This window comes from Saccharothrix lopnurensis (assembly GCF_042658445.1).
GTDB classification, from domain to species: Bacteria; Actinomycetota; Actinomycetes; order Mycobacteriales; family Pseudonocardiaceae; genus Actinosynnema; species Actinosynnema lopnurensis.
Genome location: NZ_JBHSQO010000044.1, coordinates 1 through 55,351 on the forward strand (window position 1 = coordinate 1; position 55,351 = coordinate 55,351).

Consider the following 55,351-nt stretch of genomic DNA (forward strand, 5'->3'; position numbering starts at 1 on the left):
GGCGGCGGCCCGCAGCGCCGCGCCCCGCCGGGCGCCGGGCGTGGCGGCCCAGCCGGGCAGCGCCTCGCGCGCGATCCGCACGGCCCCGGCCACGTCGTCGTCGGTGGCGTGCGGCAGCAGGTCGATCGCGCTGCCGTCGAACGCGGGCTGGACGTCGAGGGGGGCGCGCATGTCCGTCATGGACTTCGGGTACCCGAGCAGTGCAGGTGAAACCGCGTGCGAGGAGGAGCCGTGCCCAAGAGCCAGGACAAGCCCGCGAGCCGGGACATGCCCAGCACCATCGCCCGCTCGTCGAAGAAGGCCCAGCGGACCTGGGTCGAGACCCACGACTCGGCGGTGGAGAGCTACGGCGAGGGCGAGCGCGCCCACCGCACGGCGTTCTCGGCGCTGAAGCACTCCTTCGAAAAAGTCGGCGACCACTGGGAGGCCAAGGCCGAGAAGGGCCCCTCGGACGCGCAGGCCGCGCGCAGCACCGCCAAGCGCGGCAAGACCGCGGGCGGGGTGGACGCCAACGCGAGCAAGCGGCACCTGTACGACGTGGCGAAGCGGCTGGACATCGCGGGCCGGTCCACGATGACCAAGGACGAGCTGGTGAAGGCGATCCAGAAGGCGAACGACCGCGCGACCGCCAAGGCCCGCGCCTAGGACTCCCGGCCGGGTGGTGCCGCGCGGCGGGCGGCACCACCCCCCGGGCTCCACCCCCGGGCTACACCTCCAGCCAGCTCCGGTCGGGCAGCAGTGGGCTGGCCTGCGGTCCCATCAGCGTCATGCCGCCGTCCACCACGAACGACGCGCCGGTCACGTACCCGGCCGCCGGGGTGGCCAGGAACGCCACCACCGCGGCGACCTCCTCCGCGTGCCCGGGGCGGCCGAGCGGGACGCCCGGCCGGGGCCGGGTCCGCGGGTCGACGTCCTCCTGGCCGGTCATCGGCGTGGAGATCTCGCCCGGCGCCACCGAGTTCACCGTGATGGCGTGCTCGGCCAGCTCCAGCGCCAACACCTTCGTCAACGCGCCCAGACCGGCCTTGGCCGCGCAGTAGGGCGCCGCGCCCACGCGCGGCTGGTGCTCGTGGACCGAGGTGATGTTGATGATCCGCCCGCCCCGGCCCCAGGCGATCATGTGCCGGGCGGCCCGCTGGGCGCACAGGAACGCGCCGTCCAGGTCGACCGACAGCACCGAGCGCCAGGTCGCGAAGTCCATGTCCAGGGCCTTCTGCGAGCTGCCGGTGCCCGCGCAGTTCACCAGGACGTCCAGGCCGCCCAGCTCCTCGGCCAGCTCGTCCACGACGGCCGCGGCGTCGGGCAGGTCGGTGAGGTCGAGGGGCCGCACGGCGGCGCGGGCGCCGAGGGCGCGGACCTGCGCGGCGGTGTCCCGCGCGCCGTCGGCGTCGGCGTGGGAGGTGATGCCGACGTCCACGCCGCCGCCCGCCAGGGCCACCGCGATCGCCTTGCCGATACCGGAGTCGGAGCCGGTCACCACCGCGCGCAGCGGGGCGCCGGCGCGGTCCTCGGGGAGTGGGGCGCTCATGGCCCGCGAGTACCCCGGTCCGGGTTCGCCACACCGCCGGGGTTGCCGCACGCAGCCCGGTTCGCCACCCCGCCCGTTCGCCACCCCGCCCGGGTTTGCCGGACCCCGCCCGGGGAACGCCACGACCAGCCGAGAGGAGGACCACGATGAAGGCCGTCACCTGGCACGGCAAGCGGGACGTGCGCGTGGACAGCGTGCCCGACCCGGTGGTCGAGGACCCGACGGACGTGGTCGTGCGCATCACGTCCACCGGTCTCTGCGGGTCCGACCTGCACCTGTACGAGGTGCTGGGCCCGTTCATCGACGTGGGGGACGTCCTCGGGCACGAGCCCATGGGCGTCGTCGAGGAGGTCGGCCCCGAGGTCACCGCGGTCAAGCCCGGCGACCGGGTGGTGATCCCGTTCAACGTCTCCTGCGGCACGTGCTTCATGTGCGAGCGGGGGCTGCACTCGCAGTGCGAGACCAGCCAGGTGCGCGAGCAGGGCACCGGTGGGGCGCTGTTCGGCTACACCAAGCTCTACGGGCAGGTGCCCGGCGGGCAGGCGGAGTACCTGCGGGTGCCGTTCGGCAACACGCTGCCGATCAAGGTGCCCGACGGCCCGCCGGACGACCGGTTCGTGTTCCTGTCCGACGTGCTGCCCACGGCGTGGCAGGCGGTCGAGTACGCGGACCCGGGCGACAGCCTGGTGGTGCTGGGCCTGGGCCCGATCGGCGACATGGCCACCCGCGTCGCGCGCCACCGCGGGGTCGGCACGGTGATCGGCGTGGACCTGGTGCCCGAGCGCCTGGCCCGCGCCGCGGCCCACGGCGTGACCGTGCTCGACGCGCGGGACAAGGACCTGGTCGGCCACGTCCGCGAGCTGACCGGTGGGCGCGGCCCGGAGGCGGTGGTCGACGCGGTCGGCATGGAGGCGCACGGCGCGCCGGTGGCCAAGCTGGCGCACCAGGCCGTGGGGCTGCTGCCGGATGCCATCGCCGCGCCGTTCATGCGGACCGCGGGCGTGGACCGGCTGCACGCGCTGCGGCTGGCGATCGACCTCGTGCGGCGCGGCGGCACCATCTCGCTGTCCGGCGTGTACGGCGGCATGGCCGACCCGCTGCCCATGCTGACCCTGTTCGACAAGCAGGTGCAGCTGCGCATGGGGCAGGCCAACGTGTGGCGGTGGGTGCCGGAGATCCTGCCGCTGCTGACCGACGAGGACCCGCTGGGCGTGGACTCGTTCGCGACGCACCACCTGCCGCTGGACGAGGCGCCCCACGCGTACGAGATCTTCCAGCAGAAGCGCGACGGGGCGGTCAAGGTGCTGCTGCGCCCCTGAGGCGCCACCGCCCGGGAGTCCGGGAGGACCGGGCGGCGGGCGGGCCTCAGCCCTGCCGGTCCGCCGTCTCGTCCTCGTCCTCCTCGTCGTCGTCCTCCTCGTCGAAGCTGTTCCGGCCGCGTTCGCGCAGGGGCAGGGCGAACCAGAGGGTGCCGAACAGCAGGGTGGCGAAGACGCCGAGCGCCACGGCCAGCCACCCGCCGAGGATGACCTCGCCCAGCAGCAGCACGGTGCCGATCATGGCCAGCGCCAGGAACACCAGGCCGGCGATCGCGAAGCGGTTCGCGACCTCGATCAGGTCCTCCCGCCTGCCCCGCCGGAACAGCAGCCGGTGCCAGGCGGCCGGCGCGGTCATCAGCGCGACCGAGCACGCCGCGAACAGGATCGTGACCAGGTGGGTGATGCGGACGAAGTTGTCCACGTCCTGGTAGTGCTCGGTGAAGGCGATGGTGAGCAGGAAGCCGAACAGGATCTGCACCCCCGCCTGCGCGACCCTGAGCTCCTGGAGCAGCTCGTTGAGGTTGCGGGTCAGTCTGCGGTGGTGGGATTCCTCGCCCTGGCTCACGGGCACCACGTACCCCTCCGACACCTCGCTCAACCATCCTTTTTCGTGCGATTTTCCAGGTCGGGGGGACTTGGGCCGCGTGGCCGACCGACCGGTGGGCCACGCGGCCGAGCCGGGTGCCGGCGACGGACGGCGAACGACAGGCCGAAGTGGTCGAGCGTCGCGGGCGGCGGGGCCCGCAGCACCGGCACCTCCAGCACGGTGCTGCCCGCCACCAGCACGAGGTCGCGCCCCGGGCAGGCGCCCGGACCGCCGCTGAACGGCAGGATGCCGGGGTCGGCGGGCAGCGGCCGGATGCCGGGCGCGTACTCGTCGGCGTGGGCCGGCCGGTCGGGGTCGCGGTGGGGGCGTGCGCGCGACGCGCTCCGCTCCCGTGGAGACGAGCACGCCGTGCGGCTGGAAGTGCTCCAGCGCCGCCCGCACCCTCCCCACCAGCGCGCCGACCGGCGGGCGGCGCACGACCACGCCCTTGGCCGGCGTCGGAGCAGCACGTGGGGGAACGCCCGACCGGTGTCCGGCCCGGGGGCTACGGCCAGGACCCCTCCTCGCGGTGGGCCACGACCAGCTCGCGGATCTCGCAGCCCTCGGGCTGGCGCAGGGCGAACACGATCGCGTCGGCCACCCGCTCCGGCGGGTTGAGCTTGCTGTCGTCCGGCGGCCGGTACCGCTCCTCGCGGTCGTCGAAGAAGCGGGTGCGCATCCCGCCGGGGATCACCAGCGTCACGCCGACCCGCCCGGCGGTCTCGGCCGCGAGCGCCCGGGTGAAGCCGACCACGCCGAACTTCGAGGCGCAGTAGGCCGTCGCGTCGCCGACCGCCTTGATGCCCAGCGTGGAGGCGATGGTCACCACGCGACCGCCCTCCAGCATCGGCAGCGCCGCCCGCACCACCGCGGCGGTGCCCAGCAGGTTGACCAGGACCACGCGCTCCCAGTCGGCGGCGGGCACCTGGTCCAGCCGCCCGCACGCGTCGGTGCCGGCGGCGGTCACCACGGCCCGCAGGCCGCCGTTGCGCTCCGCGATCGCCCGGACCGCCCGCTCCGCCGCCCTGGTGTCGGACAGGTCGACCGACTCGAAGTCGGCCACCCCCGGCGCCGACGGCGCGGCCTTGTCCAGCACGAGCGCCTTGCCGCCCAACCCGTGCACGGCCTGCACCACGGCGGCGCCCAGACCCGACGCGCCGCCGGTGACGAGCACGGTGCCGATTTCCCCTGTAGCAGCCATCAACCCCTCCTGGAGAGCATTTCGGTGGTGGAGCGGCCGCGGTGGTAGGGCACGACGACGGTGCGCCCGCCCCACCCCCGCACCAGCTCCGCTTCGGGCAGCGAGTCCGCGGAGTAGTCGCCGCCCTTGACCCAGACGTCCGGCCGCAGCACGGCCAGCACCCGCTCCGGGGTGTCCTCGTCGAACACGACCACGTCGTCGACGCAGTCCAGCGCGCGCAGCACCTCGGCCCGGTCGTGCTCGCGGTTGACCGGCCGCCCGGGGCCCTTGAGCCGGCGCACCGAGGCGTCGGAGTTCAGGCACACCACCAGGCAGTCGCCCAGCGAGCGGGCCGCGCGCAGGGTCCGGACGTGGCCCGCGTGCAGCAGGTCGAAGCACCCGCCGGCGGCGACGACCACGCCGCCGCGCGCCAGCACCCGGTCGACCGGGGACACCGGCTCCGCCCTGGGCCGGGGCACCCGCCCGGCGGGCCGGAACCCGGACGCGCCGCCCCGCAGCAGGAAGTCCGCGGCCGAGGTGACCGCGTCGGCGACCGCGTCGTCCGTCGCCGCGCCGGCCATCAGGCGGGCGGCGGCGGTGACGGCGAACCGGTCGCCCGCGCCGCACGGGTCGGGCACCGGGACCTCCGGCGCGGGCACGGCCACCGGGGTGCCGCCGGCGTCCAGCAGCGCGCCCCCCGCGCCGAGCGTCACCACCACCGCGCGGGCGTCCCACTTCGCGCGCAGCGCGCGGGCGGCGTCCGCCGGGTCCGGGTGGCCGCTGAACCGCGCGGCCTCGGCCGCGTTCGGGGTGACCAGCCGGGCGTTCGGCACCGGGGCCGGACCGCGCGGGTGGGGGTCCCACACCACGGGCACGCGGGTGAGCACGGCGCGCAGCCGCTCGTCGCGCACCAGGCCGCGCCCGTAGTCGGAGACCAGCACGAAGTCGGCGTCCAGCACCGCGTCCAGCATCTCGTCGGTGACCTCCGGGGCGCCGGGGCCACCGCCCCGGTCCACCCGGGCCAGCGAGTGGCCGCCGCAGCGCAGGCGCGTCTTGACCGGGGTGGGCGCGGACGAGCGGCCCAGCACGGTCGACAGCCCGGACAGCTCCTCGCGCAGCCGGCGCCCGTCTGCGTCGTCGGCGATCGCGCCGACCAGCGTGACGTCGACCCCGTCGGCGGCGGCCAGCGCGGCGGCCAGGCCCGCGCCGCCGGGCCGGGCGCGCTCCTCGGCCACGTCCAGCACGGGCGCGGGCGCGTCGGGGCACACCCGCTCGACGGCGCCGTGCAGGTCGACGTCGAGCAGGCAGTCCCCGACCACCGCGAGCTTCACGACACCCCCCGCACCCGGTTGCCGGCCACCACCGCCGCGGGCCGCTGCCCCGCGCGCACCCGGCGGCCGGCCAGTCCCCGCCACGGCGTGGCGAACGCCGCGGCGCGGGTCCCCGGCACCACCGCGCCGCCCTCGCCCGCCACCGCGACCCCAAGAACCTCGCGCGCCACGCCGCCCTCACGCACCTCGTCCACCCGTGCCACGACAACCTCCCCTCCGGGCGCGCCCGCGCCCGCTCCACCACCCGGTCTCACGACACCCTCAGCCGCTCGGCGGGCAGCGCCGCCTCGAACGCCGCGCACAGCGCGTGCACCGCCACCAGCTGCGCCTCCTGCACGTTGGCCGGGATGCCGGGCAGGCACAGCGCCTCGTCCACGGCCTCGGCCAGCGGGTTCGGCCCCGGCCCGGTCATCGCCCACACGTGGGCGCCCGCCTGCCGCCCGGCCTTCGCCGCCTCCAGCAGGTTCGGGCTCTTCCCGCTGGTGGACAGCAGCAGCACCACGTCGTTGTGCCGGGCGTGCGCGGTGACCTGCCGGGCGAACACCTGGTCGTAGCCGTAGTCGTTGCCGATCGCGGTGACGCTGGAGGACTCCGCGCACAGCGCGATCGCCGAGAACGGCCGCCGGTCGTCGCGGAAGCGGCCCACCAGCTCCGCCGTCAGGTGCTGCGCCTCGGCGGCCGAGCCGCCGTTGCCCGCCGCGAGCAGCCGGCCCCCGTCACCGAGCCGACGGGCCAGCACGGCGCCCCACCTGGTCAGGCGCGGCGCCTGGGCGCGCAGCCCGGCCAGGGACTGGGCCAGTCCGTTCAGGTGCGAGTCGACGCTCATCGGGTGCCTCCCACGGCCACGGCACTGCCTGCCGCGACCCGCTCGTAGACGCGTTCGGTGTTCTCGGCGATCCGTTCCCACGTGTAACGAGCGGCGACCCGGTCCAGCCCGGCGAGGCCGTACGCCTCCCGGCGCGCCCGGTCGAACAGCAGCGGCCCCAGCGCGCGGGCCAGCGCCAGCGGGTCGCGCGGCGGCACCAGCACCCCGGTGACGTTGTGCACCACCGTGTCCATCAGCCCGCCCACCGCGGTGGCGACCACCGGCTTGCCGCACGCCATGGCCTCCAGCGGCACGATGCCGAACGGCTCGTACCAGGGCACGCAGGCCACCACGTCGGCGGAGCGCAGCAACGCCGGCACGGCCGCGCGCGACACCTGGCCGGCCAGCCGCACCCGGCCCCGCACGCCGCACCGCTCGGCGTGGGCCAGCAGGCGGCGCGCCTCCGGGTCGGCGCCCACGTCCGGCGGGCCGCCCGCGATGACCAGCTCCGTGCCGGGCAGCGACCGCAGCGCGCCGATCAGGTCCTCGAAACCCTTGCGGGGCACCAGCCGGCCCACCGACACGACCCGCTGGAACCGCCCGCGCGCCTCCACCGGGCCCTCGGGCTGGAACCGGGTGAGGTCCACCCCGCACGGCACCACCGAGATCTTCGCCCGGGGCAGGCCCATGCGCATCAGCTCGGCGACCTCGTCGTCGCAGGTGGCGGCGATGGCGGCGACCTCGCGGCCGATCATGCGCTCGATGCCGGTGCGCTGCGCCGGGCTGGTGTCGCCGGCGCCCTGGTGGCGGCGCTTGACCGTGCCCAGGGCGTGGTAGGTCTGCACGACCGGCACGCCCGCCCCGCGGCCCGCGAGCACCGCGGCCAGGCCGGACATCCAGAAGTGCCCGTGCGCCACGTCCGGCCGCCGCGCGCCCCACCGCCGCTCCAGGTAGCGGGCGAAGTCGCCCATGTGCGGCAGCAGCTCGTCCTTCGGCACCGGGACCGCGGGCCCGGCGGGCACGTGCACCACCTCGTAGCCCTGGTCGGCGCGCACCCGCTCGGGCAGGTCGGGGTCGTCGCGGCGGGTGTAGACCTCCACCTCGTGGCCGAGGGCGGCCAGGGCGGCCGAGAGCGCGGCCACGTGCACGTTCTGCCCACCCGCGTCCACACCGCCCAGCGCCGCCAACGGGCTGGCGTGCTCGGACACCATCGCGATCCTCATCCGCACACTCCTGTCAGCAATCGGTCCCAGGCCCGCAGGAAGGCGTCGAGGCCGTAGTGGGCCAGGGCGAACTCCCTGGCCTGCTTGCCCTTCTCGCGGGCCAGCGCCGGGTCGGCCACGAGGTCGGCCAGCCCGCGCACCAGCTCGTCCACGTCCGTGGACACGACACCCGCCTCCGGCGGCACGGCGCGCACCACCTCGGTGCAGGCCAGCGCGACCACCGGCATGCCCAGGTGCATCGCCTCGACGAGCGAGAGGCCCAGGGACGTCCACCGCACCGGGTGGAGGTACGCGCGGCGCCGGGCCAGCTCGGGGTGCAGCACGTCGAGGGGGTGGTCACCGCGACCCATCTCCCCCAGCTGCTCGGTCTTCATGCCGAACACGTCCAGCGGCACGACCTCGGCGAAGCGGGGCAGCAGGTCCGTGCCCACCACCCGGCCGCGCCGCACCGGCTCGTTCACCACGACGCCCGCGCGCGCCAGGTCGCCGGTGTAGAGCGGGCCGGGGTCGACCACGCCGTGCTCGACGACGACCGTGCGCGTGGTGCCGCAGTCCCACATCAGGTCGTTGAAGTGGGTGACGTGGACGATGGTGCCCGGCCAGTCCTTGAGCGGGTGCGGCTGGTTGGGGTGGTGGGGCGTGTTGTGCTCCAGGTAGACCACCGGGATGCCGCCGGGGACCCAGCCGACCTCCTCGGGCCGTTGCAGCACGGCCACGTCGGCGTCCGAGCCGGGCGAGCCGGCTCCCGACAGGTCCACCTCGCGGGCGGCGGGCCAGTCCCGACCGAGCAGGCCGTTGCCCCTGGGCGGTCCCGGGATCAGGTACTCGTGCCCGCCCCGGACGAAGGCGTTCGTCCACGAACCGTGCACGTGCCACAGGAGGATCTTCACGTCCGCACTCCCACCAACTCGGCGACGGCGGCGACGACCCGGTCGGGCGTCACCTGGTCCAGGCACGGGTGGCCGGGGACCGGGCAGTTCCGCGCCCGGGAGCCCTTGCACGGGGCGTCCTGGTCGCCCAGCAGCACGTGGGGTCCGTGGGGCGCCCACCGCGCGGCCGGCACGACCGGGGCGAACAGGGACACGACCGGCGTGCCCACGGCCGCGGCGAGGTGGGCCGGGCCGGTGTTGCCGACGACCGCGGCGTCCGCGCGGGCCAGCAGCCCGGCCAGCTCGGCGAACGTGGTGCGGCCGCCGAGGTCGACGCCGTGCGCGCCGGCCACGTGCGCGGTCAGCGCGGTCTCGCCGGGTCCGCCGGTGACCAGCACCCGGTGCCCGGCCCCCGCAAGCGCGGTCACGGCCTGCGCGCACCGGTCGGGCGACCAGGCGCGGGCGGGCACCGAGGCGCCGGGGTGCACCACCACGTAGGGCCCGACCTCGGCCGGTTCGGGCGGCGGCTCGACCGCCAGGCGCCCGTCGTCGCCCGGCGGCAGCTCGAACCCGGCGGCGCGGGCGACCTCCAGCGCGCGTTCGGACTCCGGGACGTCGGGGTCCTCGCGCAGCCGGACGTCCAGCAGCGAACCGGGGTAGTCCGTGGAGCGGGCCACGATCCTCGGCACGCCGGCCAGCCGCAGCACGAGGGCGAGCGGGAGCGGGCTCTGGTGGAACGACGTCAGGATCAGGGCCACGTCGGCGCGGACACCCTCGATCAGGGCCACCAGGGCCTCGACGTCGGTGGCGCGGACCTCCGGCGCGGGGCTGGTGATCCACGGGCAGTCCCAGCGCACCACCCGGCTCACCCCGGGCAGCAGCCCGGCCGCCTGCGCGCCGGCGTGGCCGCACAGCAGCACCACCTCGCCCGCGTGCGCGGCGGCGCGGACCGCGGGCCCGGCGAGGAGCACGTCGCCGTCGCTGTCGAGCCTGGCCACCAGTGTCCTCACAGGACCATCGCCAGGGCGGCCCGGAGGTCCGGCGCGGTGTGCGGCGCGCGGTCGACCTCGTCCGGCAGGGTGACCGGGGTGGGGACCAGGATCGGCGTGACGCCCGCGGCCAGGCCCGCCGCCACGTCGGCCTCGATGTCGCCGATGAGGTAGGTGCGCCCGGGGCGGGCGCCCAGCCGCGCGCAGGCGTCGAGGACCATGCCGGGCGCGGGTTTGCGGCAGCCGCAGCCGTCGTCGGGGTGGTGCGGGCAGATCCGCCAGGTGCCGAACGGGCCGAGCAGCTCCTCGACGCGGGTGTTGACCGCCTCGACCTGGGCCGGGGTGAGCAGCCCGCGCCCGATGCCGGACTGGTTGGTCACCACGCCCGTCCGCACGCCGCGTGCCCGCAACGCGCGCAGGACCCCGCGCGCACCGGGCATCGGCTCGACCTTGTCGGGATCGCCGTTGTAGGGCACGTCCCGGATGAGGGTGCCGTCCCGGTCGAACAACACCGCGTCGGGGTACTGGTCCACAGAGGAGACTTAGCCTGGCGAACCCGAAGCAAACACGAAACGGAGAAGCGCTACTCACCGTCACCCGGGAGTGGGTCAGGTGTGGGAGCGGGGCAGACGGGTACTCCGGAGGGGAGTTCGATTTCCGATGGAGAGGTTGCGAGCAGTGACGACGATCGAGAAGTCGGTGGACGTCGCGGTCCCGGTCACGACCGCGTACAACCAGTGGACCCAGTTCGAATCGTTCCCGCGGTTCATGGAGGGCGTCGAGCGCATCACGCAGGTCACGCCCACCAGGACGCACTGGGTGACCAAGGTTGGCGGCGTGACCAGGGAGTTCGACGCCGAGATCACCGAGCAGCACCCGGACGAGCGCGTGGCGTGGCACACCGTGGACGGTCCGCCGCAGGGCGGTGTGGTGACCTTCCACCGCATCGACGACAGCACGACGCGCGTCCACGTGCAGATGCAGTACGACCCGCAGACTCTGGTCGAGAAGGCGGGCTCCGCGCTGGGCGTGGTCGAGCACCGCGTGAACGGCGACCTGAAGCGGTTCAAGGAGTTCATCGAGGAGCGCGGTGTCGAGGAGGGCGGCTGGCGCGGCGACGTGCAGCGCCCCCCGCAGGCCGGCGAGACGCGCCACGACCTGCCCGACGGTGGCCGGCCGGGTGACCCGCTGCGATGAGCGCGCGAGCGGTGCCGGGGCCGCGGCGACGGGAGGACCGGGTGACCGGTTCGTCCATCCCGCACCCCAGGCCGCCGGTCGACGACAGCTGATCGAAGACGGCGAAAGCCCCGCGAACCCCGGTTCGCGGGGCTTCGTCGTGCCCGGGGCCCATGGTCTTCCTGTCCCTCAAGGGTGGTCTTCCTGTCCCCCAAGGGAATTCCACGCCGCCGACACACGGCGAAGGGGGCCGGTGGACCCGAGGGTCCACCGGCCCCCTTCGCCGTGGGAGCGGGAGATCAGTCCCGCGTCAACCGGTCGAACAGCTGCCCCACCGACTGCCGCACCGCCGAGGCCGCGTCACCGAGCAGCGACGTCGTCCCGGGCCGCTCCGCCTCCTCCGGGGAGGCGTTCGGCTTCACGTCCTGGTCCAGCAGCTCCCGCACGACCTCCAGCACCACCTCCGGGTGCCCCAGGGGCACCGGCGCGGCGAACGTCTGGGCCGAACCCACGACCGCCTCGTGGCGCCGGATCAGGTCACCCACCTCGGAGCCCGCGCCCGCGCCCGCCACGAGGTGCACCCGCACGCCGCGGGACCCGAAGTCCGCCAGCGCCCCGTCCACCTCGCGCCACGGCTCCTCCGCCGCGGGCAGCCGGCACCACATCACCCGCAGGTGCTCGGTGAGCGGCCGCCACGACGCGGGCAGGTCGCCGTGCACGCCGACACCCGCGGGGTCGAGCACCACGACGACCGGCGCGTCCTCCGGTCCCGCCCACACGACCGCCGGGCCGTGCGTCCTGGTCTCCTCCACGCCTACACCTCCACCACTGCGGGTTCCACGCAGTACACCGTGTACGCCTGCCTCAGGATCGGCTGCGCCACGTTGCGCACCCGCACGCCACCGGGGGTGAGCCCGTGCTCGGTGCCGAAGTGCGCGTGACCGTGCACCGCGAGGGTCGTCCCGGTCGCGTCGATCGCCTCGCCGAGCTGGTAGGCGCCGAGGAACGGGTAGATCTCCGGCGGCTCGCCGCGCAGCGTGTCCGGGATCGGCGCGTAGTGGGTCAGCGCCACCTTCACGTCGGTGTCCAGGCCCTCCAGGGCCGCGTGCAGCGAGTCCGCGATACCGATGGTGTGCTTGATGAACGCCTTCATCTCCGGTTCGCCGAACATGCTGCCGCACTTGCCCGCGAACCCGCCGCCGAAGCCCTTGACCCCGGCGACGCCCAGCGAGCGCCCGTTCACGTCGAAGGTGACGGCCTCGCCCTCCAGCACGTGCAGCCCGGCGTCGCGCAGCAGCTCCGTGACCTCGGCGGGCTTGTCGTCGTGGTAGTCGTGGTTGCCGAGCACGGCGACCACGGGCACCGGCAGGTCCCGGAACTCGTCGGCCACCACGCGCGCCTCGGCCGGCGTGCCGTGCCGGGTCAGGTCACCGGCCAGCAGCAGCACGTCGGCGCAGTCGCCCAGCTGCTCCAGCGCGGGACGCATCCGCCCGCGCGCGTCCTCGCCCAGGTGCACGTCCCCCACCGCGGCGATGCGGATCATCGAATCTCCTCCCGGCCCGCCGGCGCGCCGACCGGCACCACCTTCACGTCGTCCAGCACGGTCAGGTCCGGGGCGACGTCGTGGATCACGGCCTTCAGGGCGTCCCGCCGCTCGTCGCTGACCACGCTGCCGGACAGCAGCACGTTGTCGCCCCGCACGGTCACGCGGACACCCTGCTCGGCCGTGCGCGGGTCCTCGGCCAGGGCCCGGCGCAACCGGGCCGACAGGTACTGCTCGGGCTCTGCGTTCATCACGCGCTCCTGGTCAGCGTCGTCGGGTGCAGCAGGTCCAGGCGCTCCACCAACACCAGGAACGCCTCCGCGTACGGCGAGTGCTTCGTGGCGCCGCGGACCTTGTCCCAGTCGATCTGCTCCCGCAGCGCGCGGGCGAAGGGCAGCAGCTGGCTGAAGTCGCAGCGGTGCCCGTCCAGGACCAGCAGCTTGCTGATCATCACCTCGGTCGCGGGCATCACCGGCAGCGTCACCGAGCCCACGGCCAGCTCCTCGGCCCTGGACAGCGTCTCGTCGGTCACCGGGATCTCGTTCGGGCGGAACAGCAGGTCCACCAGGCAGTCGCCGTCGTAGACCTTGAGCAACCAGTCCTCGGGCGGCGGGGCGGCCCGCATCCCGGCCGCCACGAGCGCGCTCACCGCGTTCTTGGCGTCCTCCTCGCGCACGATGAGGTCCACGTCGTGCTCCGTCGCGGGGCCGCCCCTCGCGTACACCGCGCACCCGCCCGTCAGGGCGAACGGGATGCCCTCGGTGCGCAGGGCCTTGGCCACCTTGGTCAAAGTGCGCAACAAATCGTCTTGGACACCGCTCATGCCTGCTGACTACCCGGACGTGCCGCGGTTCACACGGGTGGGCATCGCACGGGTAGGCGGGGGCGTGCCGGGTAATCACCGGGCATGACTGCCCAACCGCCCGACCCGGACACCTCCCGCGCCCCCGGCGGCGCGCTGCCGCCCGACCCCGACCCGGCGCGCACGCCCGGCCTGGAGCCCGGCGGCGGGGTCGCGCCCGGGGACACGCCGCCCGACGCCGGTCAGACCTCCGGCCTGTCCCACCCGCAGCCCATGCCCTCGCGGCGCGGCCCGATCATCACCCTGGTGCTCGTGGTGGTGCTGACGCTGCTGGTGCTGGCCTTCATCGTGGCCGAGGTGATGGGCTGGTCGAAGGCGTTCTGAGGCCCCCCGGACCCGCTACGGCTTGAGCGGCGGGCTGGGGGCCAGGCCCTCCTTGCGACCCAGCCCGTCGAGCAGCTGCCGGAGCGCGTCCCGGGCGTCGTGGCGGGGCTTCCAACCCAGCTCGTCCCGCGCCTTGGAGGCGTCCAGCAACGGTGTGGTGAGGGCGAGGTCGACCCAGCCGGGCGAGGTGGGCTGGAGGCGCAGGTGCCAGCTGACCCGGGCGGCGGTGCGCAGGGCGGTGGGCGAGAGCGGCACGTGGCGGGCGCCCAGCACCCCGGCCAGCACCTCGGGGGTGACGACCGGGTCGGAGACGATGTTGAACGCGCCGGTGTGGCCGCCGAGCACGACCTTGGCGACCGCGTCGGCCACGTCGTCGGCGTGCACGAACTGGAGCACCATCGTGCGCGGCAGCGGCAGCACGGGCGTCCTGAGCCGGAACAGGGCGTGCGGTACCAGCGGGCCCAGGAAGTAGCGCTTGATCTCGGCGGCGGCCTCGGGTTGCAGGACGAGGCCCGGTCGCACCCGGCTGATCCGCAGGTCCGGGTGCTCGCGGGCGACCTCGTCGAGCAGGTGCTCCACGGCGGCCTTGTGCCTGCTGTAGTAGGAGGTGGAGACGCCGTCGGTCGGCCAGCTCTCGTCGACGGTGTGGTCCTTGGCGGCCGGCGAGTACGCGCCGACGGACGACATGTGGACCAGGTGCGGCACGCCGGCGTTGAGGGTCGCGGTGAACACCCGGTCGCTGCCCGCCACGTTGGCCCGGTAGAGCGCGCGCTCGTCGTGGCCCGGCTGGACGCGCCAGGCCAGGTGCACCACGGCGTCCGCGCCGCGGCACACCTCGGTCAGCGGCTCCTCCGCGCCCTCGCGGCTGAGGTCGAGCGGGGTCCACTCGACGTCCCGGTAGGCGTCGCGCCGCTCGGGCGGGCGGCGGGAGACGCCGTGGACGGTGACGTCCGGCTCCTCGGCGAGCCGGCGCAGCAGGGCGGTACCCAGGTTGCCGGTCGCGCCGGTCACCACGATCCTCATGGGCGCCGGGTACCCGCGCGGGTGCGGCGCGACACGAGCGGTCGGCGGGCGGCCCGGGGCCGGTGCGGAGGGTGTCGGCGGCCGGGTTTCGGGGGCCGGTTGGGGGCCGGCCCCGGACCGTGAGGCCCCGGCCCGTCAGGCCCCGGCCCGTCAGGCCCCGGTCAGCTCGTGCAGGCGGTCGAACACGGCGTGCGCGGCGTCGGTGTGCTCCGGGTCCTCGGTGAACATCACCGCGTGCGCGTAGGTGTAGCAGACCACCGGCGGCCCACCGGCCATCCGGAACAGCGTCAGGGGTTGGTCCAGCCCCGGGTAGGCCCCCGCGTCGCGCGGGATGACGCGGAAGGTGACGTCGGTCCGGTCGGTCGGCGCCTGCGCCAGCACGTAGGCCGTGCAGCGGCCGGCGTCGAGGTCCCGGAACACCGGGGCCACCCCCAGCGGCGCGTGCAGCTCGACCCGCTCCGCGGACCGGCACAGCTCGTCCAGCACGGCGTTGGCCTGGGTGCCCCAGGAGCACCACAGGTCCCGCTGCCGCACCCGGCGCGAGCCGCCGCCCTCCAGCTCCACGATCCGCTGCGGCGGCAGACCGACGCGGGCGGCCAGCTCGTCCACGGTCAAACCACGCCGCTCCCGGAGGCCGCGCAGCTTGTCACCCAGTAGACGACCTTGCAGCGATGGGCGCATATCCATCCAGGACCACTCCTAGCCGCCGATCGGAACTGTGGAAACGATGACACAGGGCGGCTCAACTCTTGAATATTCAGAGCTGAAATACGTCCGTTGGGGTGAACACGGACCCTGCTACTGTCCGCAACGTTGCGCACAACCCCGAATTCCGGAGGTTTTCCGCAGGTGACGGGCCGTGAACCGATGCCGCCGTTCGTCCACAAGATCGTCGCCGGACGACAGCTGGAGCTGCTGCGCACCACCGGGGGCCTCACCCAGGAGCAGGTCGCCGAGCGGTGCGGCTGGTCCCAGACGAAGGTCGCCAACGTCGAGCAGGGCGCGATCCGGGTGCGGCCCGACGACCTGGAGAAGCTGTTCGACGTGCTGCGGCCGGACGACGACCAGCGCCGCCGGGTCCGCGACCACGTCGAGGCGGGCCGCGCGGCCATCCCCAAGACCGACTTCCGCTGGCGGTTCAAGGGCGACACCCTGCGCAAGGTGGTGGACATGGAGCGCTCGGCGGCCGTGATCTGCTCGCGCTACAGCATGTTCGTGCCCGGACTGCTCCAGACCGAGGCGTACATCCGCCACCACTTCCGCGCGTTCCGGCCCGCGCTCAGCGAGGAGGAGGTCACCCGGCACACCTCGCTGCGCCTCCAGCGCCAGCGGGTGCTCGACAACCCCGACCAGCGCTTCGCGTTCAGCATCGACCAGGCCGCGCTGGCCCGGATGGGCACCACGCCGTGGGCCAACGAGCAGCTGCTGCACCTGCTGGCCGCGGACCGCCGGCCGAACGTCGACCTGCTGTTCGTCCCCTTCACCCACGGGTACTACCGGGGCCAAGAGGCCCAGTACTCCGTCTACCAATACGACGCTGACCCGACCATCCACCTCCTCTACGTTGAGAGCTACGACGACCGGGAGGTCGTGAGCGACCCCAGGCAGGTGGCCAGGGTCCTCGACCTGTGGGAAGAACAGCGCGCCGCCGGACTCAAGGCCCACGAGGCCGAACCGTTCCTCCGCTTCCTGTCGGGGGCCTCCCGGTCCTGACGACCGCACCGGGAAGGACGTGAACGCGGTGGACGAACCGACGTGGCGCAAGGCGAGCACCAGCCAGGCCGACCCGCAGAGCTCCTGCGTGGAGGTCCGTTTCTCCGCGGGCCGGGCGGCGGTCCGCGACAGCAAGAACACCGCGGGCGGCACCCTGGCCTTCCCGCCGGGCGCCTGGCTCGCCTTCCTCGCGGCACGGCGCTGAGAACCAGGGAGGGGTGCTTCCACGTCACGTGGAAGCACCCCCCGAACCCCGGCCCCGCGACGCGGTCGACGCTCAGCGGTCGACGGTCAACTCCCGCGCCGCCGCGTAGCGCTCGCGCACCCCGGGCGACGGGTCGGCCTCGACGAGCGCGGCCTCCAGCGAGGACCAGTGCGGCGGTTCGGCCGCACCTCCCGCGGCCCACGCCGCCTGCCGCGCGGCGCCGTCGGCCACGTACTCGCCCGGCGCCGGCACGAGCACCGGGCAGCCGAACACGGCGGGCGCGAGCCGCTGCACGGCGGCCGACCGGGCGCCGCCGCCGATGAGCAGCACCCGGGACACCGGGGTGCCCACCGCCACCAGCGCGTCGATGGCGTCGGCCAGGCTGCACAGCAGGCCCTCGACCGCGGCGCGCGCCAGGTGCGCCGGGGTCATGCTGCCCAGCCGCAGGCCGTGCAGGGCGCCGGTCGAGTCCGGCTTGTTCGGCGTCCGCTCGCCCTCCAGGTAGGGGACGAAGACCAGGCCGTCGGCGCCCACCGGGGCGCTCAGGGCCAGGTCCGACAGCGTGTCCAGGTCCACGCCCAGCACGGCCGCGGTGGCGTCCAGGACCCGCGACGCGTTGAGCGTGCAGACCAGCGGCAGGTGACCGCCCTCCGCGTCGGCGAAGCCGTTGACGATGCCCGTGCCGTCCGCCACCGGGTGCGGCGAGCGGGCGAACGCCGTGCCGGACGTGCCGACGGACACGACCACGTCGCCGGGGCGCATCTGCACGCCCAGCCCCGCGCCCGCGTTGTCGCCCGCGCCCGCGCCGAAGCGGCCGCCGGTCAGCTCCGCCGGGCCGAGCACGCGCGGCAGGCGCGGCACGCGACCGAGCGCCAGCTCCAGCAGGTCCGGCCGGTAGTCCTCAGTGGACGGTGACCAGTAACCCGTGCCGCTGGCGTCGCTGCGGTCGGTGGTCAGGGTGTCCGGCGAGGTGCCGCCGGCCAGCTTCCACGTCAGCCAGTCGTGCGGCAGGCAGACCGCCGCGGTACGGGCCACCGACTCCGGCTCGTGCCGCGCCAGCCACCGCAGCTTGGTGACGGTGAGCGAGGCCACCGGCACGCTGCCGACGGCCTCGGCCCACGCCGACGGCCCGCCCAGCTCGGCGGTCAGGTCGGCCGCCGCGCCCGCGGAGCGGGTGTCGTTCCACAGCAGCGCGGGACGCACCACCTCGCCGGCCTCGTCCAGCACGACCATGCCGTGCTGCTGCGCCGCGACCGACACCGCGGCCACGTCGTCCAGGCCGCCCGCCTGGGCGATGGCCGCCTGGAGGGCGTCCCACCAGGCGGCCGGGTGCACTTCGGTGCCCGCCGGGTGCGCCGCGCGCCCCTCCCGCACCAGGGCGCCGGAGTCCGCGTCGCGCACCACGACCTTGCACGACTGGGTGGACGAGTCGACGCCCGCGACGAGCGCCATCAGCGCGCGCCCAGCACGTGCTCCAGCGCCAGCTGCGACAGGCGCACGAACCCGTACCCGCGCTCCGCGGCCGCGGTCACGTCCACGTCGTCGCCCTTGATGAAGTCCGCGATGGACTCGCCCTCGGACAGGGTCGGCTCGGCCAGCTCGTAGACGCCGCTGGTCGTGAGCGCCTCCTGCACCTCGGGGTCGGCGCGGAACGCCGCGGCCCGCTCGCGCAGGAGCTTGTAGGTGGTCATGTTGGCCGCCGCGCTGGCCCACACGCCGTCGATGTCCTCGGTGCGCAGGGGCTTGTAGTCGAAGTGGCGCGGGCCCTCGTAGCCGCCGTGCTCCAGCAGGTCGACCAGGAAGAACGCGGACAGCAGGTCGCCGTGGCCGAAGACCAGGTCCTGGTCGTAGCGCGGACCCTTCTGGCCGTTGAGGTCGATGTGGAAGAGCTTGCCCTGCCACAGCGCCTGGGCGATGCCGTGCACGAAGTTGAGCCCGGCCATCTGCTCGTGGCCGACCTCGGGGTTCACGCCGAACAGCCGGTGGTGCTCCAGCTCGCCGATGAACGCCAGGGCGTGGCCGATGGTCGGCAGCAGGATGTCGCCGCGCGGCTCGTTGGGCTTGGGCTCCAGGGCGAACCTCAGGCCGTAGCCCTGGTCCTCGGAGTGCTGGGCGATGGTGTCCAGCGCCTCCCGGTACCGGTCGAGGGCGACGCGCACGTCCTTGCCCGCGTCGACCTCGGAGCCCTCCCGACCGCCCCACAGGACGATGGTCTCCGCGCCCAGCTCCGCGGCCAGCTCCAGGTTGCGCAGCACCTTGCGCAGCGCGAACCGGCGCACGCCGCGGTCGTTGCTGGTGAAGCCGCCGTCCTTGAACACCGGGTGCTGGAACAGGTCGGTGGTGACCATCGGCACCACCAAGCCGGTCTCGTCGAGCGCGGCGCGGAAGTCCGAGACCCGCCGGTCCCGCTCGGCCGCGTCGGCGTCGAACGGGATCAGGTCGTTGTCGTGGAACGTGATGCCCCACGCGCCGAGCTCGGCGAGCTTGCGCACGGCCGTCGGCGCGTCCAGGACGGGGCGGGTGGCGTGGCCGAAGGGGTCACGACCCTGCCAGCCCACCGTCCACAGGCCGAAGCTGAACTTGTCCGCCACGAGAGCACCTCCAATAAGTTTGATGCCTAAACTTATCTCACGGAGCGGCTAGTATCCAGTGGTGTCCCGACCCCGGCCGGCGAGCCAGCACACCGTGCGCAGGCACAACTCCGCCCTGGTGCTCGACACGATCAGGGAGGCGCCCGGCTCGTCCCGCGCGGCCGTGGCCGCCCGCACCGGCCTGACCAAGGCCACCGTGTCCAGCCTGGTCGACCGGATGATCGGCGCGGGCCTGGTGGCCGAGGGCGAGGCGCAGGCGCGCTCCGGGCCCGGCCGGCGGGGCACGGCGCTGCACCTGTCGCCCACCGGGCCCCACGGCCTGGGCGTGGAGGTCGGGGTCGACTACCTCGCCACGTGCCTGGTCGACCTGACCGGGCGGGTGCGGGCGCGGTGGGTGCGGCCCAGCGACAACCGCGCCTCCTCCCCCGCCCGCGTGCTGGCCAAGGTCGCCGCGGCGGTGCGCACCGCGCTGGCCGAGGACGTGCCGATCGGCGGGGTCGGGGTGGCCGTGCCCGGCCTGGTCGAGGTGGCGGGCGGCACGCTGCGGGTGGCGCCGAACCTGGGCTGGCGGGAGGTCGACGTGCGGGGCGAGCTGACCCGGCGGATGGACCTGGACGTGCCGGTGCTGGTGGCCAACGAGGCGAACCTGGCCGCGCTGGCGGAGCTGTGGCACGGGGACGTGCCCACCGACTTCGTGCACATCTCCGGCGAGATCGGCATCGGCGCGGGCATCGTGGTCGGCGGCGGACTGTTCGAGGGCGTGTCCGGGTTCGGCGGCGAGATCGGGCACCTGTCGGTGGACCCCCGCGGCCCGCGCTGCGGGTGCGGCTCGCGCGGTTGCCTGGAGCGGCTGGCCGGGCAGGACGAGATCGTCCGGGCGGCGGGCGTGTCCGGCGTCGACGACCTGCTGACCCGGCTGGCCTCGGCGGACAAGGCCGCGACCACGGCGGTCCGCTCGGCCGCCCGCTGGCTGGGCGTGGCGCTGGCCGGCGCGGTCAACCTCCTCGACCTGCCCACGGTCGTGCTGGGCGGCACCTACGCGCGCCTGGAACCGTGGCTGCGCGACCCCCTGCGCGCCGAGCTGGACCGGCGCGTGGTGAGCGCCGAGTGGTCCCCCGTCCGCATCTGCGCGTCCTCCCTGGGCGCCGAGGCCGCCGTCCGCGGCGCGGCGGGCAGCGCGGTCCGCGCCATCCTCGCCGACCCGGACCCCTACGTCACCTCAGCCCTGACCTGACCCGACCCCACCAGGGCGTCACCACCAACCAGGCGTCCCGAACGCTGAACTCGGGTGTCCTGAACGTACGACTCGCGGGTCACGAACGTACGACTCGCGCGAGTCGTACGTTCAGGGCTCGCGAGTCGTACGTTCAGGTCGGGCGTGTCGTACGTTCAGGTCAGGTGAGTTCAACGTTCGTGGGCGTTGGGGTGGGTTGGTCGTAGCCCGGCGGGCCGTTCTCGGTATCTGGACATCGTGGTGGGACGGGCCGTGGTGGCACGTGTGCGCAGGTAGGGCGCGTGCGGTGCGTGACCTGCCGCGCACCCGAAGTCATCACCCGGATGCGTACCCGCGATGGGGAGGTGCGCGAGGTCACGTTCTGACAGCCTGGACGCCACTCCGGACGCCGAGGGCCGGGGACACGACCAGGGGGTGACCCGGTGCCGCGTGGAGAGCGACCGCTGGACGTCGGCGACAGCCCGCTGCTCAGGTTCGCCGCGGAGCTGAGGTCGCTGCGCGACCGGGCCGGGGGCCAGAGCTACCGGCAGCTGGGCGCGCGCGCCCACTACTCCGCCACCACCCTGTCCGACGCGGCCGGCGGGCGCCGGCTGCCCACGCTCGCCGTGACGCTGGCGTACGTGCGCGCCTGCGAGGGCGACGTGGCCGAGTGGGAGGACCGCTGGCGCCGGGTCGCCGCCGAGGTGCTGCCCGGCGAGGACACCGGCCGGGACGCGGCCTGCCCGCCCTACGCGGGGCTGGCCGCCTACGGCACCGAGGACGCCGAGTGGTTCTTCGGCCGCGACCACCTGCTCGACGACCTGGAGAAGCGCATCGCGGCGCGCCGGTTCGTCGCGGTGTTCGGCGCCTCCGGCGCGGGCAAGTCCTCGCTGCTGCGCGCCGGGCTGGTGCCGCGGGTCGTGGGCCGCGTCGTGGTGACCACCCCCGGTGAGCTGGACGTCCGCGCCGAGCTGCTCGACCTGGACGTGGACCTGCTGGTCGTGGACCAGTTCGAGGAGGTCTTCACCCTCTGCCCCGACGCCGACCAGCGGACCGCGTTCGTCGAGGCGCTGCTGACCGCGCCGTGCCGGGTCGTGGTGGGCGTGCGCGCCGACTTCTACGGGCACTGCGCGCAGCACCCGGCGCTGGTGGGCGCCATCACCGACGGCCAGCTGCTGCTCGGGCCGATGGGTCCGGAGGAGCTGCGCCAGGTCGTCATGCAGCCCGCGGCGAAGGCGTCCTGCACGGTCGAGACCGCCCTGGTCTCCCGGCTGATCGCGGACGCCACCGGCCAGGCGGGCGTGCTGCCGCTCATGTCGCACGCGCTGCTGGAGACCTGGCGCCGCCGGCGCGGCAAGGCGCTGACGCTGGCCGGGTACGAGGCGGCGGGCGGCATCCAGCACGCCATCGCGCAGACCGCCGAGCACACCTTCACCTCGCTGGAGAAGCAGCAGCGCGAGCTGGCCCGGCAGGTGTTCCTGCGGCTCACCGCGCTGGGCGACGGCACCGAGGACACCAAGCGGCGGCTGCCGCGCGCCGAGCTGGACGCCGACCCGGACCTGGACGTCGTGCTCGACCGGCTCGCCCACGCCCGGCTGCTCACCCTGGACCGGGACTGCGTGGAGATCGCGCACGAGGCGCTGATCCGCTCCTGGCCCCGGCTGCGCGGCTGGCTCGCCGAGGACCGCGAGGGCCTGCGCACGCTGCGCCGGCTCACCGAGGCCGCCGCCACCTGGGAGTCGCTGGGCCGCGACCCGGACGCGCTGTACCGGGGCACCCGGCTGGACACGGCCCTGGAGTGGACGCGGCGCGACGGCGTGCGCACCAGCGCCCGGGAGCGGGACTTCCTGGCCGAGAGCGGCCAGGCCCGCGACCGCGAGCGGCACACCGCCCACCGCCGCACCCGGCGGCTGCGGCAGCTCGTCGCGCTGCTGGCCGTGCTGCTGGTGTGCGCGGGCGGCGCGGGCGTCTACGCCGTCCGGGCGCAGAACGAGGCCGCGGAGGGCTGGCGCTCGTCGGCCGCCTGGTACGTCGCCAACCAGGCGCAGGCGCTGCGCGCGAGCGACCCCCGGCTGGCCGACCAGCTCGCCATCGCCGCCCACCAGCTCAACCCCACCGACGCCCTGCGCGACGGCGTGCTCAGCGCGCACGCGGCGAGCGGGAAGGACATGGTCAGCCGGTCGACCTTCGCCGGGGGCCTGAGCCCGGACGGCACGCCGCTGCCCACCGACCGGGTGCCGGTCCCGGCCCTCGACCAGTACCGCAGCGTCACCGCGCGCGACGTGCCCGACCTGGTGGTGACCTCGACCGCGGAGAACTCCGTGTCGCAGGCGTTCGCCACCACCCTGCGCAACCGGGAGGCAGCGGTCTGGAACACCACCGACGCGATCGACCCGGTGGTCGCGCACACCTTCGACTTCCCCGTGGTGCGGATCGCGATGAACCCCGGCGCGCGGATCGTGGTCACCGTCTCCGAGATCAAGGAGGTGGTGGTGTGGGACTGGACGGACCCGAACCGCCCGGTCAAGCGGTCGCGCCTGATCGGCCACGACCACCGGCTGGACGGCATCGCGTTCAGCCCCGCCGGGAACGTGGTCATCACCTACGACGAGATGGGCGTCATCCGGCTGTGGGACCTGACCGACCTCGACCAGCCCAAGCGGATCGGCGAGCAGCCGCTGGGCGAGGCGATCTCGTCGGTCGCGCTCACCCCGGACGCGGGCACGCTCGCGGTCGGCTTCCCGAGCGGCAAGGTGCGGGTCTGGGACCGGACCAACCGGTGGGCGCCGCGTGAGCTGTGGTCGCGCAAGGCGCACCCGGAGGCGATCAGCGCCCTGGGGTTCCGCCGCGACGGCCTGGCGCTGGCCACCGTCGGCAAGGACGACAAGGTGGCGCTGTGGAGCCTGGCGGACCGGACCCGGCCGGTGGAGCAGGGCCGGATCGCCGGGCGCACCGACCGGATCTCCGGGGTGTCGTTCGACGAGGACCCGACGCGGCTGGTGACGACCAGGGCGGACGGCACGTTCCGCGACTGGGAGTTCGACTTCGACGTGGCGCGGCGGGAGATGTGCGAGCTGGTGGAGGCGGACATCACGCGCGAGGAGTGGCAGCAGTACGTGGCCGCCGTCGGCGCGCTGGAGTACCGCCGCCCGTGCCGCTGAGCCGCGACCGGTGACCGGCCGGGGACGGCCGGTGTGGAGGGCCGCGGCGGTGACGGCCCGTGGTGTGGAGGCCGCGACCGGGTGATGCCAGGCCGCGACCGAGCGAGGCCAGGCCGCGACCGGGTGAGGCCGAGGAAACGCCAGAACCGCACCGGCGCCGCGATCCCCTCCCACCGGGTGCGTCCGGCACGCTCCGGGTGGAGGGGTACTGCTGTTCGCGGCGAGCGCCGGTGCGGTCCTGCCGACCCGGTGGCGCGACCCCTGGATCGGGCGGCCGCGTCCCCGGGCAACGAGGGCCCGCTAGGCGGTCGAACAGGTCCTGCCGTTCAGGGTGAAGCCGGTGGGTGTGACGTTGCTGCCCTGCCAGCTCGCCTGGAAACCGAATTCCACCGAGCCACCCGCGGCCACGGTCCTGTTCCATCCCTCGTTGGTCACCGAGACGGCCGCGCCCGACTGGGTCGCCCTGCCGTTCCAGCTGTTGGTGATCTTTTGACCGTTCGCGAACGACCAGCCGAGGTCCCAGCCCGTGACGGCGCCCGGTCCCCGGTTGGTGAGCTTCACCGAGCCGGTGAAGCCGCCTCCCCACTGGTTGACGACCCGGTACTCCACCGAGCACGCGGCCGGCGGAGACGTGGTGGTCGTCGTCGTGGTGGTCGTGGTGGTGGTGGTCGACGGCGGCCACGGGTGGGTGGTCACGACCGGGCCGCCCGGGTCGGCCACGAGGATGCCGCGGCCGTTGGTGCCCAGGTAGACGCGCCCGTAGACCCTCGGGTCCCCGGTGATCGCCTCGCCCGCGTTCCCGTACTGGTGGGCGTCGTCGTTGATGCGGATCCAGCCCGAGCCGACCCCCTCGTGGCCCGGGTCCTCGGACCGGAAGACGCCGTCCACGCCGATGCCCACGGTCAGCACCGCGAAGATCGTCGGGTAGGTCCGGCCGGGCGCGGCCTTGCCGAACCCGATGTTCACGCCCCGGCCCACGTGGCTGTTGCGCCTGGCGGTGGCGCCGGAGTCGGTCGAGCGGTAGAGGCCGCCCTCGCCGACCGCCCAGACGTCGCCCTCGTGGCCGGGGGTGGCCTTGAGCCTGGTGGCCCCCGCGACCTCGGCGCCCGCGGTGAACGTCGCGCCGCCGTCGGTGCTGGTGTGCAGGCGCCCGCCGGCCAGGGCGTAGAACGTGGCCGGGTTCACCCGGTCGGCCTCGACGACCGCGCCCGCCGGCACCCCCGCGGACGGCGCCCACGAGGTGCCGAAGCCCACCGAGTGGTGGACGCCCGTGCCCGCCGGCGACCACACGAACCGGCCGCCGTCGGCCGCCGCCGCGACCGTGCCGCCGCCGGTGACGCCGCCCGGCTCGGCGCCCGGGAACCAGTTCGCGCCCCCGTCGGTGGAGAACGCCACGTTCGGCTGGTCGTCGACGTTGCCGGAGCGGACCACCACGGCGGGGTTGCCCTCGGCGTAGTCCAGGCTGGTCGTGGTGGTGAAGTTCGGCCGGGTGAACATCATCGGCGGCACCCGGGTGAGGTCGGTGTGCCGGAACCCGCCGACGTCGCCCAGGCCGCTGATCAGCGGCGCGTCCCCGGTGGGCGGGCTGATCAGGTCGAGCACCGCGGTCTCCTCCAGGCCGGCGGCGGTCGGCTTGACGGTGATCTGGCCGCCCTCGTCCCACCTGCGCAGGTCGGTGGTGCCGTAGACGGTCGCCCCGGTGCCGTAGAGCATCCGGTCGGAGTCGAACGGGTCGATCTCCAGCGACTCGACCATCCAGCCGAGCTTCGGCGCGACCTCCGGCGGCCGCGGGTCCGCGCCCCAGCTCAGCCACGGCGCGGAGCCGATGTCCATCCGGTAGCGGAAGCTGCGCTCGGGGTAGTCGGTGTAGTCCCAGGCCCGGGTCCAGGTGGCGCCGCCGTCGGTGCTGCGGAAGAGGACGACGTCCGGCCACCAGGAGATCTGACTGGCGACCATCAGCGTGTCGGGGTCCTGCCGGTCGACGGTCAGGCCGCTGTAGCCGAAGTGGGCGTCAGGGCTCGACGACGGGATCGGGCTGATCAGCGCCCAGTCCCCGGTGGCGGTGTCGTACTTCCACACGTCGCCCTTGCCGCCGTCGTACGGGCCGCCGGTGTCGCTGGTGGCCAGGTAGAGGAAGCCGCCGGTGGTGTCCAGCACGCCCTTGTGGGCGAGGTAACCGGTGGGCTGGCCCGCGAGCCGGGTCCACGTCGCGCCCGCGTCGGTGCTGCGGTAGACGGTGTTGTCCTTGTCGGCGACGCCCGCGTAGAGGGTCCTGGTGGGACTGCCGGGCGAGGACGAGCGCGGGTCGTAGGTGATCCAGACGACGCCCTGGACGTCGCTGGAGTAGCCGGTGGAGTCGTCGGGGTCGGCGACGTGGTTGCCGGGGTTCGGGAAGGCCGTGACCTGCGACCACGTGACGCCGCGGTCGGTGCTGCGCCACAGGCCCCGGCCGCTGGGCGCGCCGAGGTAGAGCACCCGGCCGTCGTTCGGGTCGACCGCGAGCCGCTCCCCCATGCCCCGGCCGGGCATGTTGCCGCCGAGCTTGAACGGCAGCTCGGCGACCTGCCAGGTGCGACCCCGGTCGGCCGAGCGCAGGACCGCGCCGTTGTTCGGGTCCCAGCTGTTGGTGTACATGCCGACCGCGGCGTAGACCCGCTCGGCGTCGGTGGGGTCGGGGGCGATGCTCGCCACGCCGTTGTAGCCCCACCGGTCCCAGCCGACCCAGTCGAGCAGGGGGGTCCAGCGGCCGGCGCCCTGGTCCCACCGGTAGGCGCCGCCGATGTCGGTGCGGGCGTAGACCAGGTCCTTCTCGGCCCGGCTGAACACGATGCCCGGCACGAAGCCGCCGCCCGCGATCTCCGCGTTGCGCCAGTGGTGCTCCTGCACGACCTCCGCCACCGAGGAGGCGTCCACGCGGGGGGTGCGGGCGCCGGGGCCGGTCGCGCTGGCGACGGCGACCAGGCCGAACGCGGCGAGGACCGCGGAGGTCAGGGCCAGCAGCCTCCGGCCGAGCCCGCTGCCCGGGTCCGGGCGCCCGCGGCCGCCGGGGAGGCCCGGGTACCGCGCCGAGGTGGCTGCCATCGTGCCTGCGCTCCTTTGCGCGGGGCGGGAGGAGGCGGGGGCGAGAGGTGTCCGCCTCCTCCCGGGCTCTTCGGGGAGGGGTGCGCGGACGCCGCCGCCCTACCGGGGCGGATCCCGGTGGTGCCCGGGCCGCGGCGTTCGCACTCGGGGCGCTCCCGGTACCACCCGGTTCTGGGAGCGCTCCCAGATCGTTGTCAGGCGACGGTAGCCGGCTGGATCGACCCTCAGCAAGACCCCTGGCTAGACCGTTCGAGTGATGTTCCGTGAACGAAAGATTTCACGCGATCGAAGGACGACTCGAACAGGACCCGCGGCATAAGATGGACAAAACGGCAAAGGATCCGGAACGCGCGGAACCAGCCGACGGACGTGCCGCCGGCCGGTTCGCGGAGGTCGTGCTCAGGCGCTCGCGCGGGTGACCATCGAGGTCGGCAGGAGCAGGAAGGGCGGCAGGTTCTCCTCCCCCGCCAGCTCCGCCATCAACCGCCACGTCATGGTGCGGCCCAGCTGCTCCACGTCCTGGCGGATCGTGGTCAGCGGCGGCACCGCGGTGGAGGCGATCATCAGGTCGTCGAACCCGACCACGGCCACGTCGTCGGGCACCTTCTTGCCGTGCGCGTGCAGGGTCTGGAGGGCGCCCAGGGCCATGATGTCGGCGCCCACGAACACCGCGTCCAGCGCCGGTTCCCGCCGGAGCAGGTCGGCCATGGCCGCCGCGCCGCTCTCCGGGGTGAAGTCCGTCGCGTAGGCGACCAGGTCGGCGTCCATCCGGGCCTGGCTGATGCCGCGCTTCCACCCCGAGAGCCGGTCCATGCCCACCGCCATGTCCCGGGGACCGGCGATGGTGGCGATCCGCTCGCGCCCCAGCGAGACCAGGTAGCGCGCCGCCTCCATGGCCCCGTTGAAGTTGTCGGAGTCCACATAGGGCACGCCGCCCGCGCCGAGGGGCCTGCCGCCGACGACGGTCGGCAGGCCCGCGTCGGCGAGCGTGCGGGGCAGCGGGTCCTGGCCGTGCAGGCTGATCACCAGCACGCCGTCCACGTGGCCGCCGCAGAGGTAGTTCACCAGGTCCTGCTCGTCGCCCTCCTTGCTCATCATGAGGACGAGCTGGACCCGCTTGCCCGCGAGCTCGGCGTTCACCCCGCGCAGCACGCCGGCGAAGAACGGGTCCGCCAGCACCCGGCTGCCCTGCTCGGAGACGACCAGGGCGATGCAGTTCGCCCGGCTGCCGGCGAGCGTGCGGGCGGCCTGGTTGGGGCTGTAGCCGAGCTGCGTGATGGCCAGGTGGACGGCCTCGCGCGCCTTGGAGCTCACGTACGGTTCGCCGTTGATCACCCTGGACACGGTCGACTTGGACACCCCGGCGGCACGAGCGACCTCCTCTAGCCGGGTGTTCGGTCGTCGTGCCCTGGGTGGTTCAACGGCATCGGTCACGGAGCGACCGTCGCCGTGAGAGCGTTGCCACGGGCAACCTGCGAGTACCACATGGCGCTCATCTTAGGGGTCCGCACCTGGGTGTCGTAGTCGACATGCACGATCCCGAACCTCTTGGCGTAACCCTCGGCCCACTCGAAGTTGTCCATGAGCGACCACGCGAAGTAGCCGCGCAGGTCGACGCCCTCCCGGATGGCCGCGTGGGCCGCCCGGAGGTGGGACTCGATGTAGTCGCGGCGCTCCACGTCGTTGATCGAGCCGTCGTCCTCGAAGGCGTCGCGGTAGGCGGCGCCGTTCTCGGTCACGTACAGGGGGATGCTCGGGTAGTCCTCGTGCACCCGCTTGAGCACCTTGTAGAGGCCGTTCGGCTCGACCTCCCAGTCCATGTCGGTGCGCGGCAGGCCCCGACTGGGGAAGGTGACGTGCTCGGCGCCCACCCAGGGTGACCCGGTCGGGCGACGTCCGTTGGTCTGGACCGGCGCCTCGGCGGGCTCGGGGTCCGGGGTGCCGCTGACGAAGTGCTCGGCGTAGTAGTTGACGCCCAGCTGGTCCAGCGGCGCGGAGATGATCTCCAGGTCGTTCTCGCGGATGTGCTTGGAGAACCCGTAGGGCTCCAGGTCCGCGACGATGTCGGCCGGGTACTCGCCCTTGAACACCGGGTCGAGGAAGATCCGGTTCTGGAGGCCGTCCAGCCTGCGGGCGGCGTCCAGGTCGGCCGGGTCGTCCGGGTCCGCCGGGATGATCGGGTACATGTTCAGCGTGATCCCGATCTTGGCGTCGGGCGTCTGCTCGCGGATGGCGGCGGTGGCCAGCCCGTGGGCGAGCAGCAGGTGGTGCACGGCGGCGACGGCGGCCTCCGGCTCCTGGCGGCCCGGGGCGTGCACGCCGGCGGCGTAGCTGAGCAGCGACGAGCACCACGGCTCGTTCAGCGTGGTCCAGTTGGACACCCGGTCGCCCAGCGCGCCCACGACCGACTCGGCGTACTCCGCGAAGCGGTACGCCGTGTCGCGGTTGGCCCAGCCGCCCTCGTCCTCCAGCGTCTGCGGGAGGTCCCAGTGGTAGAGGGTCAGCCACGGGGTGATGTTCTTCTCCAGCAGCCTGTCCACCAGCCGGGAGTAGAAGTCCAGGCCCGCCTGGTTGACCCGGCCCGCGTCGGGGCGGATCCGCGGCCACGCGGTGGAGAACCGGTACGCGTGCAGCCCGAGGTCGACCATCAGCTGGACGTCCTCGTCGACGCGGTTGTAGTGGTCGGCGGCGGGGTCACCCGTGTCACCGCCCACCACCGCGCCCGGCGTCCGGCAGAACGTGTCCCAGATGGACGCGGTGCGACCGTCCGCGGTGGTCGCGCCCTCGATCTGGAACGCCGCGGTCGCGGCGCCCCACACGAATCCCTCGGGAAAGGAAATCGACTCCACAGCTACCCCTTCACAGCACCCTGCATGATCCCGGCGACGATCTGCCGACCGAGTACGAGGAAGACGATCAAGATCGGGACCGTGGCCATGGTGGTCCCGGCGAGCACGAGCGTGTTGTCGACGTAGTAGCCGCTCTGGAGCTTCTCCAGGGCGACCTGCATGGTCGGGTTGGCCGGGTCGAGCACGATCAGCGGCCAGAGGAAGTCGTTCCACGACATCATGAACGTGAAGATGCCGAGCATGGCCGCCGCCGGGCGAACCGCGGGCAGGCACACGTGCCAGAACGTGCGGATCATGCTGCAACCGTCCATGCGGGCGGCCTCGATCAGCTCGTCGGGCACGGCGTCGGCGATGTACTGGCGCATCCAGAACACGCCGAACGCGGTCACCAGGTTGGGGATGATGACCGCGCCGAGGGTGCCGGACCAGCCGAACTCCGCCATCGTCATGTAGAGCGGGATGATGCCGAGCTGGGTGGGCACGGCGAGGGTGGCGACCACGAAGACCATCAGCGGGCCGCGCCCCTTGAAGCGCAGCTTCGCGAACGCGAATCCGGCCAGGGTCGACAGGACGACGACCGACAGGGTGACGGTGCCGGAGACGATGATGCTGTTGCCCAGCGCCTGCCAGAACGGGATGGTGTCCAGCACCCGGCCGGCGTTGATGAAGAAGTTCCCGCCCGGGATCAGGGGCGGGTCGCCGGTGATCTCCGAGTCGTTGTGGCTGGCCACCACGAACGACCAGTAGAACGGGAAGGCCGAGCCCAGGATGAAGGCGATCAGGATCCCGTAGACGGTGAAGCCGGGGCGGCGGTCGGACAGGGTGCCCTTGCCGGCGCCCGCGCGCCGGCGCTTGTCCGGCGGTCGCGCGACGACGGGCGGGCTCCCGTGGATGACGGCCATCATGACCCTCCGGAGGATGCGAGTCGCCTGGTGATGAGGAAGTTGACGCCGGCGATCCCGATGATGACCAGGAACAGGACCCAGGCGATCGCGGAGGCGTAGCCGAGGTCGAAGTTCTGGAAGCCGGACTGGTACATGTAGAGCACGACGGTCTGGTACTGGTTCGAGGCGCCGCCGTTGTTGCTGCCCGCGGGCGCGAACAGCTTCGGCTCGGTGAAGATCTGGAGGCCGCCGATGGTCGAGGTGACCACCACGAAGATCATCGTCGGGCGCAGCAGCGGCAGGGTGATGCTGAAGAACTGGCGCACCTTGCTCGCGCCGTCCACCCAGGCCGCCTCGTAGATGTCGCGCGGGATGGCCTGCATGGCGGCGAGCACGATCAGGGCGTTGTAGCCGGTCCAGCGCCAGTTGACCATGGTGGCGATGGCGACGTGGCTCCACCACCGCTCCGCCTGCCAGTCGATCCGCTCCAGCCCGACGAACTCCAGCAGGCTGTTGATCATGCCGTACTGGGGGCCGAACAGGTTCGCGAAGATGATCGTCAGGGCGACGAGGCTCGCCACGTAGGGCAGCAGCACGCCCATGCGCCAGGCGGTCCGGCCGCGCAGCGCGGTGTTGAGCAGGGCGGCCAGCAGCACCGCCACGACCACCTGGGGACCGCTGGAGAGCACGAAGATGCTCAGCGTGTTGACCATCGCGTTCCAGAACTGCGAATCGGCCAACAGCGTGGTGTAGTTCTCCATGCCGACGAACGGCTGTTCGTCGGCGCCCAGCTCCCAGTCGAACAGGGAGATGTAGGCGGTGTAGAGCAGCGGGAAAAGGCCCACGATGCCGAACACGACGAAGAACGGCGCGATGTAGAGGTACGGCGAGAACTTGACGTCGAACCGCGTCAGCCGATATCGCCAGCTCAGTTTGGCGGGGGCGTTGTCATCGTTGTCTTCGCGCCGCGGCGGGCGGGGCTCGGCGCCCCGCCCGCTCGCGACCGTCAATTCGGTCGTCATTACTTGGCAGCCTTCTTGGCTCCCTCGAGGACCGTGTTCCACGCGTCCGCCGGCGCGGTGCCCTGCTCGACGGCCTGCAACGCCGGGGAGAGCACGGTCTCCTGGATGGTGCCGTCCTCCGGGCCCTTGTACTGGGCCGCGGGGACCTTGTTGGCCTGCTCGGCGAACAGCAGGCCGACCTTCTCGCCGCCGAAGTACTCGTCGGTCTGGTTCAGCAGCTCGGGCGAGATCAGGGCCTGGGTCTGGCTGGGGAAGGTGCCCTTGGCGGTGAACGCCTTGATCTGCTGCTCGGGCGCGGTCAGCCACGCGGCCAGCTTGGCGGCCTCGGCCTTGTTCTTGCCCTGCTTCGGGACGCTCAGGTACGAACCGCCCCAGTTGCCGCCGCCGCCGGGGAAGGTGGCGCTGACGGCCCACTTGCCCTTGTGGTCGGGGCCGGAGTTGTCCCGGATGCCGCCCAGCATCCACGACGGGCACACCTTGGTGGCGAACGCCGACTCCTTGAAGCCGCGCTTCCACTCGTCGCTCCAGGCGACGAGCTTGGCGGACTGACCGCCCTGGACGGCCGCGGAGACCTGCTCGAAGATCTTCTTGTCGTTGTTGCTCTCGATCGCGAGCTTGTCGTCCTGGTCGAAGTAGCCGACCTTCTCCTGGTTGTGCATCGGGTTGAAGACCTGCGAGGCGGAGTCGAACCACGCCTTGCCGGTGGCCTTCACGTACTGGTCGCCCGCGGCGAAGTAGGTGTCCCAGGACTCGAACAGCGCCTTGACGCCCTCGGCGTCGGACGGCATGTTCGCGGCTTCCAGGAGGTCCTTGCGGTAGCACATGGCCAGCGGGCCGATGTCGGTGCCGTAGCCGATCAGCTTGCCGTCCTTGGTGGTGACGGCGTCGACCTTCCACTGGAGCCAGCGGTCCTCGCGGACATCGGACGGGCCGATCTCCTTCAGGTCCTCGAACTGGCTCGACTTCGACATGACCTGGGCCAGGTAACCCTCTTCGATCGCCTCGACGTCGGCGAGACCGGAACCCGCGGCCAGCTTGGTGAACAGGTTCTGGTGGTGGGGCGCGCCCTGACCGGTCTTGCGCTGCTCGATCTTGATGTTCGTGTTGGCGGCTTCGTACTCCTTGAAGAGTTCCTCGTAGCCGAACTCGTTGAACGTGGCGACCGTCAGCACGGTCTTGCCATCGGAGGTGGTGGTGGAACCACCCGAGCCACAGGCCGAGGCGGCCAGGGCGACCACTGCGGTGCAGGCCACTGCCTTGGCCAAGCCCGCTCGACGGTAGCGCACGAGAACTCCTCAGTTGATCGGCGGTGAACGTTCTGGGAGCGCTCCCAGGTTTTGGGGGAGTGTGGTTCGCACCACGGAGTTGTGTCAAGCTCCCGTGTCCGCGCTGTTACCGACGTTGCGACATTTGCGCCGCTGGAACGATTCTGCTAGCGGGGTCGTGGATGGTCCGTTCAGGCACCATCCGTAGACCGGTCGGACACTCTCGGTTTACCCCTACCGCGAAGCGCGGGGCCCCGACCTGCGAGTTCCGCGTTCCAGACCCCAGAGTCCCACGTTGACGACTCCCGACTTCCCCGTTGCCGTCTCAGTTGTCGATCTGTTGCAGATCCGTGTCACGCGATCATGCGCGCTCGCCGGGCACTCACACACGCACTCCACACAGGACCAACCACGGACATCGCGCGCTTGTCGAACCGCGGGCCGGCTCGTGTTCCCCCGTATGGCCTGGGCGCAGCCCTACCGCGCTTGTCAAGGGGGTGTCGCACGCTTTTCGCGACGCCCCCTTGACAAGCGCGGTTGCCTTTGGCAGGCCATGCGGGGGAACACGAGCCGGCGGCTTTTCCCCCGGAGGTCTGCCCAGCGGCGAGCGTCGCTCGTGAACCGATATTGGTTCACGATCAAGATGGGTTCACAAGATTAAGAGCAGCTCGCCGCACGGCAGGCCGCCAGGAGGGGGAAGAGCTCGGGCTCGTCCTCTCCCGCATGACCTGCCAGAGGCAACCACGCTTGTCCAGGGGTGTCGCGAAAAGCGTGCGACACCCCTGGACAAGCGTGGTGGGGCTGCGCCCAGGCCATACGGGAGAGGACGAGCGCGGCAGCCTTTGTTTTGGTTGTCGGTCGGGGGTGCGGTTTGCCTTTTCTCAGCTTTCTTCGAGGTCGCCCTCGGTCTGGAGGTAGATGGCTTGCAGCGCTTCCAGGGTGTTCGGGTCCGGGTGTTCCCACATGCCCCTGTTGGCGGCTTCCAGCAGGCGTTCGGCGATGCCGTGGAGGGCCCAGGGGTTGGATTCCGTCATGAACTTCTGGTTCTCGGGGTCCATGACGTAGGTGGCGGCCAGTTGTTCGTACATCCAGTCCGCGACCACGCCGGTGGTGGCGTCGTAGCCGAAGAGGTAGTCGACGGTCGCGGCCAGTTCGAAGGCGCCCTTGTAACCGTGCTTGCGCATCGCGGAGAGCCAGCGGGGGTTGACCACCCGGGCCCGGAAGATCCGGTTGGTCTCCTCGTGGAGGGTCCTGGTCCGGACGTTCTCCGGGCGGGTGTTGTCGCCGATGTAGGCGGCCGGGGCCCTCCCGGTCAGGGCGCGGACCGTGGCGATCATGCCGCCGTGGTACTGGAAGTAGTCGTCCGAGTCGGCGATGTCGTGTTCGCGGGTGTCGATGTTCTTCGCGGCCACGGCGATGCGCTTGTAGGCCGTCTCCATGTCCGTCCGGGCTTCCGCGCCGTCGAGGTCGCGGCCGTAGGCGTAGCCGCCCCAGACCGCGTAGACCTCGGCCAGGTCGGTGTCGTCGCGCCAGTTGCGGCTGTCGATGAGCGGGAGGAGGCCCGCGCCGTAGGCGCCCGGCTTGCTGCCGAAGATGCGCAGGGTGGCGCGGCGGCGGTCGTTGTGCTCGGCCAGGTCCGCCCGGGTGTGGGCGCGGACGTAGTTGTCGGCGGGGGCCTCGTCGAGGTCGGCGACCAGTTGGACCGCGTCGTCGAGCAGGGCGACGACGTGGGGGAACGCGTCGCGGAAGAAGCCGCTGATGCGGACCGTGACGTCGATCCTGGGGCGGCCGAGTTCGGCGAGCGGGATCGGTTCGAGGCCGGTCACGCGGCGGGACTGGTCGTCCCAGGTGGGGCGGACGCCCATCAGGGCGAGCACCTCGGCGATGTCGTCGCCGGCGGTGCGCATGGCGCTGGTGCCCCAGACGGAGAGGCCGACGGAGGGCGGCCACTCCCCCGTGTCCTCGCGGTAGCGGGCGAGCAGGGACTCGGCCATGGCCTGGCCCGTCTCCCAGGCCAGGCGGGACGGGACGGCCTTGGGGTCCACGGAATAGAAGTTGCGGCCGGTGGGCAGGACGTTGACCAGGCCGCGCAGCGGGGAGCCGGACGGGCCGGCGGGGACGTAGCCGCCGTCCAGGGCGTGCAGGACGTTGGTCAGCTCGTCGGTGGTGCGGGCCAGGCGCGGGACGACCTCGTCGGCCGCGAACTCCAGGATCCTCGCCACATCCGGGTCCTCGGTGAGGGTGCGGGCGGTGGCGCGGTCCCAGCCGGTGTCCTCCATGGCCTGGACCAGGGCGCGGGCCTGGGCCTCGACCCGGTCGGTGGCGGCGCGGTCGGTGCTGTCCAGGCCCAGGGCCTCGCGCAGGCCGGGCAGGGCGGCGGTCTGCCCGCCCCACATCTGCCGGGCCTGGAGGATCGCCAGGACGAGGTTGACCCGGGCCTCCCCGGTGGGCGCCTGGCCGAGGACGTGGAGGCCGTCGCGGATCTGGACGTCCTTGATCTCGCACAGCCAGCCGTCGACGTGGAGCAGGAGGTCGTCGAACTCGGCGTCGTGCGGGCGGTCCTCCAGGCCGAGGTCGTGGTCCAGCTTGGCGGCCTGGATGAGGGTCCAGATCTGGGCCCGGACGGCGGGGAGCTTGGCCGGGTCCATCGCGGCGATGGCGCCGTGCTCGTCGAGGAGCTGTTCGAGCCTGGCGATGTCGCCGTAGCTGTCGGCGCGGGTCATCGGGGGCACGAGGTGGTCGACCAGGGTGGCGTGGGCGCGGCGCTTGGCCTGGGTGCCCTCCCCCGGGTCGTTGACCAGGAACGGGTAGATGAGCGGGAGGTCGCCCAGGGCCGCGTCGGGGCCGCAGGACGCCGACATGCCGGCGGTCTTGCCGGGGAGCCACTCCAGGTTGCCGTGCTTGCCCACGTGGACCACGGCGTCGGCGCGGAACTCCTCCTCGAGCCAGCGGTAGGCGGCCAGGTAGTGGTGGCTCGGGGGCAGGTCCGGGTCGTGGTAGATGGCGATGGGGTTCTCGCCGAAGCCGCGCGGCGGCTGCACCATGACCACGACGTTGCCGGAGCGCAGGGCGGCCAGGACGATGTCGGAGCCGTCCACGAAGAGGGTGCCCGGGGCCTCGCCCCAGTGGCGCTCCATGCCCTCCCTGAGGTCCTCCGGGAGCGTGTCGTACCAGGACCGGTAGCGGGTCGCGGGCAGGCGCACGGGGTTGCCCCGCAGCTGCTCCTCGGTCAGCCAGTCGGGGTCCTGGCCGCCGGCCGCGATGAGGGCGTGGATCAGGGCGTCGCCGTCCTGGTTCGCCACGCCGGGCAGGTCGTCGCCGATGTCGTAGCCGCGGTCGCGCAGCTCGGCGAGCAGGCGGACCACGCTGGCCGGGGTGTCGAGGCCGACGGCGTTGCCGATGCGGGAGTGCTTGGTCGGGTAGGCCGAGAGCATGACCGCGACGCGGCGCCGGGCCGGCGGGACGTGGCGGAGCCGGCCGTGGCGCACGGCGAGGCCGGCCACCCGGGAGGCGCGCTCGGGGTCGGCCACGTAGACGGTGAGGCCGTCCTCGTCGACCTCCTTGAACGAGAACGGGACGGTGATGATCCGGCCGTCGAACTCGGGGATCGCGACCTGGGTGGCCGTGTCCAGCGGGGACAGGCCGTCGTCGTTCTCGTCCCAGGCCGCGCGGCTGGTGGTCAGGCAGAGGCCCTGGAGGATCGGGACGTCGAGGGCAGCCAGGGCGCCCACGTCCCACGCGTCGTCGTCGCCGCCCGCCGAGGCGGTGGCGGGTTTGGTGCCGCCGGCGGCCAGGACGGTGACCACGAGGGCGTCGGCCTTGCGCAGCTCGGCCAGCAGGCCCTCGTCGGCGGAGCGCAGGGAGGCGCAGAAGAGGGGCAGCGGGGTGCCGCCCTTGGCCTCGATCGCGTCGCACAGGGCGTGCACGAAGGCGGTGTTCCCGGCCACGTGGTGGGCCCGGTAGTACAGAACGGCGACGGTGGGGCCGGTGCCCCGCCGCTCGCGGTCGAGCAACCCCCAGGTGGGGGCCGGTTCCGGGGCGCTGAAGCCGTGGCCGGTGAGCAGGACCGTGTCGGACAGGAAGTGGTGCAGCTGGGCGAGGTTGGTCGCACCGCCGTGGGCCAGGTAGGCGTGGGCCTCGGCGCAGACGCCGGCGGGGGCGGTCGACAGCTCCATCAGCTCGGCGTCGGGGTGCTGCTCACCGCCCAGCACGACGACGGGGCGCGGACCGGCCAGCAGCGCGTCCAGGCCCTCCTCCCACATGCGGCGGCCGCCCAGGATGCGCACGACGACCAGGTCCACGTCGCGCAGGAGGTCGGGCAGGTCGTCGGGGGCGGTGCGGGCCGGGTTGGCCAGGCGGTAGTCGGCGCCGCTCGCGCGGGCGGACAGCAGGTCCGTGTCGGAGGTCGACAGCAGCAGGATCACGTGCGGGCTCCATCCCTCGGGGGTCCTCGCCCCAGGTCGTAGGGTTCGGCGGGCGGAGTTCCTGACTCCCGGGAACCACTCCCGGTCACAGTGGCGGGACCGCGCCGGGTTCGCACCGGCTTCCTCCTGTTGCTTCGCCGTTCGGAAGTCACACTAGTTGGTGGCTTAGCATCCAGCCCATGTCCACCGATCGGGATCGCCCGGACGCCTGCCCCGGCGCCGTCGAGGTGCACCGCGCCGCCGACGGCGGGCTGGCGCGCGTGCGGGTGCCGGGCGGCACGCTGAGCGCCCGCCAGGTGGACGTGCTGCGGGGCGCGGCGGTGGAGCTGGGCGACGGCTTCCTGGAGCTGACCTCGCGGGCGAACGTGCAGCTCAGGGGCCTGGCCGACGGGGCCGAGCCGGAACTCGGGAGCCGGTTGCGCGAGGCCGGGTTGCTGCCCTCGGCGACCCACGAGCGGGTGCGCAACATCGTCGCCGACCCGCTGGCGGACAACCAGGCGCTGGTCGACGCGGTCGACGCGGCGCTGTGCGCGGTCCCGGAGCTGGCGGACCTGCCCGGCCGGTTCCTGGTCACTGTCGGTCACGGGGTCAGCGGGCTGGCGGGTGACGTCGGGCTGGTCGGTGACGCGTTGTTCCTGGCCGGGGTCGATTCAGGGGTGCGGGTGGACGACCCGGTGGCGGCGGTGGTGACGGCCGCGCGGCTGTTCCGGGAACTGCGCGGTACGGCCTGGCGGCTGTCCGAAGTGGACGGCGGTGTGGGGAAGATCACCGATGCGCTGGGCGGCGCGGGCGAGGAGCGGTTGCCCGCCCTGGTGACGCCCGTGGCGCCGGGCCCGGTCGGGTCCGCGGTCGTCGCCGGGGTGCCGCTGGGGCGGTGGGACGCCCGGCTGCTGGCCGGGGTTCCCGTCCGGGTGACGCCGTGGCGGAGCGTGGTCGTGCCGGTGGGCACGGACGTGGGAGGGATGTTCACCTCGGCCGACTCGCCGTGGCACGGGGTGAGCGCGTGCGCCGGGCGGCCGGGGTGCGCGAAGTCGTTGAGCGACGTGCGGGCCGATGTCACCCGGTGGGTCGGCACGCCGCACGCGGGCCGCGCGCACTGGTCGGGCTGCGCCCGGCGGTGCGGGCGACCGGCCGGGGACGTGGTGGAGTTCGTCGCCACCGGCGACGGGTACGAGGAGATCAGGTGACCAGCTACGTCAGGGACGGCGCGGAGATCTACCGCCGGTCGTTCGCCACCATCCGGGCCGAGGCCGACCTCGGGCGGTTCCCCGCGGACGTGGCGCGGGTGGTGGTCCGGATGATCCACGCGTGCGGCATGGTCGACCTCGTCGACGACGTGGACTTCTCGCCGCACGTGGTGCGCGCGGCGCGGGAGGCGCTGCTGGGCGGCGCCCCGGTGCTGTGCGACGCGCGGATGGTGGCCTCGGGCGTGACCCGGCGGCGGCTGCCCGCCGACAACGAGGTGCTGTGCCTGCTGGACGACCCCGGGGTGCCCGCGCTGGCCGCGGGGATCGGCAACACGCGCAGCGCGGCCGCGCTGGAGCTGTGGGGCGACCGGCTGGCCGGCGCGGTGGTGGCGATCGGCAACGCCCCCACGGCCCTGTTCCACCTGCTGGACCTGATCGCCGCGGGCGCGCCGACACCGGCGGCCGTGCTGGGCGTGCCGGTCGGCTTCATCGGCGCGGCCGAGTCGAAGGACGCCCTGGCGGACAACCGCCTGGGTCTGGAGTACCTGGTCGTGCGCGGGCGGCGGGGCGGCAGCGCCATCACCGCCGCGGCGGTCAACGCGATCGCGAGCGAGGAAGAATGACCGGCAAGCTCTACGGGGTCGGGGTGGGTCCGGGGGACCCGGAGCTGGTGACCGTCAAGGCGGCGCGGCTGATCTCCGAGGCGGACGTGGTGGTGTTCCACAGCGCGCGGCACGGCCGGAGCGTGGCGCGCCGGATCGCCGCGCCGTACCTGCGGCCGGGCCAGGTCGAGGAGCAGCTGGTCTACCCGGTGACGACCGAGGACTCGGACGACTACCAGGGCGAGATGGACGCCTTCTACGAGGAGTGCGCCCGGCGGCTGGCGGTCCACCTGGACGCCGGGCGCGTGGTGGTCGTGCTGGCGGCGGGCGACCCGTTCTTCTACGGCTCCTACATGCACCTGCACAAGCGGCTGGCGCACCGGTACGAGGCCGAGGTGGTGCCCGGGGTGACGTCGGTGAGCGCGGGCGCGGCGGTGCTCGGGCGGCCGCTGGTGGAGCGGGACGAGGTGCTGACCGTGCTGCCGGGCACGCTGCCCGCCGACGCGCTGGTGGAGCACCTGTCGGGTGGCGACCCGGTGGCGGTGGTGAAGCTGGGCCGGACCTTCCCGCAGGTGCGGGCGGCGCTGGAGCGGACCGGCCGGCTGGACGGGGCGTGGTACGTGGAGCGGGCCACCACCGGCGGGCAGCGCACCGCGCCGCTGTCCGAGGTGGACGCCGACAGCGTGCCCTACTTCTCGCTGGCGCTGCTGCCCAGCAAGGGTCAGCGGCGGCGGGAGGCCGTCGGCGAGGTCGTCGTGGTCGGGCTCGGCCCGGCCGGGCCGGAGTGGCTGACGCCGGAGGCGCGGCGGGCGCTGACCGAGGCCGACGACCTGGTGGGTTACGTGACGTACCTCGACCGGGTCAACGCCGGGCCGCGGCAGCGGGTGCACGCCTCGGACAACAGGGTGGAGTCCGAGCGGGCCGCGTTCGCCCTGGACCTGGCCAGGCGCGGGCGGCGGGTCGCGGTGGTCTCGTCCGGCGACCCGGGCGTGTTCGCGATGGCCAGCGCGGTGCTGGAGGTCGCGGACGAGGAGCAGTTCGCGGGCGTGCCGGTGCGCGTGCTGCCGGGGCTGACCGCGGCGCACGCGGTGGCCAGCCGGGTGGGCGCGCCGCTCGGGCACGACTACTGCGTGGTGTCGCTGTCGGACCGGCTCAAGCCGTGGGACGTGATCGAGGGGCGGCTGGAGGCGGCGGCGCGGGCGGACCTGGTGCTGGCCCTCTACAACCCGGCGTCGAAGACCCGGACCTGGCAGGTGGAGTCGACGCGGGAGGTGCTGCTGCGGCACCGGTCCCCGGACACGCCGGTGGTGATCGGGCGTGACGTGGGCGGTCCGGAGGAGGAGGTGCGGGTGGTGCGCCTGGCCGACCTCGACGCGTCCACCGTGGACATGCGGTGCCTGCTGCTGGTCGGTTCCTCGCAGACCCGGTGGACCGCGCGCGGCGCGGTGTTCACCCCGCGCCGCTACCCCCGGTGAGCCGGGCCACGGCCTCCGCGACCGTCTCGACCAGCGGCGCGTCGGGCGCGGGCGGGCGGCGCACCACGACGACCGGCAGGCCGAGGTGACGGGCCGCGGTCAGCTTGGCGGCCGTCATCGGGCCGCCGCTGTCCTTGGTGACCAGGACCTCGACGGCGTGCTCGCGCAGCAGCGCCAGCTCGCCCTCGACGGTGTAGGGGCCGCGGTCGAGGACCAGGGTCAGGCCGGGGGCCGGGTCGTCGGGCGGGTCGACGGTGCGGGCCACGCCGGTGGTGAAGTGGGCCAACTCCCGGCGGCCGGTGGTGATCAGGGCGCGCCGGCCCCGCACCGCCGCGGCCGCCGCGGCGGCGTCGTCCACGTAGGTCCAGCCCTCCTGCGGCGGCCACGGCGGGCGGCGCAGGACGAGCAGCGGCGTGCCCGTCTCCGCGGTGGCGGCCACGGCGTTGGCGGTGATGCGCTCCGCGAACGGGTGGGTGGCGTCCACGACCGCGTCGACGCGCTCGGCGCGCAGGTAGGCGACCAGGCCCGGCACCCCGCCGAACCCGCCGACGCGCACCTCCCCGGGCGGCAGCCGCGGCGCGCTCACCCGGCCGGCGAGCGAGGAGATCACCCGGACGCCGACCAGCTCGCCGGTGAGGGCGCCGGCGAGCTCGCGGGCCTCCCCGGTGCCACCCAGCACCAGCACGGTCCTCACGGCTGCTGCATCCTGTCGTCGTGAGCACGGACCTGCGCTTCGGCTGGACCACCGGCGCCTGCGCGACCGCCGCGACCACCGCCGCCTACACGGCGCTGCTCACCGGCGAGTTCCCGGACCCGGTGGGGATCGTGCTGCCCAAGGGGCAGACGCCGGCCTTCGCGCTGGCCCGGGAGGAGCTGGGCGAGGGGTTCGCCGCCGCCTTCGTGGTCAAGGACGCGGGCGACGACCCGGACGTCACGCACGGCGCGCTGGTCGGCTCGACGGTGCGGCGCGGCGAGCCGGGCACCGGGGTGGTGTTCCGCGCCGGGTCGGGCGTGGGCACGGTGACCAAGCCGGGCCTGCCGCTGGAGGTCGGCGAGCCCGCGATCAACCCCGTGCCGCGCCGGATGGTGCGCGAGCACGTCGAGCGGGTGGCGCGCGAGCACGGCGGCAGCGGCGACGTGGTGGTGGAGATCTCCGTGGCGCACGGCGAGGAGCTGGCGCGCCGCACCTGGAACCCCCGGCTGGGCATCCTGGGCGGGCTGTCGATCCTGGGCACCACCGGGATCGTGGTGCCGTACTCGTGCTCGGCGTGGATCGACAGCATCCGGCGCGGGGTGGACGTGGCGCGGGCCGCCGGCCGCACGCACGTCGCCGGCTGCACCGGCAGCACGTCGGAGCGGGTCGCGGCGGAGCTGCACGGGCTGCCCGAGGACGCGCTGCTGGACATGGGCGACTTCGCCGGGGCGGTGCTGAAGTACCTGCGGCGCCACCCCGTGCCGCGGCTGACCGTGGCGGGCGGCATCGGCAAGCTGTCCAAGCTCGCCGACGGGCACCTGGACCTGCACTCGGGCCGGTCGCAGGTCGACCTGGGCTTCCTGGCCTCGCTGGTGGGCGATGCCGAGGTGGCCGCGCGGGTGCGGGGGGCCAACACGGCGCTGGGCGCGCTGCGGGTGTGCCAGGAGGTCGGGGTGCCGCTGGGCGACCTGGTGGCGGCGCGGGCGAAGGCCGTCGCGGACGGGGTGCTGCGGGGCGCGCCGGTGGCCGTGGACGTGGTGGTGATCGACCGGGCGGGGACGGTCGTGGGGCGGGCGGGTCACGAGCGGCAACGGTCGGCCGAGTAGAGGTGGCTGTCGGGGAACCCCTCGGCGGCCAGCACCCGGCCCACCACGATCACGGCGGTGCGCCTGATCCCGGCGGCCAGCACCTGGTCGGCGATGGTGGCCAGGGTGCCCCGCAGGACCTCCTCGTCGGCGCGGCTGGCCCGCGCCACCACGGCCACCGGGCAGTCCGGGCCGTAGTTCGGCAGCAGGTCGGCCACCACCTCGGTGATCCGCTGCACGGCCAGGTGCAGCACCAGCGTCGCGCCCGACCGGCCGAGCGAGCCGAGATCCTCCCCCGGCGGCATGGGGGTGGCGCGCGCGGCGGTGCGGGTGAGCACGACGGTCTGCCCCACGCCGGGCACGGTCAGCTCCCGGTTGAGCGCCGCGGCGGCGGCCGCGAAGGCGGGCACGCCCGGGGTCACGTCGTAGGGGATGCCCAGGGCGTCGAGGCGCCGCGCCTGCTCGGCCACCGCGCTGAACACCGACGGGTCGCCGGAGTGCAGGCGGGCCACGTCGTGGCCGGCGGCGTGCGCGGCGGCCAGCTCGGCGACGATCTCGTCCAGGGTGAGCGACGCGGTGTCCACCAGGCGCGCGTCCGGCGGGCAGTGCGCCAGCACCTCGGTGGGCACGAGCGCGCCCGCGTACAGGCACACGGGCGCCTCCGCGAGCAGGCGGGCGGCGCGCAGCGTCAGCAGGTCGGCCGCGCCGGGGCCCGCGCCGATGAAGTGGACGGTCACCGGTCCTCCTCCGTCATGGGGTCCTCCGCCACGGGGTCCTCCTTGGTCACGGCCCAGGTGGTCACGGGCAGGTGCGGTCGCCACGCGGTGAAGCCGCCGACGGGCGCGGCGCGGCTGACCTCGACGCGGGTGAGCTCGCCGCCCAGGCGCGCCCGCCAGCGGGTCAGGACGGCCTCGGACTCCAGGGTGACGGCGTTGGCGACCAGGCGGCCGCCCGGCCGCAGCGCCGCCCAGCAGCGCTCGACCACGCCGGGCGCGGTCAGGCCGCCGCCGACGAACACGGCGTCCGGCGGCTCCAGCTCCCCGGGGTCCAGGACGGCGGGCGACTCCCCCACCACGACGCGCAGGCCGGGCACGCCCAGGGCGGTGGCGTTGCGGGTGACGCGGGCGGCGCGCCCGGGGTGCCGCTCGACCGCGACCGCGCGGCACGCCGGGTGGGTCCGGCACCACTCGACGGCGATGCTGCCCGCGCCCGCGCCCACGTCCCACAGCAGCTCGCCGGGGCGCGGGGCGAGCAGCGCCAGCGACACCGCGCGCACCTCGCGCTTGGTCAGCTGGCCGTCGTGCTCGTAGGTGTCGTCGGGGCGGCCCGGGGTGGTCGACGCGCCGTCGCGGCCGCACTCCAGGGCCAGCACGTGCAGCGGGTCGGCGGCGGCGAGGTCGTGGTGGACGCGCTCGCGCGGGCCGCCGAGCTGCTCCAGGACGGTGATCCGGGCGTCCGGGGCCAGGGCCGCGACCTCGGCGGGCGAGCCGCCGAGCACCAGGACGCGCCGGCCGGGGTGCAGGTGCGGCACGAGCAGCGCGGCGGGCTTGCCGACCAGGCTGACCACCGCCACCCCGTCCAGCGCCCAGCCCAGCCGCGCGCAGGCCAGCGAGGCCGACGACGGGTGCGGCACGGCGCGCACCCGCTCGGCGCCCACCAGCCGGACCAGGGTGGAGCCGATGCCGTGGAACATCGGGTCGCCGCTGGCCAGCACGACGATCCGGCGGTCCCCGTGGCGGCTCAGCAGCCCCGGCAGGGCGGGCAGCAGCGGCGAGGGCCACGGCACCCGCTCGGCGTCGCCGGGGACGAGGTCGAGCTGGCGGGCGCTGCCCACCAGGACCTGACAGGAGGCGATCTCGCGGCGGGCGGCGGGAGCGAGCCCGTCCCACCCGTCGGCGCCGATGCCGACGACGGTGACCGGGGCGCTCACACCGTGCCCAGCACGCGGGTCACGACGATCTCGATGACCACCCGCTCGGGGTTGGGGCGGGGGGTGCGGTAGCGCCGCGCGTACCGCTGCTCGGCGTCCGCGACCGCCCCGGGCTCGCGGCGGACGGTGGCCCGGCCCTCCAGCGTGGACCAGCGCGCGCCGTCGACCTGGCACACCGCGACGGCCGCGCCCGCCTCGCCGGCGGCCAGGACGTGGCGGACCTTGGTCGAGCCGCCCGAGGTGATCACCCGCGCGGTGCCCGTGCCCACGTCCAGGGTGACGCCGACCGGCACGACGTGCGGCGTGCCGTCCCGCCGGACCGTGGTCAGCGTGCACAGGTGGCGCTCGGTCCAGAACGCGCGGAAGTCCTCGCCCTTGGTCGACAACATGGGTGCATCATGCGGCACGCCCCGGCTAAGGTGGAAAACGTGACACGTCGATTCAGCCGCCCCCGGCCGGGAGACCCGGTCGTCGGGGCCCGCGGCGTGCGCTGAAGTCCACGCGGTCCCGTCGGCGGACCGGCCAGGGGGTGCACCCCGCACCGTCCAGCCGACTCCCCCGAAAGGGACACCGCGATGATCCGCGACCTCAGCGACCCCGCCTCCGGGGCGCACGCCGTGCAACTGCTGCTCGACGAGATCCTGGCCGCCCTGCCGGTGGCCGACGTGCGCGTCCGGCGGGATCCCCCGGACGTGTCGATCGACGACAACTACACCGCGCTGGGCTACCCGCCGGACGCGGTCACCCGTGACGCCCGCTACACGCGCTACACCACCGAGGGCCGGATGCTGCGCAGCCACACCACGGCCATGGTGCCGCCCGCGCTGCGCCTGCTGGGCGCCACCGACGACTGGGACGACGTGGTGCTGGCGTGCGTCGGCGTGGTGCACCGGCGGGACGCGGTCGACCGGGTGCACTCGGGCACGCCGCACCAGCTCGACCTGTGGCGGATCTCCCACCACGAGGCGTCGCTGGACGAGCTGGTGGGCGCGGTGCTCGCGGCGGCGGTGCCGGGCCTGCCGCACCGCGCCACACCCGCCACCCACCCGTACACCACGGCCGGTCGGCAGGTGGACGTGCTGGTGGACGGCCGGTGGCTGGAGGTCGCCGAGTGCGGCGTGGCGGCCCGGCACGTGCTGGACCGGGCCCGGCTGCCCCGCGAGGTGCGCGGCCTGGCCCTGGGGCTGGGGCTGGACCGGCTGCTGATGCTGCGCAAGGGCGTGCCGGACATCCGGTTGCTGCGCTCCACCGAGCCCCGGGTGGCCGCGCAGATGCTCGACCTCGCGCCGTACCGGCCGGTGTCGCGGCACCCGGCGATCACCCGGGACCTCTCGGTGGCCGTCGCGGCGGACGCCGACGCCGAGACCCTCGGCGACGCGGTCCGGGCGGTCGTGGGCGACCTGGCAGAGGAGGTGCTGGTGGTGGGCGAGACCCCGGTGGCCGGGCTGCCGCCGGCGGCGGTGGCCCGGCTGGGGGCGCGCCCCGACCAGAAGAACGTGCTGCTGCGCCTGGTGCTGCGCCACCCGACCCGCACCCTGACCGACGAGGAGGCGAACGCCGCGCGGGACGCCGCGCACGCCGCGGTGCACGAGGGCGATCAGCCCCTGACCTCGTTGAGGTAGTTGTAGATCGTGTACCGGGTGACGCCGAGCACGCCCGCCAGGTGGTCCACGGAGTCCCGGATGAGGAACAGCCCCGCCTCGTCGAGCACGCGCACCACCTGCGACTTGTGGGACTTCTTCATCAGCTCCACCGGCACGCCGACCGCGTCGACGGCGCGTTCGACGAGCAGGCGCTGGAGGGTGTCGACGTCACCGGGGAACGCCTCGACGGCGCGCCCCGGGCCGGGCGCGCCGTTCCCGGGGTTGCGGGGCTCGGGCCGGCCGTTGCCCGGGTTGCCGTCCACCGGGTTGCCGGGCCCTGGATTGCCGTCCACCTGGTTGCCGGGCCCCGGGTCGCCGGGCCCCGGGTCGCTGTTGACGCACAGGCAGCCGACCGCCACCCCGCGCTCGTCGCGCAGGAACACCGTGGACGAGCGGATCACCCGGCCGTCGGGGGCGTAGGTCTCGTAGCCGGCGAGGTCCTGGGTGGTGCCCCGGCGGACCAGGCCCAGCAGCAGGTCGGTCATCGGCCCGCCGACCGCGCGGCCGGTCAGGTCGCCGGCGATGGCGACGATCGAGTTCGGCAGGGCGCCGAGGTCGTGCAGCACGACCTCGGTGCCCGGCCCGAGCGCCGCGGCCAGGCTGTTGACCGTGGGGACGAGGGCGGTGAGCACGTCGTGGGTGACGGGGGGCGCGGCGACCGCCCGGGGTCTCGGCCCGGCCAGCCCCTTCAGCGCGGCGGCGAACCGCTCGACCGTGCCGGGGGTGGTGGAGGCGTGCGGTGAGACGCGCACGTGCTCCGGTCGCACGGTCGCGGTCACGCCCGCCTCGGCCAGCGCCGCGCCGACCACCGGCGACGGCAGGTCGGGCAGGGTGAAGGCCAGGATGCCCGCGTGCCGGTCGGTCGCGCGCACCACCTCGCCGCCCGCCTCCCGGACCGCCTCGGCCAGCGCGCCCGCCTGCTCGGCGACCCGCCGGTCGAGCGCCGCCACGCCGGCCAGCTCGACCAGCTCCAGCGCCGTGGCCAGCGCACCGGCGGCGACCGGGCTGAGGTTGGTGATCGACCAGCCCGCCGCGCCCTCGCCCACCGGGTGGACGGCGTTGTCGAACAGGCCGGGGTCCTCGGCGCCGGTCCAGCCGGACAGCACCGGGTCCAGGCGCTCCAGGGCGCGGTCGGACAGCGCCAGGAAACCGGTGGACCAGCCGGCGCGCAGCCACTTCTGGCCACCGACCACCAGCACGTCGGCCGCCTCCCACGGCTCGTCGACCACGCCGAAGCCCTGGATGCCGTCCACCACCAGCAGCCGGTCGCCCACCACCTCGCGCAGCGCGGCGAGGTCGGCGCGGTGGCCGGTGCGGAAGTCCACGGCGCTGACCGACACCGCGCGCACCTCCGGGGTCAGCGCCGCGCGCACCGCCCCGGGCGTCACCGGACCGGGGGGCAGCCAGGTCACGTCCACGCCGGGCGAGCGCACCCACGGGTAGGTGTTGGCCGGGAACTCCCCCGCCGACACCAGCACCCCGCCGGACAGCCCGAGCGCCACCTGGAACAGGCCGGTGCTGGTGTTGGGCAACAGGGTCACGTGGTCGGTGTCGCCCCGGCAGAGCCGCGCCGCGGCGGCCTTGGCGCGCAGCTCCTGGCGCATCAGGTCGTCCACCGTGGACGGCCCGGCGGCCGCCGAGACCTCCAGCAGCCGGGTCGACGCCTCCACCACGGCGTGCGAGGGCGGCCCGAACCGGGCGAAGTCCAGGTACCCCTCCGGCTCGTGGAACTGGACGAGGTAGGAGGACGGGACGCGCGTGGCCACTAGAGCACCTTCGCGAGGAACTGCCGCGTGCGCTGCCGCTGCGGGTCGTCCAGCACCTGCGCGGGCGGCCCCGCCTCGACCACCGCGCCGTCGACGAGGAACACCACCTGGTCGGCGACCTGCCGGGCGAACCCGATCTCGTGCGTGACCACGACCATGGTCATGCCGTCGCGGGCGAGGTCGGTCATCACGTCGAGCACCTCGCCCACCAGCTCGGGGTCCAGCGCCGAGGTGGGCTCGTCGAACAGCATCAACTTCGGCCGCATGGCCAGCGCGCGGGCGATGGCCACGCGCTGCTGCTGGCCGCCGGACAGCCGGTGCGGGTAGGCGTCGACCTTGTCGGCGAGGCCGACGCGGGTCAGCAGCGCCCGCGCCTGCTCGACCGCCTCCCGGCGCGGCCGGCGCAGCACCCGGACCGGGCCCTCGGCCACGTTCTCCAGCGCCGTGCGGTGCGGGAACAGGTTGAACCGCTGGAACACCATGCCGATGTCGCGCCGCTGCCGGGCGACCTCGCGCTCCGGCAGCTCGTGCAGCCTCCCGCCGCGCTCGGCGAAGCCGACCGGCGTGCCGTCGACCCAGATGCGGCCCGCGTCGATGGTCTCCAGGTGGTTGACGCACCGCAGGAAGGTGGACTTGCCCGCGCCCGAGGGCCCGAGCAGGCACACCACCTCGCCGGCGGCGACCTCCAGGTCGACGCCGCGCAGCACCTCGGCCGCGCCGAAGGACTTCCGCACGCCGACCGCGCGCACCAGGCTCACCGGACCGTCCCCCTGCCGTAGTAGCGCTCCAGGAAGTGCTGCCCGACGCTCGCCAGGCTGACCACCACCATGTACCAGGCGGCCGCCGCCAACAGCGTCTCCATGACCTGGAGGTTGCGCGAGGCGATGTTGTTGGCCGCGTGGATCAGCTCCAGGAAGCCGATGACCGAGGCCATGGACGTGCCCTTGAGCATGTTGACGAAGTTGTTGCCGGTCGGCGGGATGATCACCCGCATGGCCTGCGGCAGCACCACGCGCCGCAGCGTGGTGGCGGGCGTCATGCCGATGGCCTTCGCGGCCTCGACCTGCCCGTGGTCCACGCTGGTCAGGCCGGCCCGCACGATCTCGGCCATGTAGGCGCTCTCGTTGAGGCCCAGGCCGAGCAGCGCCGCCACGAACGCGGTGACCAGGACGTTGGTCTTCTCCTCGTAGAGGCCGAAGATCGAGATGTGCTCGAACACCAGCGCCAGGTTGAACCACAGCAGGATCTGGAGCAGCACCGGCAGGCCGCGGAACAGCCACACGTAGCCGGCGGCGAACCAGCGGGCGACCGGGTTGGGCGAGCGCCGCAGCAGCGCGATGCCCACGCCGAGCACGATCGCGCCCGCCTGGGCGACCACCGCGAGCACGACCGTGTTCACCAGGCCGCGCAGCATGATCTCGTGGGTGAAGAAGCCGGGCACGGCCGCGTAGTCGATCCGGGCGCCGGCCAGCGCCCAGGTCAGCGCGCCGAGCAGGGCGAGGATCACCGCGCCGCCGACCCAGCGGCCCCAGTGGCGCAGCGGGACGACGGTCAGGTCGTCGGTCCGCGGGTCAGCCGCCATTGACCGTCGCCTGCTCCACCGCGCCCCGGGCGACGTCCCACGCGTCGAGGACCCGGGTGTAGGTGCCGTCCTCGATCAGGGCCTGGAGGGCCCCGCGGAGGGCTTCGGTGAGTTGGGGGTTGCCCTTGGCGACGCCGATGCCGTAGGGGCCGCCGTTGATCGGCTCCAGGTCGACGACCTCGAAGAACTCGCCGTCACCCGCGGTCTTGGCGACGTAGACGGCGGTGGGCAGGTCGTTGAGGATGGCGGCCACCCGGCCGGTGCGCAGCTGGTTCTGGTTCTGCGTGTCGCTGTCGGTGGCGGTCACCTGGATGGCGTCCCCGGACAGGCACCGGTGCTCCTTGGCGAAGGTCTCCTGGCTGGAGCCCAGGTTGACCGCGACGGACTTGCCGCACAGGTCGTCCGGGCCCTTGACGCCCTCCGGGTTGCCCTTCTGCACCATGATCGTGATGCCGGAGGTGAAGTAGTCGACGAAGTCGATCGCCTCCTGCCGCTCGGCGGTGTCGTTCATCGCGGCCATGGTCACGTCGATCCGGCCCGCCTGGAGGCCGGTGATGAGCGAGCCGAACGCCATGTCCTGGTGCTCGACGGCCAGGCCGAGCTTGGCCCCGACCGCCTTGACCAGGTCGACCTCGGAGCCGACCGGGGTCTTGCCGTCGGCGGCGTAGAAGTTGTTCGGCGGGTTCTGCACGTTCGAGCCGACGCGGAGCTTCCCGGCCTGCCGGATGTCCTCGGGCAGGGCGGCCGCGAGGGCGTCGTCGCGGGTGACGGCCGCCACGATCGCCGCGGTGTCGGGGAGGTCGCCGGCCCCCGGGGACTCACCGCCCGGGGCGTTCCCCTCCGGCGACGTACCGCACGCGACCAGCGCGAACAGGGACAGGGCGACGGCTGCGGTCCGGCGCACGGGACACCTCCTGGCGATGGGGTGCCCCGAAAGCTACAACGTCCTGTTGAAGACGTCTACAAGTTGTTGAAGGGAATGCTCGGCGTGTCCGTTTCGTTGAGCGGGGTACCAGGGGTGTGATCCCCTGAGTCAACACCGAGGAGGACCTATGACCACCGTGGAGCTGACCGCGGAGAACTTCGACGAGGTTGTCGGCGGCTCCGAGATGGTCCTGGTCGACTTCTGGGCGGCCTGGTGCGGCCCGTGCCGCCAGTTCGCGCCGGTCTACGAGAAGTCCGCCGAGAAGCACGCCGACATCGTGTTCGGCAAGGTCGACACCGAGGCGCAGCAGCAGCTCGCCGCCGCGTTCCAGATCCGCTCGATCCCGACGCTGATGATCGTGCGCGACGGCGTGGTGCTCTACGCGCAGCCCGGCGCCCTGCCGGAGGCGGCCCTGGAGGACCTGATCGAGCAGGCGCGCAAGGTCGACATGGACGAGGTGCACAAGCAGGTCGCCGACCAGAAGGCGGAGCAGGGGTCGTCCTGATCCCCCTCGGTCGGCGACCCGCCAGCGGGCCCTAGTCGCCGTCCATCGCACGCGTGTCGCGGGGCGGGGCCACCGGGTCCTGCCCCGTCGACTCACCGGTCTCCATCCGCCGCCCGCGCTCCAGCTCGGCGTCCAGCTCCGCGCCCAGCAGCAGCATCAGGTTCGAGATCCACAGCCACACCAGGAAGATGATCACACCGGCCAGTGAGCCGTAGGTCTTGTTGTACGAGGCGAAGTTCGCCACGTACAGCGCGAAGCCCGTCGAGGCCGCCACCCAGGCCAGCACGGCCAGCAGACCGCCCGGCGTGATCCACAGGAAGCTCGGCTGCCGCACGTTCGGCGAGGCCCAGAACAGCAGCCCGACCGCGGCGCCGGCCAGCAGGAACAGCACGGGCCACTTGGCGATGTCCCACACCGTGACGAACGTCGAGCCCAGGCCCAGCAGGTCGCCCAGCCACTGCGCCACCCCGCCGGTGAGCGTGACGCCCAGCGCGGTCAGCGCGAGCAGCACCACCACGCCGACGGTCAGCCCCAGCCGCAGCGGGACGACCTTCCAGAACGGGCGGCCCTCCTCCACGTCGTAGATCGAGTTCGCGGCGCGCATGAACGCGCCCACGTAGCCCGAGGCCGACCAGAGCGCGGTCACCAGACCGACGATCGCCAGCAGCCCGCTCGCCCGCGACTGCTGGAGGTTCCGGATCGCGTCCTCGATGAACGTCTTGGCCTCACCCGGCCCCAGCACGTCCAGGCTGTCCACAATGGTCTGCGTCGCGTTCGGCCCGAGCAGGCCCAGCACCGAGGTCAGCAGCAGGAGGCCGGGGAACAACGACAGCACCGAGTAGTAGGTCAGCGCCGCCGCCCAGTCGGTCAGGTTGTCGTCGTTGAACTCCTTGGCCGTCCGCTTCAGCACGGCCCACCAGGAGCGCTTCGGCAACTGGGTCGGTGCGTCGGGTGCTCGTGTCGCCATGGCCGTCGGTTTCCCCCGAAGACGGGGCGTACACCCGGGGCTTTTTGGGTATGCCCGGGAGCGAGTGAGAGGAGAGGGCCATGGACCACGTCGCCACCGACCGCGAACCGTCCACCGCCGAACTGGTGAGCCGGCTCTCGGAGCAGGTGAGCAGGCTCGCCCGGGACGAGATCCGGCTGGCGGGCGCCGAGATGCGCGAGAAGGGCAAGCGCGTCGGCGCGGGCGCGGGGCTGCTGGGCGGCGCGGGCGTGCTGGCCTGGTTCGGCCTCGGCGCGGTCATCGCCGGCCTGGTGCTGCTGCTGGCCACGGTCTGGCCCGCGTGGGTCGCGGCGTTCGTCGTCGCGCTGGCCGTGTTCGCGATCGCCGGTGTGCTCGCCCTGGTGGGCCGCCGGCAGATCGAGCGCGGCACCCCGCCCCTGCCGGAAGAGGCCATCTCGAACGTCAAGCAGGACATCGCCACCGTGAGCGAGAGGGCACACCGATGAGCGGCCCGAAGAAGGACACCGGACCGACCGACCCGGACGAGCTGCGCGCCGACGTCGAGGAGACCCGGCGCGAGCTGGGCGAGACCGTGGAGGCGCTGGCGCACAAGGCGGACGTGCCCGGTCGGGTCAAGGAGAAGGCGCACGAGGGAGTGGAGAAGGTGAAGGAGACCGCGACGCGGGCCAACGCGGCGGTGACGGCGGCGGCGGGCAAGACGGCCGCCGCGGTCGGCCACGCGAAGGACGAGGCGGGCCGGAAGGCGGACCGGGCCGGGGCCGCGGCGGGCACCGCCGTCGGCGCCGCGGGCGCCGCGACCGGGGAGAAGGCGGCCGAGGTCGGCGAGAAGACCGGCGCGGTCGCGGCCCAGGTCGGGGAGAAGGCGAGCGCCGTGGCCGGCCAGGTCGGCGAGAAGGCGAGCGCCGTGGCCGGCCAGGTCGGGGAGAGGGCGAGCGCCGTGGCCGAGCAGGTGACCGAGAAGGCCGGCGTGGTCGCCGCGCAGGTGGGCGAGAAGGCCACCGCGGTGGCCGGGCAGGCGACCGTCGTCGCGGGCCAGGTGAGCGAGAAGGCGACCGTCGTGGCCGGCCAGGTCGGCGAGAAGGCGAGCGCCGTGGCCGGCCAGGTGAGCCAGAGGGCGAGCCGGGCGGTCGAGCAGCTGCCGCCGACCGTGCAGCAGCGCGTCGAGCAGGGCAGGCGGCACCCGGCCGCGGTCGTGGCGGGCGCGGTGGCGCTCGTGGTGGTGCTGTGGAAGCTCGCGCGGCGGGGGCGGTGACCGTGAACAAGCTCCTCTACCGCCCGCTGGGCCTGCTGTTCGGCGTGCTCGGCGGCGCCGCGGCCAGCGCGGTGTTCGGCCAGGTGTGGAAGGTCATCACGGGCACGAAGGAAGCCCCCACCGCGACCCAGAGGGACCGCGGGTGGGGCGAGGTGCTGCTGGCCGCGGCCGTCCAGGGCGCCATCTTCGGCGTGGTGAGGGCCGCGATCGACCGGGGTGGCGCGGCCGGTTACGAGAAGGTCGTCGGCGAGTGGCCGGGCGACACCAACAAGCACGACGGCAAGTGAGTCGCCCGGCGGGAGCCGCCTAGTCCGGCGGCTCCCGCCGACGTCCGCGCCGCTCGTCCTCGTCGAGGAACTGCTCCGGGTCCACGTCGAGGTCGGGCGGCTCCGGCGTGCCGGGTGAACGGGGCGGGTCCGGGTTGAGGGGTCGTTCCTCCGGTTCGGTCATGCCGACGAGGTACCCACCCCGGGGGTGTTGAACCTCCGCCTCAGAAGCGCGGGGGCCGCTTCTCCAGGAACGCCGCCACGCCCTCCGCGTACTCCGCGCTGTGCACGGCCTCGTCGTAGAGCGCCCGCACCGCGTCGTCCTCGTCGTGGTGGCCCTCGGTGATCCGGTTGACGATGTGCTTGGCGCCGCGCACGCTCACCGGGGCCCGCGAGGCGATGGTCCCGGCCAGCTCCGCGACCCGCGCCCCCAGCTCCTCCACCGGGTGCACCTCGTTGACCAGGCCGATGCGCAGCGCGGTGGCCGCGTCGATGATCTCGCCGCCGAACAGGATCTGCTTGGCCCACGCCGGGCCGACCGCGTCGACCAGCTGCCGGGTGGACAGGAAGTTGTAGACGATGCCGAGCTTGGCGGGCGTGATGCCGAACCGGGCGTCCGCGGCGGCCAGCCGCAGGTCGCAGGCGAGCGCGACCTCGCAGCCGCCGCCGATGCAGAACCCGGTGATCGCGGCGATGGTGGGCTTGCCGAGCGTGACGATGGACCGCTCCCCCGCGTGGACGGCCTCGCTGTAGCGGGCCGCGCCGTCCGCCCCGCTGCGCAGCGCGGAGAACTCGCTGATGTCGGCGCCCGCCGAGAAGTGCTCGCCGCCCCGGACCACCAGCACGCGCACCGCGTCGTCGTCCCGGACCCGGGCCAGCAGGCCGGGCAGCGCCGACCACATCTCGTAGCTCAGCGCGTTGCGCTTGGCCGGGCGGTCGATGGTCAGCGTGGCGACCGGACCCGCGGTGTCGAGCCTCAACGTCATCCCCGGAGGGTATGTCCCGGTGGCCCGTGGCCGGGCGTGAGCGCGCTCACGCGAGCGCCCGGAGGGCCGGGCCGGCCGGTGCCCCGCATCGCCCCATCCCGCAGCGCCCCCATCTCGCAGCGCCGCGCCGCGCCGAGCAGCGCCGACCGGGGCCAGATCCGGGGCGACCAGCGGCGCGGCCGGCAGGGCGCGGCACGCTCCCGGTGGCGCGGCACGCCACCGGGAGCCCCGGGACCCGCGGCACCTCCGCGACCGGCGGGGCCGGGTGGTGCGGAGGTGCGCGGTCGTGCGGCGCGGCCCGGTTACTGCCGGTACTGGTTACTGCCGGTACTGGTTCCGGGTGTACGTGAGGCTGAAGTCACCGCGGTTCGCGAAGTACACCGAGACCAGGTACGCCGGGTCGGTCGCGAGCAGGCCGCGCTGGAGGTCGCCGCCGTCGTTGCCGTCGTCCCAGCCCCACGCCGAGTTGGCCGCGTTGTCCTTGCCGTTGTCGCCGCGGAAGGTGCCCCAGCTCGCGAAGGTCGCGGTGTTGTTCCGCTGCGCCCACAGGCCGGCCGGGGCGAAGGTGTCGACGAGGCGGTAGCCGACCGAGCGGTCGTTGCCGCCCGACGGGACCTCGCCGGCCGCCGCGGGCACGTAGACCACGCCGTCGCCGCCGGGGAACTCCGCGCCGTTCCACGCGTACAGGCCGTGGCCCTTGGCCTCCTGGCGGGTGGTGGGCCGGTGGCCCTGGAGCCGCAGCGTGCCGTCCACTCCCTCCCGGCCCGAGGTGAAGGTGCTGCCGGGGGCGACGTAGGAGTAGAAGTCGCTGTGCGCCACCGTGACCACGGCTTCGAGCCGGCCGTAGGTCGAGCCGTCCTTGCGGACGGTGGCCAGCAGCCCCTCCATGTCGTTCTCGTGGGTGGTCAGCCCGAACGGGTCGGGCGCGTCGTCCCAGTCGCGCGGGTGGTAGAAGCCGTAGACGAGGAACCAGTGCGTCGAGGTCTCGGCGACGGAGTAGTAGGCCGCGCCGGTGAGCCGGGCGAGCGAGTCGTCCTGGGCCTCCCAGTTGTTCTGCGCGTTCCAGTCGCCATCGAAGTCCACAGTGGACAGGTAGTCGGCGTCATAATCCGAGGAGTCCGTGTCCTGGTGGTGGACCGGGGCCCAGTGGTTGGCCAGGTCCGCGTCGCTCACCGCGTGGGCGGCGGGCGCGGTCAGGAACGCCGGGAGCGCCAGCGCGGCGGCCAGGGCCGCGGCGAGCTTGCGTGCGGGGGTCATGCTCCACCTCTTCGTCAGGGTTTCCCGTCGGAGCCAACGGGCCGTCCGGAACCCTGGGGTGAA

The 55,351-nt window shown here is 73.9% G+C and carries 55 protein-coding genes and 1 riboswitch; of the genes, 17 read left to right on the forward strand and 38 right to left on the reverse strand.

All coding sequences use genetic code 11. From position 1 onward, the window contains the following. Positions 1 to 180, reverse strand: a 180-nt coding sequence (locus ACFP3R_RS29590; RefSeq protein WP_380640661.1) for an aldehyde dehydrogenase family protein, incomplete at its 3' end; no start/stop codon positions are given. A gap of 87 nt (positions 181 to 267) precedes the next feature. Between ACFP3R_RS29590 and ACFP3R_RS29595 the strand changes: the two genes are divergently transcribed. After that, entirely contained in the window at positions 268 to 645 is a 378-nt protein-coding gene (locus ACFP3R_RS29595) for a ChaB family protein (protein ID WP_380640789.1), read from the forward strand. Positions 646 to 706: 61 nt separating this feature from the next. Here the strand turns inward: ACFP3R_RS29595 and ACFP3R_RS29600 are convergent, their stop codons facing one another. Then, on the reverse strand, positions 707 to 1,528 hold the full coding sequence (locus ACFP3R_RS29600; protein ID WP_380640663.1) for an SDR family oxidoreductase: 822 nt from the start codon (positions 1,526 to 1,528) through the stop codon (positions 707 to 709). Positions 1,529 to 1,674: 146 nt separating this feature from the next. Between ACFP3R_RS29600 and ACFP3R_RS29605 the strand changes: the two genes are divergently transcribed. Further along, the gene (locus ACFP3R_RS29605; protein ID WP_380640665.1) at positions 1,675 to 2,847 is read left to right on the forward strand and encodes a zinc-dependent alcohol dehydrogenase; all 1,173 of its coding nucleotides are present in this window, start codon (positions 1,675 to 1,677) and stop codon (positions 2,845 to 2,847) included. A 46-nt stretch (positions 2,848 to 2,893) separates the two neighbouring features. Here the strand turns inward: ACFP3R_RS29605 and ACFP3R_RS29610 are convergent, their stop codons facing one another. From ACFP3R_RS29610 to ACFP3R_RS29650, 9 genes are all read right to left on the reverse strand, one after another. Continuing rightward, a complete protein-coding gene (locus ACFP3R_RS29610) occupies positions 2,894 to 3,445 on the reverse strand; it encodes a DUF6328 family protein (protein WP_380640667.1) in 552 nt (183 codons plus the stop codon). A gap of 493 nt (positions 3,446 to 3,938) precedes the next feature. Continuing rightward, positions 3,939 to 4,634, reverse strand: coding sequence for an SDR family oxidoreductase (locus ACFP3R_RS29615; RefSeq protein ID WP_380640669.1), 696 nt, complete (start codon positions 4,632 to 4,634; stop codon positions 3,939 to 3,941). Beyond that, the gene (rfaE2, locus tag ACFP3R_RS29620; RefSeq protein WP_380640671.1) at positions 4,634 to 5,944 is read right to left on the reverse strand and encodes a D-glycero-beta-D-manno-heptose 1-phosphate adenylyltransferase; all 1,311 of its coding nucleotides are present in this window, start codon (positions 5,942 to 5,944) and stop codon (positions 4,634 to 4,636) included. The genes ACFP3R_RS29615 and rfaE2 overlap by 1 nt, the downstream gene beginning before the upstream one ends. Beyond that, positions 5,941 to 6,147, reverse strand: a complete 207-nt coding sequence (locus ACFP3R_RS29625) for a hypothetical protein (protein ID WP_380640673.1) — start codon at positions 6,145 to 6,147, stop codon at positions 5,941 to 5,943. Before ACFP3R_RS29625 ends, rfaE2 begins: the two co-directional genes overlap by 4 nt. Before the next feature lie 47 nt (positions 6,148 to 6,194). Further along, positions 6,195 to 6,770, reverse strand: a complete 576-nt coding sequence (locus ACFP3R_RS29630) for a D-sedoheptulose-7-phosphate isomerase (protein ID WP_380640675.1) — start codon at positions 6,768 to 6,770, stop codon at positions 6,195 to 6,197. Then, complete coding sequence (locus tag ACFP3R_RS29635) at positions 6,767 to 7,972, reverse strand: glycosyltransferase (RefSeq protein WP_380640677.1); 1,206 nt, start codon at positions 7,970 to 7,972, stop codon at positions 6,767 to 6,769. The genes ACFP3R_RS29630 and ACFP3R_RS29635 overlap by 4 nt, the downstream gene beginning before the upstream one ends. Beyond that, positions 7,969 to 8,862: a glycosyltransferase gene (locus ACFP3R_RS29640; RefSeq protein ID WP_380640679.1), complete on the reverse strand. Its 894-nt coding sequence runs from the start codon at positions 8,860 to 8,862 to the stop codon at positions 7,969 to 7,971. Before ACFP3R_RS29640 ends, ACFP3R_RS29635 begins: the two co-directional genes overlap by 4 nt. After that, positions 8,859 to 9,839, reverse strand: coding sequence for a glycosyltransferase family 9 protein (locus tag ACFP3R_RS29645; protein WP_380640681.1), 981 nt, complete (start codon positions 9,837 to 9,839; stop codon positions 8,859 to 8,861). The genes ACFP3R_RS29640 and ACFP3R_RS29645 overlap by 4 nt, the downstream gene beginning before the upstream one ends. Before the next feature lie 8 nt (positions 9,840 to 9,847). Then, the gene (locus tag ACFP3R_RS29650) at positions 9,848 to 10,363 is read right to left on the reverse strand and encodes a D-glycero-alpha-D-manno-heptose-1,7-bisphosphate 7-phosphatase (RefSeq protein ID WP_380640683.1); all 516 of its coding nucleotides are present in this window, start codon (positions 10,361 to 10,363) and stop codon (positions 9,848 to 9,850) included. A 145-nt stretch (positions 10,364 to 10,508) separates the two neighbouring features. On the opposite strand from ACFP3R_RS29650, the gene ACFP3R_RS29655 reads away from it, so the two are divergent. Further along, positions 10,509 to 11,027, forward strand: a complete 519-nt coding sequence (locus ACFP3R_RS29655; protein ID WP_380640685.1) for an SRPBCC family protein — start codon at positions 10,509 to 10,511, stop codon at positions 11,025 to 11,027. 278 nt (positions 11,028 to 11,305) lie between these two features. On the opposite strand, the gene ACFP3R_RS29660 is transcribed toward ACFP3R_RS29655, so the two are convergent. The 4 genes from ACFP3R_RS29660 to ACFP3R_RS29675 are packed head-to-tail and all read right to left on the reverse strand — an operon-like array spanning position 11,306 to position 13,372. Further along, positions 11,306 to 11,818 carry a hypothetical protein gene (locus ACFP3R_RS29660; protein WP_380640687.1) on the reverse strand — a complete coding sequence of 171 codons (513 nt, stop codon included), beginning with the start codon at positions 11,816 to 11,818 and terminating at the stop codon, positions 11,306 to 11,308. A 2-nt stretch (positions 11,819 to 11,820) separates the two neighbouring features. Next, the gene (locus ACFP3R_RS29665; protein ID WP_380640689.1) at positions 11,821 to 12,549 is read right to left on the reverse strand and encodes a metallophosphoesterase family protein; all 729 of its coding nucleotides are present in this window, start codon (positions 12,547 to 12,549) and stop codon (positions 11,821 to 11,823) included. Then, the gene (locus ACFP3R_RS29670) at positions 12,546 to 12,800 is read right to left on the reverse strand and encodes a BON domain-containing protein (protein WP_380640691.1); all 255 of its coding nucleotides are present in this window, start codon (positions 12,798 to 12,800) and stop codon (positions 12,546 to 12,548) included. The genes ACFP3R_RS29665 and ACFP3R_RS29670 overlap by 4 nt, the downstream gene beginning before the upstream one ends. Then, positions 12,800 to 13,372: a nucleotidyltransferase family protein gene (locus ACFP3R_RS29675; RefSeq protein WP_380640693.1), complete on the reverse strand. Its 573-nt coding sequence runs from the start codon at positions 13,370 to 13,372 to the stop codon at positions 12,800 to 12,802. The genes ACFP3R_RS29670 and ACFP3R_RS29675 overlap by 1 nt, the downstream gene beginning before the upstream one ends. Before the next feature lie 84 nt (positions 13,373 to 13,456). Between ACFP3R_RS29675 and ACFP3R_RS29680 the strand changes: the two genes are divergently transcribed. After that, positions 13,457 to 13,735 (forward strand): DUF6480 family protein, encoded by a 279-nt coding sequence (locus ACFP3R_RS29680; RefSeq protein WP_380640695.1) that lies wholly within the window; start codon positions 13,457 to 13,459, stop codon positions 13,733 to 13,735. A gap of 15 nt (positions 13,736 to 13,750) precedes the next feature. Here ACFP3R_RS29680 and ACFP3R_RS29685 read toward each other — a convergent pair whose 3' ends face one another. Beyond that, entirely contained in the window at positions 13,751 to 14,758 is a 1,008-nt protein-coding gene (locus ACFP3R_RS29685; protein ID WP_380640697.1) for an NAD-dependent epimerase/dehydratase family protein, read from the reverse strand. A 150-nt stretch (positions 14,759 to 14,908) separates the two neighbouring features. Beyond that, positions 14,909 to 15,445: a Scr1 family TA system antitoxin-like transcriptional regulator gene (locus ACFP3R_RS29690; RefSeq protein WP_380640699.1), complete on the reverse strand. Its 537-nt coding sequence runs from the start codon at positions 15,443 to 15,445 to the stop codon at positions 14,909 to 14,911. 162 nt (positions 15,446 to 15,607) lie between these two features. On the opposite strand from ACFP3R_RS29690, the gene ACFP3R_RS29695 reads away from it, so the two are divergent. Further along, positions 15,608 to 16,471 (forward strand): helix-turn-helix domain-containing protein, encoded by an 864-nt coding sequence (locus ACFP3R_RS29695; RefSeq protein ID WP_380640701.1) that lies wholly within the window; start codon positions 15,608 to 15,610, stop codon positions 16,469 to 16,471. A 28-nt stretch (positions 16,472 to 16,499) separates the two neighbouring features. After that, complete coding sequence (locus ACFP3R_RS29700) at positions 16,500 to 16,676, forward strand: DUF397 domain-containing protein (RefSeq protein ID WP_380640703.1); 177 nt, start codon at positions 16,500 to 16,502, stop codon at positions 16,674 to 16,676. Between the two features lie 72 nt (positions 16,677 to 16,748). On the opposite strand, the gene ACFP3R_RS29705 is transcribed toward ACFP3R_RS29700, so the two are convergent. Then, the gene (locus ACFP3R_RS29705) at positions 16,749 to 18,128 is read right to left on the reverse strand and encodes a xylulokinase (RefSeq protein WP_380640705.1); all 1,380 of its coding nucleotides are present in this window, start codon (positions 18,126 to 18,128) and stop codon (positions 16,749 to 16,751) included. Then, a complete protein-coding gene (gene xylA, locus ACFP3R_RS29710; RefSeq protein ID WP_380640707.1) occupies positions 18,128 to 19,267 on the reverse strand; it encodes a xylose isomerase in 1,140 nt (379 codons plus the stop codon). The genes ACFP3R_RS29705 and xylA overlap by 1 nt, the downstream gene beginning before the upstream one ends. A gap of 61 nt (positions 19,268 to 19,328) precedes the next feature. On the opposite strand from xylA, the gene ACFP3R_RS29715 reads away from it, so the two are divergent. After that, positions 19,329 to 20,501: an ROK family protein gene (locus ACFP3R_RS29715; RefSeq protein ID WP_380640709.1), complete on the forward strand. Its 1,173-nt coding sequence runs from the start codon at positions 19,329 to 19,331 to the stop codon at positions 20,499 to 20,501. Between the two features lie 422 nt (positions 20,502 to 20,923). Continuing rightward, positions 20,924 to 23,641, forward strand: coding sequence for an nSTAND1 domain-containing NTPase (locus ACFP3R_RS29720; protein ID WP_380640711.1), 2,718 nt, complete (start codon positions 20,924 to 20,926; stop codon positions 23,639 to 23,641). Positions 23,642 to 23,941: 300 nt separating this feature from the next. Here ACFP3R_RS29720 and ACFP3R_RS29725 read toward each other — a convergent pair whose 3' ends face one another. The 7 genes from ACFP3R_RS29725 to cobN all read right to left on the reverse strand — a co-directional run bounded on the left by ACFP3R_RS29725 (position 23,942) and on the right by cobN (position 37,166). Next, positions 23,942 to 26,722: a cellulose binding domain-containing protein gene (locus tag ACFP3R_RS29725; RefSeq protein ID WP_380640712.1), complete on the reverse strand. Its 2,781-nt coding sequence runs from the start codon at positions 26,720 to 26,722 to the stop codon at positions 23,942 to 23,944. 399 nt (positions 26,723 to 27,121) lie between these two features. After that, positions 27,122 to 28,156: a LacI family DNA-binding transcriptional regulator gene (locus ACFP3R_RS29730; protein ID WP_380640714.1), complete on the reverse strand. Its 1,035-nt coding sequence runs from the start codon at positions 28,154 to 28,156 to the stop codon at positions 27,122 to 27,124. Continuing rightward, positions 28,153 to 29,562, reverse strand: coding sequence for a GH1 family beta-glucosidase (locus ACFP3R_RS29735; RefSeq protein ID WP_380640791.1), 1,410 nt, complete (start codon positions 29,560 to 29,562; stop codon positions 28,153 to 28,155). Before ACFP3R_RS29735 ends, ACFP3R_RS29730 begins: the two co-directional genes overlap by 4 nt. Before the next feature lie 11 nt (positions 29,563 to 29,573). Then, a complete protein-coding gene (locus ACFP3R_RS29740; RefSeq protein ID WP_380640716.1) occupies positions 29,574 to 30,476 on the reverse strand; it encodes a carbohydrate ABC transporter permease in 903 nt (300 codons plus the stop codon). Further along, the gene (locus ACFP3R_RS29745; protein WP_380640718.1) at positions 30,473 to 31,477 is read right to left on the reverse strand and encodes a carbohydrate ABC transporter permease; all 1,005 of its coding nucleotides are present in this window, start codon (positions 31,475 to 31,477) and stop codon (positions 30,473 to 30,475) included. Before ACFP3R_RS29745 ends, ACFP3R_RS29740 begins: the two co-directional genes overlap by 4 nt. Further along, on the reverse strand, positions 31,477 to 32,763 hold the full coding sequence (locus ACFP3R_RS29750; RefSeq protein WP_380640720.1) for an ABC transporter substrate-binding protein: 1,287 nt from the start codon (positions 32,761 to 32,763) through the stop codon (positions 31,477 to 31,479). The genes ACFP3R_RS29745 and ACFP3R_RS29750 overlap by 1 nt, the downstream gene beginning before the upstream one ends. 860 nt (positions 32,764 to 33,623) lie before the next feature. Next, positions 33,624 to 37,166: a cobaltochelatase subunit CobN gene (gene cobN / locus ACFP3R_RS29755; protein WP_380640722.1), complete on the reverse strand. Its 3,543-nt coding sequence runs from the start codon at positions 37,164 to 37,166 to the stop codon at positions 33,624 to 33,626. Between the two features lie 55 nt (positions 37,167 to 37,221). Next, a riboswitch (cobalamin riboswitch) is annotated at positions 37,222 to 37,292 on the reverse strand. A gap of 53 nt (positions 37,293 to 37,345) precedes the next feature. On the opposite strand from cobN, the gene ACFP3R_RS29760 reads away from it, so the two are divergent. From ACFP3R_RS29760 to cobJ, 3 genes are read left to right on the forward strand one after another with little or no spacing between them, the layout of a single operon-like run. Further along, positions 37,346 to 38,353 carry a hypothetical protein gene (locus tag ACFP3R_RS29760; protein ID WP_380640724.1) on the forward strand — a complete coding sequence of 336 codons (1,008 nt, stop codon included), beginning with the start codon at positions 37,346 to 37,348 and terminating at the stop codon, positions 38,351 to 38,353. Further along, positions 38,350 to 38,976: a precorrin-8X methylmutase gene (locus tag ACFP3R_RS29765; protein ID WP_380640726.1), complete on the forward strand. Its 627-nt coding sequence runs from the start codon at positions 38,350 to 38,352 to the stop codon at positions 38,974 to 38,976. The genes ACFP3R_RS29760 and ACFP3R_RS29765 overlap by 4 nt, the downstream gene beginning before the upstream one ends. Continuing rightward, positions 38,973 to 40,430, forward strand: coding sequence for a precorrin-3B C(17)-methyltransferase (cobJ, locus tag ACFP3R_RS29770; protein WP_380640728.1), 1,458 nt, complete (start codon positions 38,973 to 38,975; stop codon positions 40,428 to 40,430). Before ACFP3R_RS29765 ends, cobJ begins: the two co-directional genes overlap by 4 nt. On the opposite strand, the gene ACFP3R_RS29775 is transcribed toward cobJ, so the two are convergent. Next, positions 40,405 to 41,124 (reverse strand): cobalt-precorrin-6A reductase, encoded by a 720-nt coding sequence (locus ACFP3R_RS29775; RefSeq protein ID WP_380640730.1) that lies wholly within the window; start codon positions 41,122 to 41,124, stop codon positions 40,405 to 40,407. The two genes, cobJ and ACFP3R_RS29775, sit on opposite strands and share 26 nt — an antisense overlap. 20 nt (positions 41,125 to 41,144) lie before the next feature. Here ACFP3R_RS29775 and ACFP3R_RS29780 point away from each other — a divergent pair, with 20 nt between their 5' ends. Next, positions 41,145 to 42,230, forward strand: a complete 1,086-nt coding sequence (locus ACFP3R_RS29780; protein WP_380640732.1) for a cobalt-precorrin-5B (C(1))-methyltransferase — start codon at positions 41,145 to 41,147, stop codon at positions 42,228 to 42,230. Here ACFP3R_RS29780 and cobM read toward each other — a convergent pair. Genes cobM through ACFP3R_RS29795 form a run of 3 tightly spaced genes read right to left on the reverse strand, consistent with a single transcriptional unit; the run spans position 42,203 to position 44,528 of the window. After that, positions 42,203 to 42,946 carry a precorrin-4 C(11)-methyltransferase gene (gene cobM, locus ACFP3R_RS29785; RefSeq protein ID WP_380640734.1) on the reverse strand — a complete coding sequence of 248 codons (744 nt, stop codon included), beginning with the start codon at positions 42,944 to 42,946 and terminating at the stop codon, positions 42,203 to 42,205. The two genes, ACFP3R_RS29780 and cobM, sit on opposite strands and share 28 nt — an antisense overlap. Further along, positions 42,943 to 44,139 (reverse strand): precorrin-6y C5,15-methyltransferase (decarboxylating) subunit CbiE, encoded by a 1,197-nt coding sequence (gene cbiE, locus ACFP3R_RS29790; RefSeq protein ID WP_380640736.1) that lies wholly within the window; start codon positions 44,137 to 44,139, stop codon positions 42,943 to 42,945. Before cbiE ends, cobM begins: the two co-directional genes overlap by 4 nt. Beyond that, on the reverse strand, positions 44,136 to 44,528 hold the full coding sequence (locus tag ACFP3R_RS29795) for a TIGR03618 family F420-dependent PPOX class oxidoreductase (protein WP_380640738.1): 393 nt from the start codon (positions 44,526 to 44,528) through the stop codon (positions 44,136 to 44,138). The genes cbiE and ACFP3R_RS29795 overlap by 4 nt, the downstream gene beginning before the upstream one ends. 186 nt (positions 44,529 to 44,714) lie before the next feature. On the opposite strand from ACFP3R_RS29795, the gene srmL reads away from it, so the two are divergent. Beyond that, positions 44,715 to 45,761, forward strand: coding sequence for a PheS-related mystery ligase SrmL (srmL, locus tag ACFP3R_RS29800; RefSeq protein WP_380640740.1), 1,047 nt, complete (start codon positions 44,715 to 44,717; stop codon positions 45,759 to 45,761). Here srmL and ACFP3R_RS29805 read toward each other — a convergent pair. From ACFP3R_RS29805 to ACFP3R_RS29820, 4 genes are read right to left on the reverse strand one after another with little or no spacing between them, the layout of a single operon-like run. Further along, positions 45,737 to 47,548: an aminotransferase class V-fold PLP-dependent enzyme gene (locus ACFP3R_RS29805; RefSeq protein ID WP_380640742.1), complete on the reverse strand. Its 1,812-nt coding sequence runs from the start codon at positions 47,546 to 47,548 to the stop codon at positions 45,737 to 45,739. The genes srmL and ACFP3R_RS29805 overlap by 25 nt on opposite strands. Further along, entirely contained in the window at positions 47,548 to 48,306 is a 759-nt protein-coding gene (locus tag ACFP3R_RS29810) for an amino acid ABC transporter ATP-binding protein (RefSeq protein WP_380640744.1), read from the reverse strand. Before ACFP3R_RS29810 ends, ACFP3R_RS29805 begins: the two co-directional genes overlap by 1 nt. Beyond that, a complete protein-coding gene (locus ACFP3R_RS29815) occupies positions 48,303 to 49,130 on the reverse strand; it encodes an amino acid ABC transporter permease (RefSeq protein WP_380640746.1) in 828 nt (275 codons plus the stop codon). The genes ACFP3R_RS29810 and ACFP3R_RS29815 overlap by 4 nt, the downstream gene beginning before the upstream one ends. After that, positions 49,120 to 50,034 (reverse strand): ABC transporter substrate-binding protein, encoded by a 915-nt coding sequence (locus ACFP3R_RS29820; protein WP_380640748.1) that lies wholly within the window; start codon positions 50,032 to 50,034, stop codon positions 49,120 to 49,122. The genes ACFP3R_RS29815 and ACFP3R_RS29820 overlap by 11 nt, the downstream gene beginning before the upstream one ends. Positions 50,035 to 50,182: 148 nt before the next feature. Here ACFP3R_RS29820 and trxA point away from each other — a divergent pair, with 148 nt between their 5' ends. Next, positions 50,183 to 50,560, forward strand: coding sequence for a thioredoxin (trxA, locus tag ACFP3R_RS29825; protein ID WP_380640750.1), 378 nt, complete (start codon positions 50,183 to 50,185; stop codon positions 50,558 to 50,560). A 31-nt stretch (positions 50,561 to 50,591) separates the two neighbouring features. On the opposite strand, the gene ACFP3R_RS29830 is transcribed toward trxA, so the two are convergent. Further along, positions 50,592 to 51,527: a YihY/virulence factor BrkB family protein gene (locus ACFP3R_RS29830; protein WP_380640752.1), complete on the reverse strand. Its 936-nt coding sequence runs from the start codon at positions 51,525 to 51,527 to the stop codon at positions 50,592 to 50,594. A gap of 80 nt (positions 51,528 to 51,607) precedes the next feature. Between ACFP3R_RS29830 and ACFP3R_RS29835 the strand changes: the two genes are divergently transcribed. Genes ACFP3R_RS29835 through ACFP3R_RS29845 form a run of 3 tightly spaced genes read left to right on the forward strand, consistent with a single transcriptional unit; the run spans position 51,608 to position 53,066 of the window. Continuing rightward, positions 51,608 to 52,012 carry a phage holin family protein gene (locus ACFP3R_RS29835; protein ID WP_380640754.1) on the forward strand — a complete coding sequence of 135 codons (405 nt, stop codon included), beginning with the start codon at positions 51,608 to 51,610 and terminating at the stop codon, positions 52,010 to 52,012. After that, entirely contained in the window at positions 52,009 to 52,779 is a 771-nt protein-coding gene (locus ACFP3R_RS29840) for a DUF3618 domain-containing protein (protein ID WP_380640755.1), read from the forward strand. The genes ACFP3R_RS29835 and ACFP3R_RS29840 overlap by 4 nt, the downstream gene beginning before the upstream one ends. Beyond that, positions 52,752 to 53,066 (forward strand): DUF4235 domain-containing protein, encoded by a 315-nt coding sequence (locus ACFP3R_RS29845; protein ID WP_380640756.1) that lies wholly within the window; start codon positions 52,752 to 52,754, stop codon positions 53,064 to 53,066. Before ACFP3R_RS29840 ends, ACFP3R_RS29845 begins: the two co-directional genes overlap by 28 nt. 19 nt (positions 53,067 to 53,085) lie before the next feature. Here the strand turns inward: ACFP3R_RS29845 and ACFP3R_RS29850 are convergent, their stop codons facing one another. The 3 genes from ACFP3R_RS29850 to ACFP3R_RS29860 form a co-directional block, all read right to left on the reverse strand. Then, positions 53,086 to 53,229 (reverse strand): hypothetical protein, encoded by a 144-nt coding sequence (locus ACFP3R_RS29850; protein ID WP_380640758.1) that lies wholly within the window; start codon positions 53,227 to 53,229, stop codon positions 53,086 to 53,088. Between the two features lie 40 nt (positions 53,230 to 53,269). Next, a complete protein-coding gene (locus ACFP3R_RS29855) occupies positions 53,270 to 54,031 on the reverse strand; it encodes an enoyl-CoA hydratase/isomerase family protein (protein WP_380640760.1) in 762 nt (253 codons plus the stop codon). A gap of 318 nt (positions 54,032 to 54,349) precedes the next feature. After that, a complete protein-coding gene (locus ACFP3R_RS29860) occupies positions 54,350 to 55,288 on the reverse strand; it encodes a hypothetical protein (RefSeq protein ID WP_380640762.1) in 939 nt (312 codons plus the stop codon). Between the last annotated feature and the right edge of the window lie 63 nt (positions 55,289 to 55,351).

Bases quoted from the DNA above. Each gene is read 5' to 3' on its own strand.
- ACFP3R_RS29595 (WP_380640789.1), top strand. From the start codon at position 268: ATGCCCAGCACCATCGCCCGCTCGTCGAAGAAGGCCCAGCGGACCTGG.
- ACFP3R_RS29600 (WP_380640663.1), bottom strand. From the start codon at position 1,528: ATGAGCGCCCCACTCCCCGAGGACCGCGCCGGCGCCCCGCTGCGCGCG.
- ACFP3R_RS29605 (WP_380640665.1), top strand. From the start codon at position 1,675: ATGAAGGCCGTCACCTGGCACGGCAAGCGGGACGTGCGCGTGGACAGC.
- ACFP3R_RS29615 (WP_380640669.1), bottom strand. From the start codon at position 4,634: ATGGCTGCTACAGGGGAAATCGGCACCGTGCTCGTCACCGGCGGCGCG.
- ACFP3R_RS29630 (WP_380640675.1), bottom strand. From the start codon at position 6,770: ATGAGCGTCGACTCGCACCTGAACGGACTGGCCCAGTCCCTGGCCGGG.
- ACFP3R_RS29635 (WP_380640677.1), bottom strand. From the start codon at position 7,972: ATGAGGATCGCGATGGTGTCCGAGCACGCCAGCCCGTTGGCGGCGCTG.
- ACFP3R_RS29665 (WP_380640689.1), bottom strand. From the start codon at position 12,549: ATGATCCGCATCGCCGCGGTGGGGGACGTGCACCTGGGCGAGGACGCG.
- ACFP3R_RS29670 (WP_380640691.1), bottom strand. From the start codon at position 12,800: ATGAACGCAGAGCCCGAGCAGTACCTGTCGGCCCGGTTGCGCCGGGCC.
- ACFP3R_RS29675 (WP_380640693.1), bottom strand. From the start codon at position 13,372: ATGAGCGGTGTCCAAGACGATTTGTTGCGCACTTTGACCAAGGTGGCC.
- ACFP3R_RS29680 (WP_380640695.1), top strand. From the start codon at position 13,457: ATGACTGCCCAACCGCCCGACCCGGACACCTCCCGCGCCCCCGGCGGC.
- ACFP3R_RS29685 (WP_380640697.1), bottom strand. From the start codon at position 14,758: ATGAGGATCGTGGTGACCGGCGCGACCGGCAACCTGGGTACCGCCCTG.
- ACFP3R_RS29690 (WP_380640699.1), bottom strand. From the start codon at position 15,445: ATGGATATGCGCCCATCGCTGCAAGGTCGTCTACTGGGTGACAAGCTG.
- ACFP3R_RS29705 (WP_380640705.1), bottom strand. From the start codon at position 18,128: ATGGCGCTCGTCGCGGGCGTCGACTCGTCCACCCAGTCGTGCAAGGTC.
- ACFP3R_RS29725 (WP_380640712.1), bottom strand. From the start codon at position 26,722: ATGGCAGCCACCTCGGCGCGGTACCCGGGCCTCCCCGGCGGCCGCGGG.
- ACFP3R_RS29740 (WP_380640716.1), bottom strand. From the start codon at position 30,476: ATGATGGCCGTCATCCACGGGAGCCCGCCCGTCGTCGCGCGACCGCCG.
- ACFP3R_RS29745 (WP_380640718.1), bottom strand. From the start codon at position 31,477: ATGACGACCGAATTGACGGTCGCGAGCGGGCGGGGCGCCGAGCCCCGC.
- ACFP3R_RS29760 (WP_380640724.1), top strand. From the start codon at position 37,346: ATGTCCACCGATCGGGATCGCCCGGACGCCTGCCCCGGCGCCGTCGAG.
- cobJ (WP_380640728.1), top strand. From the start codon at position 38,973: ATGACCGGCAAGCTCTACGGGGTCGGGGTGGGTCCGGGGGACCCGGAG.
- ACFP3R_RS29795 (WP_380640738.1), bottom strand. From the start codon at position 44,528: ATGTTGTCGACCAAGGGCGAGGACTTCCGCGCGTTCTGGACCGAGCGC.
- srmL (WP_380640740.1), top strand. From the start codon at position 44,715: ATGATCCGCGACCTCAGCGACCCCGCCTCCGGGGCGCACGCCGTGCAA.
- ACFP3R_RS29815 (WP_380640746.1), bottom strand. From the start codon at position 49,130: ATGGCGGCTGACCCGCGGACCGACGACCTGACCGTCGTCCCGCTGCGC.
- trxA (WP_380640750.1), top strand. From the start codon at position 50,183: ATGACCACCGTGGAGCTGACCGCGGAGAACTTCGACGAGGTTGTCGGC.
- ACFP3R_RS29830 (WP_380640752.1), bottom strand. From the start codon at position 51,527: ATGGCGACACGAGCACCCGACGCACCGACCCAGTTGCCGAAGCGCTCC.
- ACFP3R_RS29835 (WP_380640754.1), top strand. From the start codon at position 51,608: ATGGACCACGTCGCCACCGACCGCGAACCGTCCACCGCCGAACTGGTG.
- ACFP3R_RS29840 (WP_380640755.1), top strand. From the start codon at position 52,009: ATGAGCGGCCCGAAGAAGGACACCGGACCGACCGACCCGGACGAGCTG.
- ACFP3R_RS29850 (WP_380640758.1), bottom strand. From the start codon at position 53,229: ATGACCGAACCGGAGGAACGACCCCTCAACCCGGACCCGCCCCGTTCA.
- ACFP3R_RS29855 (WP_380640760.1), bottom strand. From the start codon at position 54,031: ATGACGTTGAGGCTCGACACCGCGGGTCCGGTCGCCACGCTGACCATC.
- ACFP3R_RS29860 (WP_380640762.1), bottom strand. From the start codon at position 55,288: ATGACCCCCGCACGCAAGCTCGCCGCGGCCCTGGCCGCCGCGCTGGCG.